The 56854-nt window shown below is 74.7% G+C and carries 49 protein-coding genes and 1 riboswitch; of the genes, 30 read left to right on the forward strand and 19 right to left on the reverse strand.

Features of this window, described 5'->3' with window-relative positions; translation table 11 throughout:
* The coding region (locus F8274_RS05480) for a glycogen debranching N-terminal domain-containing protein (protein WP_151461179.1) at positions 1–2072 on the reverse strand (2072 nt) is incomplete at its 3' end.
* 147 nt (positions 2073–2219) lie between these two features.
* Here F8274_RS05480 and F8274_RS05485 point away from each other — a divergent pair.
* The 4 genes from F8274_RS05485 to F8274_RS05500 all read left to right on the forward strand — a co-directional run bounded on the left by F8274_RS05485 (position 2220) and on the right by F8274_RS05500 (position 6558).
* Positions 2220–3209 (forward strand): LacI family DNA-binding transcriptional regulator, encoded by a 990-nt coding sequence (locus F8274_RS05485; protein ID WP_151461180.1) that lies wholly within the window; start codon positions 2220–2222, stop codon positions 3207–3209.
* Positions 3210–3234: 25 nt separating this feature from the next.
* Positions 3235–4482 carry an extracellular solute-binding protein gene (locus tag F8274_RS05490; protein WP_151461181.1) on the forward strand — a complete coding sequence of 416 codons (1248 nt, stop codon included), beginning with the start codon at positions 3235–3237 and terminating at the stop codon, positions 4480–4482.
* A gap of 68 nt (positions 4483–4550) precedes the next feature.
* Positions 4551–5669 (forward strand): carbohydrate ABC transporter permease, encoded by a 1119-nt coding sequence (locus tag F8274_RS05495; protein ID WP_151461182.1) that lies wholly within the window; start codon positions 4551–4553, stop codon positions 5667–5669.
* Between the two features lies 1 nt (position 5670).
* Positions 5671–6558 (forward strand): carbohydrate ABC transporter permease, encoded by an 888-nt coding sequence (locus F8274_RS05500; RefSeq protein WP_225853618.1) that lies wholly within the window; start codon positions 5671–5673, stop codon positions 6556–6558.
* Between the two features lie 46 nt (positions 6559–6604).
* On the opposite strand, the gene F8274_RS05505 is transcribed toward F8274_RS05500, so the two are convergent.
* The 3 genes from F8274_RS05505 to F8274_RS05515 all read right to left on the reverse strand — a co-directional run bounded on the left by F8274_RS05505 (position 6605) and on the right by F8274_RS05515 (position 8642).
* Complete coding sequence (locus tag F8274_RS05505; protein ID WP_151461183.1) at positions 6605–6985, reverse strand: VOC family protein; 381 nt, start codon at positions 6983–6985, stop codon at positions 6605–6607.
* An 84-nt stretch (positions 6986–7069) separates the two neighbouring features.
* Positions 7070–8026, reverse strand: a complete 957-nt coding sequence (locus F8274_RS05510) for a sigma-70 family RNA polymerase sigma factor (protein WP_151461184.1) — start codon at positions 8024–8026, stop codon at positions 7070–7072.
* A 37-nt stretch (positions 8027–8063) separates the two neighbouring features.
* A complete protein-coding gene (locus F8274_RS05515; RefSeq protein ID WP_151461185.1) occupies positions 8064–8642 on the reverse strand; it encodes a GNAT family N-acetyltransferase in 579 nt (192 codons plus the stop codon).
* Between the two features lie 35 nt (positions 8643–8677).
* Between F8274_RS05515 and F8274_RS05520 the strand changes: the two genes are divergently transcribed.
* The gene (locus tag F8274_RS05520; RefSeq protein ID WP_151461186.1) at positions 8678–9988 is read left to right on the forward strand and encodes a glycosyltransferase family 87 protein; all 1311 of its coding nucleotides are present in this window, start codon (positions 8678–8680) and stop codon (positions 9986–9988) included.
* Here the strand turns inward: F8274_RS05520 and F8274_RS05525 are convergent.
* Entirely contained in the window at positions 9887–10438 is a 552-nt protein-coding gene (locus F8274_RS05525) for a GNAT family N-acetyltransferase (RefSeq protein ID WP_151461187.1), read from the reverse strand. The genes F8274_RS05520 and F8274_RS05525 overlap by 102 nt on opposite strands.
* A gap of 83 nt (positions 10439–10521) precedes the next feature.
* On the opposite strand from F8274_RS05525, the gene F8274_RS05530 reads away from it, so the two are divergent.
* The 6 genes from F8274_RS05530 to F8274_RS05555 all read left to right on the forward strand — a co-directional run bounded on the left by F8274_RS05530 (position 10522) and on the right by F8274_RS05555 (position 17813).
* Entirely contained in the window at positions 10522–11751 is a 1230-nt protein-coding gene (locus F8274_RS05530) for a winged helix-turn-helix domain-containing protein (RefSeq protein WP_151461188.1), read from the forward strand.
* Complete coding sequence (locus F8274_RS05535; RefSeq protein ID WP_151461189.1) at positions 11741–12316, forward strand: DUF2752 domain-containing protein; 576 nt, start codon at positions 11741–11743, stop codon at positions 12314–12316. Before F8274_RS05530 ends, F8274_RS05535 begins: the two co-directional genes overlap by 11 nt.
* Positions 12317–12610: 294 nt before the next feature.
* Positions 12611–13348, forward strand: a complete 738-nt coding sequence (gene thyX, locus F8274_RS05540; RefSeq protein WP_151461229.1) for an FAD-dependent thymidylate synthase — start codon at positions 12611–12613, stop codon at positions 13346–13348.
* 52 nt (positions 13349–13400) lie between these two features.
* Positions 13401–14327, forward strand: coding sequence for a 4-hydroxy-tetrahydrodipicolinate synthase (dapA, locus tag F8274_RS05545; protein ID WP_151461190.1), 927 nt, complete (start codon positions 13401–13403; stop codon positions 14325–14327).
* Positions 14328–14378: 51 nt separating this feature from the next.
* Positions 14379–16067, forward strand: a complete 1689-nt coding sequence (locus F8274_RS05550) for a ribonuclease J (RefSeq protein WP_151461191.1) — start codon at positions 14379–14381, stop codon at positions 16065–16067.
* A 183-nt stretch (positions 16068–16250) separates the two neighbouring features.
* Entirely contained in the window at positions 16251–17813 is a 1563-nt protein-coding gene (locus F8274_RS05555; RefSeq protein WP_151461192.1) for a S1 family peptidase, read from the forward strand.
* Positions 17814–17918: 105 nt separating this feature from the next.
* Here the strand turns inward: F8274_RS05555 and F8274_RS05560 are convergent, their stop codons facing one another.
* Positions 17919–19496: a YbjN domain-containing protein gene (locus F8274_RS05560; RefSeq protein ID WP_151461193.1), complete on the reverse strand. Its 1578-nt coding sequence runs from the start codon at positions 19494–19496 to the stop codon at positions 17919–17921.
* Positions 19493–19972 (reverse strand): YbjN domain-containing protein, encoded by a 480-nt coding sequence (locus F8274_RS05565; protein ID WP_151461194.1) that lies wholly within the window; start codon positions 19970–19972, stop codon positions 19493–19495. The genes F8274_RS05560 and F8274_RS05565 overlap by 4 nt, the downstream gene beginning before the upstream one ends.
* A gap of 113 nt (positions 19973–20085) precedes the next feature.
* On the opposite strand from F8274_RS05565, the gene F8274_RS05570 reads away from it, so the two are divergent.
* Positions 20086–22536, forward strand: a complete 2451-nt coding sequence (locus F8274_RS05570) for a DNA translocase FtsK (protein ID WP_151461195.1) — start codon at positions 20086–20088, stop codon at positions 22534–22536.
* A gap of 66 nt (positions 22537–22602) precedes the next feature.
* Here the strand turns inward: F8274_RS05570 and F8274_RS05575 are convergent, their stop codons facing one another.
* Both F8274_RS05575 and F8274_RS05580 read right to left on the reverse strand, forming a co-directional pair.
* Complete coding sequence (locus F8274_RS05575; protein WP_151461196.1) at positions 22603–22842, reverse strand: hypothetical protein; 240 nt, start codon at positions 22840–22842, stop codon at positions 22603–22605.
* 91 nt (positions 22843–22933) lie between these two features.
* A complete protein-coding gene (locus tag F8274_RS05580) occupies positions 22934–23248 on the reverse strand; it encodes a multidrug efflux SMR transporter (RefSeq protein ID WP_151461197.1) in 315 nt (104 codons plus the stop codon).
* 52 nt (positions 23249–23300) lie between these two features.
* A riboswitch (guanidine-III (ykkC-III) riboswitch) is annotated at positions 23301–23366 on the reverse strand.
* A 95-nt stretch (positions 23367–23461) separates the two neighbouring features.
* Here F8274_RS05580 and F8274_RS05585 point away from each other — a divergent pair.
* The 8 genes from F8274_RS05585 (at position 23462) to F8274_RS05620 (ending at position 31767) form a co-directional block, all read left to right on the forward strand.
* Positions 23462–24385 (forward strand): ornithine cyclodeaminase family protein, encoded by a 924-nt coding sequence (locus F8274_RS05585; RefSeq protein WP_192579720.1) that lies wholly within the window; start codon positions 23462–23464, stop codon positions 24383–24385.
* 76 nt (positions 24386–24461) lie between these two features.
* On the forward strand, positions 24462–26012 hold the full coding sequence (gene rimO, locus F8274_RS05590; RefSeq protein ID WP_225853620.1) for a 30S ribosomal protein S12 methylthiotransferase RimO: 1551 nt from the start codon (positions 24462–24464) through the stop codon (positions 26010–26012).
* Positions 26013–26059: 47 nt separating this feature from the next.
* Positions 26060–26641, forward strand: coding sequence for a CDP-diacylglycerol--glycerol-3-phosphate 3-phosphatidyltransferase (gene pgsA / locus F8274_RS05595; protein ID WP_151461199.1), 582 nt, complete (start codon positions 26060–26062; stop codon positions 26639–26641).
* Between the two features lie 92 nt (positions 26642–26733).
* Positions 26734–27309 (forward strand): CinA family protein, encoded by a 576-nt coding sequence (locus F8274_RS05600; RefSeq protein WP_151461200.1) that lies wholly within the window; start codon positions 26734–26736, stop codon positions 27307–27309.
* A 227-nt stretch (positions 27310–27536) separates the two neighbouring features.
* Positions 27537–27974: a helix-turn-helix domain-containing protein gene (locus tag F8274_RS05605; RefSeq protein WP_151461201.1), complete on the forward strand. Its 438-nt coding sequence runs from the start codon at positions 27537–27539 to the stop codon at positions 27972–27974.
* A 166-nt stretch (positions 27975–28140) separates the two neighbouring features.
* On the forward strand, positions 28141–28992 hold the full coding sequence (locus F8274_RS05610) for a PspA/IM30 family protein (RefSeq protein ID WP_151461202.1): 852 nt from the start codon (positions 28141–28143) through the stop codon (positions 28990–28992).
* A 403-nt stretch (positions 28993–29395) separates the two neighbouring features.
* Complete coding sequence (locus F8274_RS05615) at positions 29396–30646, forward strand: M48 family metallopeptidase (protein WP_151461231.1); 1251 nt, start codon at positions 29396–29398, stop codon at positions 30644–30646.
* Complete coding sequence (locus F8274_RS05620) at positions 30643–31767, forward strand: glycosyltransferase family 4 protein (RefSeq protein WP_151461203.1); 1125 nt, start codon at positions 30643–30645, stop codon at positions 31765–31767. Before F8274_RS05615 ends, F8274_RS05620 begins: the two co-directional genes overlap by 4 nt.
* 42 nt (positions 31768–31809) lie before the next feature.
* On the opposite strand, the gene F8274_RS05625 is transcribed toward F8274_RS05620, so the two are convergent.
* The gene (locus F8274_RS05625; RefSeq protein WP_151461204.1) at positions 31810–33921 is read right to left on the reverse strand and encodes an MMPL family transporter; all 2112 of its coding nucleotides are present in this window, start codon (positions 33919–33921) and stop codon (positions 31810–31812) included.
* Between the two features lie 153 nt (positions 33922–34074).
* Between F8274_RS05625 and F8274_RS05630 the strand changes: the two genes are divergently transcribed.
* Together F8274_RS05630 and F8274_RS05635 are read left to right on the forward strand one after the other, a co-directional pair.
* Complete coding sequence (locus F8274_RS05630; RefSeq protein ID WP_225853621.1) at positions 34075–35373, forward strand: sensor histidine kinase; 1299 nt, start codon at positions 34075–34077, stop codon at positions 35371–35373.
* On the forward strand, positions 35325–35999 hold the full coding sequence (locus tag F8274_RS05635; protein ID WP_151461205.1) for a response regulator transcription factor: 675 nt from the start codon (positions 35325–35327) through the stop codon (positions 35997–35999). The genes F8274_RS05630 and F8274_RS05635 overlap by 49 nt, the downstream gene beginning before the upstream one ends.
* Positions 36000–36005: 6 nt before the next feature.
* Here the strand turns inward: F8274_RS05635 and F8274_RS05640 are convergent, their stop codons facing one another.
* The 5 genes from F8274_RS05640 to F8274_RS05660 all read right to left on the reverse strand — a co-directional run bounded on the left by F8274_RS05640 (position 36006) and on the right by F8274_RS05660 (position 42993).
* A complete protein-coding gene (locus F8274_RS05640) occupies positions 36006–37790 on the reverse strand; it encodes a bifunctional diguanylate cyclase/phosphodiesterase (RefSeq protein WP_151461206.1) in 1785 nt (594 codons plus the stop codon).
* Entirely contained in the window at positions 37783–38595 is an 813-nt protein-coding gene (locus F8274_RS05645; protein WP_151461207.1) for an SAM-dependent methyltransferase, read from the reverse strand. Before F8274_RS05645 ends, F8274_RS05640 begins: the two co-directional genes overlap by 8 nt.
* Before the next feature lie 210 nt (positions 38596–38805).
* Entirely contained in the window at positions 38806–39474 is a 669-nt protein-coding gene (locus F8274_RS05650; protein WP_007072219.1) for a response regulator transcription factor, read from the reverse strand.
* A 7-nt stretch (positions 39475–39481) separates the two neighbouring features.
* Entirely contained in the window at positions 39482–41173 is a 1692-nt protein-coding gene (locus F8274_RS05655; RefSeq protein ID WP_151461208.1) for a GAF domain-containing sensor histidine kinase, read from the reverse strand.
* Positions 41174–41187: 14 nt separating this feature from the next.
* Positions 41188–42993, reverse strand: a complete 1806-nt coding sequence (locus tag F8274_RS05660; RefSeq protein WP_151461209.1) for a long-chain fatty acid--CoA ligase — start codon at positions 42991–42993, stop codon at positions 41188–41190.
* Positions 42994–43182: 189 nt separating this feature from the next.
* Here F8274_RS05660 and F8274_RS05665 point away from each other — a divergent pair, with 189 nt between their 5' ends.
* From F8274_RS05665 to F8274_RS05690, 6 genes are all read left to right on the forward strand, one after another.
* Positions 43183–43638 carry an SRPBCC family protein gene (locus F8274_RS05665; protein WP_151461210.1) on the forward strand — a complete coding sequence of 152 codons (456 nt, stop codon included), beginning with the start codon at positions 43183–43185 and terminating at the stop codon, positions 43636–43638.
* Positions 43639–43679: 41 nt separating this feature from the next.
* Positions 43680–44393, forward strand: a complete 714-nt coding sequence (locus F8274_RS05670) for a hypothetical protein (protein ID WP_151461211.1) — start codon at positions 43680–43682, stop codon at positions 44391–44393.
* Between the two features lie 71 nt (positions 44394–44464).
* The gene (locus tag F8274_RS05675) at positions 44465–45412 is read left to right on the forward strand and encodes an ROK family glucokinase (RefSeq protein WP_151461212.1); all 948 of its coding nucleotides are present in this window, start codon (positions 44465–44467) and stop codon (positions 45410–45412) included.
* A 1-nt stretch (position 45413) separates the two neighbouring features.
* Entirely contained in the window at positions 45414–46115 is a 702-nt protein-coding gene (locus tag F8274_RS05680; protein ID WP_151461213.1) for an endonuclease/exonuclease/phosphatase family protein, read from the forward strand.
* Between the two features lie 487 nt (positions 46116–46602).
* On the forward strand, positions 46603–48006 hold the full coding sequence (locus tag F8274_RS05685; RefSeq protein WP_151461214.1) for an NAD(P)/FAD-dependent oxidoreductase: 1404 nt from the start codon (positions 46603–46605) through the stop codon (positions 48004–48006).
* Positions 48003–48827 carry an alpha/beta hydrolase gene (locus F8274_RS05690; protein WP_151461215.1) on the forward strand — a complete coding sequence of 275 codons (825 nt, stop codon included), beginning with the start codon at positions 48003–48005 and terminating at the stop codon, positions 48825–48827. The genes F8274_RS05685 and F8274_RS05690 overlap by 4 nt, the downstream gene beginning before the upstream one ends.
* Before the next feature lie 8 nt (positions 48828–48835).
* On the opposite strand, the gene F8274_RS05695 is transcribed toward F8274_RS05690, so the two are convergent.
* Together F8274_RS05695 and F8274_RS05700 are read right to left on the reverse strand one after the other, a co-directional pair.
* Positions 48836–50251, reverse strand: a complete 1416-nt coding sequence (locus F8274_RS05695) for a trehalose-6-phosphate synthase (protein WP_151461216.1) — start codon at positions 50249–50251, stop codon at positions 48836–48838.
* Between the two features lie 174 nt (positions 50252–50425).
* Positions 50426–51271 (reverse strand): DUF308 domain-containing protein, encoded by an 846-nt coding sequence (locus tag F8274_RS05700; protein WP_151461217.1) that lies wholly within the window; start codon positions 51269–51271, stop codon positions 50426–50428.
* Between the two features lie 196 nt (positions 51272–51467).
* Here F8274_RS05700 and F8274_RS05705 point away from each other — a divergent pair, with 196 nt between their 5' ends.
* Positions 51468–52160, forward strand: coding sequence for a 1-acyl-sn-glycerol-3-phosphate acyltransferase (locus F8274_RS05705; protein WP_151461218.1), 693 nt, complete (start codon positions 51468–51470; stop codon positions 52158–52160).
* Between the two features lie 2 nt (positions 52161–52162).
* Here the strand turns inward: F8274_RS05705 and F8274_RS05710 are convergent, their stop codons facing one another.
* Entirely contained in the window at positions 52163–55645 is a 3483-nt protein-coding gene (locus F8274_RS05710) for an adenylate/guanylate cyclase domain-containing protein (RefSeq protein ID WP_370518196.1), read from the reverse strand.
* 133 nt (positions 55646–55778) lie between these two features.
* Between F8274_RS05710 and F8274_RS05715 the strand changes: the two genes are divergently transcribed.
* Complete coding sequence (locus F8274_RS05715; RefSeq protein ID WP_151461220.1) at positions 55779–56012, forward strand: hypothetical protein; 234 nt, start codon at positions 55779–55781, stop codon at positions 56010–56012.
* Positions 56013–56072: 60 nt separating this feature from the next.
* On the opposite strand, the gene F8274_RS05720 is transcribed toward F8274_RS05715, so the two are convergent.
* Complete coding sequence (locus tag F8274_RS05720; RefSeq protein ID WP_091268212.1) at positions 56073–56765, reverse strand: Crp/Fnr family transcriptional regulator; 693 nt, start codon at positions 56763–56765, stop codon at positions 56073–56075.
* Positions 56766–56854: the final 89 nt, after the last annotated feature.

Consider the following 56854-nt stretch of genomic DNA (forward strand, 5'->3'; position numbering starts at 1 on the left):
GGGCGGCGCGGAGTCGGGATGGTCAGGGACGGCGGGAGGCCGGTCAGGGTCGGGTGGCCGGTGTGGTCGACCGTCACCGTGACCGGGACGCCCGCGATCTTCAGGCCCTCGGCGGTCAGCGCGCCGAGTTCGGGGCCGGCCAGGGGGCGCAGGTCGACGCGGCCCGCGGGCACGTCGGGGTAGAGGCCGAGGCCCGCCTGGAGGAGCAGCACGGCTGCCGCCGCCGACCAGGCCTGCGGGTGGCACGCTGCCGGGTACGGCACCGGTCGGCCGAGCGCCGCCCGGTCGTCCCCGCCGTACAGCTCGGGGAGGCGGTAGTCGAACGCCTCGGCGGCTCCCAGCAGGCCGTCGGCGAGCCGGAGCGCCGCCGCGCGGTGGCCGGCCCGGGCCAGCCCGCCGAGCACGATGGCGGTGTCGTGCGCCCAGATCGACCCGCAGTGGTAGGACAGCGGGCTGAACCCGGCGTCGTCGGTGGACATGGTGCGCAGCCCGAAGCCGCCCGCCAGCGCCTCGGTCGAGAGCAGGGCGGCGACCTGCGCCGACTCGGCGTCCGAGAGCAGCCCGGTGCCGAGCAGGTGGCCGATGTTGCTGGTCAGTGAGTCCACCGGGCGCTTGTCCCGGTCGAGGGCCAGGGCGGGCTGCGGGCCGTACGGGCCGTCGACCCAGAACGCGGCGCGGAAGCGGGCGGCGAGCCGGTCGGCGTGGGAGCGCCAGCGGTCGGCGCCGGGGCGGCCGAAGGCGTCGAGCAGGTCGGCTCCGTTGACCGCGGCCTGGTACGCGTACCCCTGCACCTCGGCCAGCACGATGGGCGGCGCGGCCAGCCGGCCGTCCCGGAAGCGCACGGCGTCGCCGGAGTCCTTCCACCCCTGGTTGGCGAGGCCGTGGCCGGTGGTGTCGACGTACTCGACGAAGCCGTCGCCGTCGGCGTCGGCGTGCTCGCCGAGCCAGCCGAGCGCCGCCTCGAGGTGGGGGAGCAGTGGCTCGACCTGGTCGGCGGGGAGCCCCCAGCGCCAGGCGTCGTGCAGCAGCCCGACCCAGAGCATGGTGGCGTCGACCGTGCCGTAGTAGGCGGGCGGCAGCCGCAACCCCTCGTTCAGGGTCAACTCGTGCCGGCGCAGCTCGTGCAGGATCTTGCCGGGCGCCTCGCCGGTGGCCGGGTCGACCCGGGTGCCCTGCCGGCGGGCCAGGACGCGCAGCGTGCCGGCGGCCAGGTCGGTGCCGAGTGGCAGCATCATCCGGGCGGCCCAGAGGCTGTCCCGGCCGAAGAGGGTGAGGAACCAGGGCACGCCGGCGCCGAGGAAGACGTCTTCCGGGTGGGCCGGCTCGGCCAGCCGCAGCGCGCGCAGGTCGGCCAGGCCGCGGTCGAGCAGCCGGACCAGGCGGCGGTCGTCGGCGCGTACGGCCGGCTCGGACCAGCCGGGGCCGGGCGGGGCGGCGGTGACCACCGCCTTCGGGTCGGTGACGGCCAGCCGCCAGCGCAGCGTCACGGACTCGCCGGGGGCGAGCGTGACCGGCCAGGTCAGCCGGGGTGTGGTGGCCCGGTCGCCGGCGGCGTCCACGGTGGCCGCCTCGCCGGTGACGGTCACGGTGAGTCCCTCGGCGGCCCACTGGACCCGGCCCGGCTCGCCGGCCTTCGCCTCCAGCGGCGCGCCGCTCCCGCCGGACTTGACGAGCTCGATCGGGGCGAGGTCGCAGCCGAGGTCGACGCTGACCGTGGTGCGGACCGGGTCGGCGGCGGTGGACGAGACGACGAGTTCCTCGGTGACGCCGTGCGGGCCGGCCTGCCGGGTGCGCTCGACCCGGACGGTCGGGTCGGGGGTGGGGTCGCCGAGCCAGCGGGCCAGGGCGACGAAGCGGGCGCCGTGCGGCCCGGCCGGACCGCGGGTCAGCGCCTCCGGCTCCCGGTCGTCGAGGCGCAGTTCGGCGCGGGAGAGCACCCGGGCGTCGGCGTGGAAGACGCCCTGGACGCCGTGCGGCCGGATCTGACCCGCCGCGTCGCCCAGCGCGCTGGTGGGGGCGTGCACCACGCCGACCAGGTCGTGCAGCAGCGGTTGCAGGTGGCGTTCGGTCAAGGGGAACTCCCGGTGCTGATCGGTGGGCCGGCGACGTCTTGACAGATGGCTCCGGCCGGTGCCAAAGTGCGAAACATTCCAGAAACTTTGAACGATCTAATCCTGCCCCATCGGAGTTGGAACGTTCAAGGCGGCGAGAGGGATCAAGTGGCTGAAAAGGTGACCATCGCGACGGTGGCCCGGCATGCCCAGGTGAGCCGGCAGACGGTCTCCAACGTGCTCAACGCGCCGCACATCGTCCGCGAGGAGACCCGGCGGCGGGTGCAGGAGGCGATCAGCGCGCTCGGCTACCGGGCCAACCAGGCCGCCCGGCAGATGCGGACCGGCCGCTCCCGCCTCATCGCCGTCCGCATCGAGCCCACCCGGGACGGGATCAACGGCTCGGTGCTCGACCGCTTCCTGCACGGCCTCACCGAGACCGCCGACGCCGCCGGCTACCGGGTCATGCTCTACACGGCCCGCGACGACGACCAGGAGATCACCACCTACGACGACCTGCTCGGCGCGTACGACCTGGACGCGTTCGTGCTCACCGGCACGAAGCACGGCGACCCGCGCACCGCGTGGCTGGCCGAGCGCGAGGTGCCGTTCGTGACCTTCGGCCGGCCGTGGGACGCCCTCGACGGGCACCCGTGGGTCGACGTGGACGGTGCCGCCGGCACCGCCCAGGTCACCCGGCACCTGCTCGACGCCGGCCACCACCGGATCGCCTTCCTCGGCTGGCCGGCCGGCTCCGGCGTCGGTGACGACCGGTGCGCCGGCTGGCGTACCACCATGACGGCGGCCGGCCACGACGTGGCCGGCCTGCGCCGGCAGAGCGAGGACGGCATCGCCGAGGGCGAGCGGGAGTTGCGGGCGCTGCTCGCCCGCGACGCGCCGCCGACCGCGGTGGTCTGCGCCAGCGACTCGCTCGCCCTCGGCGCGCTCCAGGCCGCGCGCGACGCGGCCGCGCCGGTCGCCGTCGTCGGCTTCGACGACACCCCGGTGGCCGCCGCGGTCGGGCTGAGCAGCGTCAGCCAGCCGCTCGCCGCGGCCGCCGCCCGCTGCGTCGACCTGCTCACCGACCTGCTCGACGGTCAGCCCACCGACCACCGTGTGCTGCTCACCCCCGCGCTCGTGCTCCGGCACACGGCGTGACCACATCCCCCATCAGGAGAGTCAGATGACACCTCGCACCCTCACCCGAGCGGCGGTGGCCGGCTTCGCCGCCGTCGCCCTGTTCGGCTCCGCCGCGTGCGGCAGCGGCTTCGACGACTCCGCGAGCGACACCAAGCAGTCCAGCGGCCCGGCCACCCTCCAGATCCTGATCGGCTCCTCCGGCGAGGCCGAGACGAAGGCCGTGCAGGAGGCCGCCGCCAAGTGGGCCTCGGCCAGCGGCAACACCGCCACCGTCACCCCGGCCCAGGACCTCACCCAGCAGCTCGGCCAGGGCCTGGCCGGCGGCACCCCGCCGGACGTCTTCTACGTCGACGCGACCCGCTTCGCCGACTACGCGAGTGTCGGCGCGCTGGAGCCGTACGGCGACAAGATCAGCAACAAGGACGACTTCTACGAGAGCCTGCGCACCACGTTCACCTACGACGGCAAGCTCTACTGCGCGCCGAAGGACTTCTCCACCCTCGCCCTGGAGATCAACACCGACCTGTGGGCGAAGGCCGGCCTGACCGACGCCGACGTGCCGACCACCTGGGACCAGCTCACCGCCGTCAGCCAGAAGATCAAGGCGAAGAAGATGGTGGCGCTCGCCCTCGGCGACACCCGCGACCGGATCGGCGCCTTCATGGTGCAGAACGGCGGCTGGCTGATGAGCAAGGACGGCAAGCAGCCCACCGCCGACACCCCGGAGAACCTCCAGGCCCTCCAGTACGTGAAGTCCCTGCTCGCCAACGGCTACGCGAAGTTCCCGAAGCAGCTCGACGCCGGCTGGTCCGGGGAGGCGTTCGGCCGGGGCAAGGCCGTCATGACCATCGAGGGCAACTGGATCAAGGGCGCCCTGCAGAACGACTTCCCGAACGTGAAGTACAAGGTCGTGCCGCTGCCGGCCGGCCCGAAGGGGCAGGGCACCCTCTCCTTCACCCAGTGCTGGGGCGTGGCCGCCAAGTCCAAGTACAAGGACCAGGCGATCAAGTTCGTCGAGGCGATGACCGCGGGCGACCAGCAGGTCACCTTCGCCAAGGCGTTCGGCGTCATGCCGTCGCGGCAGTCCGTCCGCGACCAGTACAGCACCGCCTTCCCGGCGGACAAGCCGTTCATCGACGCCGCCGCGTACGCCCAGGGCCCGGTGAACGCCCCGAAGATGGACAGCGTCCTGCGCGACCTGGAGGCCGGCCTCCAGGGCCTGACGACCGGTGACCCGAAGACGCTCCTGAGCAACTTCGACAAGAACGCCAAGGCGGCGCTCGGCGGCTGAGCCGTGGCGGAGGGGCCCGGAACGGGCCCCTCCGCGCCGGCTCCCACGGACAAGGAGGGAGGGAAGAGATGGCAACCGAAGCATTGCGCGCCCCGGCGACCGCGCCGGCGAAGCCGCCACGCCGTCGCGGCGGCGGCGTCCGCGGCAACGAGACCATCGCCGGCTGGCTCTTCGTCGCCCCGGTGATCGTGATCCTCGGGCTCTTCCTGCTGCTGCCGATCCTCATGGCGCTGTGGGTGAGCCTCACCGACTGGAACGGCCAGGGCAGCCCGTTCACCGGCGACGTGCCGTTCGTGGGCGGCGACAACTACACCCGGCTGTTCGCCGAGGACGGGCTCGACCGCCGGGACTTCATGACCAGCATCCGCAACAACATGTACTACGTGGGCATCGTCGTGCCGGTGCAGACCGCGCTCGCCCTCGGCCTGGCCCTCGTGGTCAACAACCGGATGCTCAAGGGGAAGGGCTTCTTCCGCAGCGCCTTCTACTTCCCCTCGGTCACCAGCTCGGTGGCGATCAGCGTGGTGTTCCTGTTCCTGTTCGCCAACTCCGGCGCGGTCAACAAGCTGCTCGGCCTCGTCGGGATCAACGGGCCGGAGTGGTTCGCCGACTCCCGGGGCGTGCTGCACCTGCTGCTCGGCGCGGTCGGCGTGGACACCCCGCCCGGCGCGCTCACCTCCGGCGGCCCGTTCGGGCTGACCTGGTGGGACTGGCTCTCCGGGCCGAGCGTGGCCATGGTCTCGATCATCAGCCTGGTCATCTGGACCACCTCGGGCACCTTCATGCTGATGTTCCTGGCCGCGTTGCAGAACGTCCCGGTGGCCCTCGACGAGGCGAGCACCCTCGACGGGGCGACCCGCTGGCAGCGCTTCCGCCACGTCACCCTGCCGCTGATCAAGCCCACCATGTTCCTGGTGCTCACCCTCGGCCTGATCGGCTCCTGGCAGGTCTTCGACCAGGTGTACGTGATGAGCCAGGGCGACCCGGCCAAGACGACGCTCACCCCCGCGTACCTGTCCTACCGGACCGCCTTCCGCGACTTCGACTACGGCTCCGGCGCGGCCATCTCGTTCGTGCTGTTCCTGATCATCATCCTGTTGACCCTGCTCCAGCGCCGCGTGATGGCCGACCGGGACGAGCCCCGGCGGGCCCGGTGGTGGCGGCGACGCGTACCGGAGGGGTCCTGACATGGCCGCGCTCACCGACCGGCCCGCGGCGCCCGTCGCGCGCCGCGCCGACCGCGGGCCGCACGCCCGGTTCAACCGCATCCTGGGGTACGCGGTCCTGATCGCCTTCGGGCTGGTCTTCCTCTACCCGTTCGTCATCCAGCTCGGCAACGCGCTCAAGACCGAGCCGGACGCGGCGGCGAACCCGCTCTCGCCGATCCCCGACCCGCTGACCCTGGCCGGCATCGAGCGGATCTTCGCGGGCACCAACTTCCCGCTCTGGCTCGGCAACTCGCTGCTGGTCACCGTGCTGGTCACCCTCGGCCGGGTCTTCTTCGACTCGCTCGCCGGCTACGCGCTGGCCCGGCTGCGCTTCCGGGGCCGGGCCGGGCTGTTCGCCGCGATCATCGCGGTCATGGCGGTGCCCGGCGTGGTGCTGCTCATCCCGAAGTTCCTGGTGCTCAAGCAGCTCGGCCTCTACGACAGCTACGCGGGCCTGGTGGTGCCCCTGCTCGCCGACGCGGCCGGCGTCTTCATCATGAAGCAGTTCTTCGAGTCGGTGCCGGTCAGCGTCGAGGAGGCGGCCCGGATCGACGGCGCGGGCGTGTTCCGCACCTTCTGGTCGGTGGTGCTGCCGATGGCCCGGCCGGCCCTGATCACGCTGACCATCCTGTCGTTCCAGGGCTCCTGGAACGAGTTCCCGCACAGCCTGGTCTCGGTGCAGGACCCGCACCTGTTCACCCTGCCCCGGGGCCTGGCCGACCTGGTCAGCGGGTCGCTCGGCAAGGGCACCCAGTATCCGCTCAAGCTGGGCGCCGCGCTGCTCGCCACCATCCCGGTGGCGGTGCTCTTCGTGATCTTCCAGCGCTACTTCGTGCGCGGCGCGAACGAGGGCGCCGACAAGGGCTGACCGGTGGCCGGCGGTCCCGCCCCGTGCCGGGACCGCCGCCCCCGGGTCAGCCCTCCTGGAGCACCGAGAACACGTTGCCGGCCGGATCGGTGAACCAGGCGATCGACGGGCCGTTGCCCCGCATGACCCCCTTGTCGTCCTGCGGCATGCCCTCGTAGCGCGCGAACCGCACCCCGCGCGAGGCCAACTCGTCCACGGCCCGGTCGATGTCGGGGACCGGGAAGTTGAGCACCGTGTAGGTGGCCGGCTGATGGTTCGGCTTCGGGTAGACCAGCACCGGCCGGTCCCCGGCCAGGTGCAGCGTCAGCAGCCCGCCCATCGCGTCGTCCCGGGACACCCGCAACCCCAGGACGTCGGTGTAGAACCGCTCCGCGCGGTCCGCGTCGTCCACCGAGAACCCGCTGAACGCCTTCGTGTCCCTGAACATGACCCGCTCCTCACTCCGCCGTGGGTCGCCTCCGTCGTGCCTACCAGGGGTGGACGCCGCGGGGGGCGCAAACTCATCGGCGGGTCAGGGATCGAGCCGGATCGGCAGCCCGAAACGCGGGAAGAGCCGGGGCTCCAGGAAGTGGGTGAGCCGGGCGATCCGCCCGCCGGCGCACTCCAGCACGGTGATCGAGAAGGCCCGGTGACCGCCGACCGGGTCGACCCGGTACTGGGCGACGGCCGGGCCGCCGTTCGCGGCCACCCGCACCAGCCGGGAGCCCGCGCAGCCGGCCCCCGGGCCGCGCAGCCAGCGGCCGATGTCCGCGGCGCCGCGCAGCCACATGCGGTAGGGCGGCATGCTCTGCACGGCGTCCGCCCGCAGCAGCGCCACCAGGGCGTCGACGTCGTAGCGGGCGAAGGCGTCCACGTAGCGGTCGAGCAGGACCCGGTCGACCGGGTCGAGATCCGGCCCGGCGCGCCGATCGGCGCGCACCCCGGCCAGGGTCGCCCGGGCCCGCTGGAGCGCGCTGTTGACCGCCGGCACGGTGGCGTCGAGCAGGTCGGCGACCTCGTCGGCGCGCCAGCGCAGCACGTCCCGCAGGATCAGCACGGCGCGCTGCCGGGCCGGCAGGTGCTGGAGCGCGGCCACGAACGCCAGCCGCACCGACTCCCGGGCCACCGCCAGCTCGGCCGGGTCGGCCGGCAGCACCGCCGCGTCCGGCACCGGCTCGACCCAGTCGCCGGCCGGCGTGCCGAGCGACCCGGCCACCGGCGCGACCGGGCCGTCCAGGTCGACCGGCAGGGCCCGCCGGCCACGCCCGCGCAGCAGGTCCAGGCAGACATTGGTGGCGATCCGGTAGAGCCAGGTGCGCAGGCTGGACCGGCCGTCGAAGCCGTCCCGGGCGCGCCAGGCCCGCAGCAGGGTCTCCTGCACCGCGTCCTCGGCGTCGAACACCGAGCCGAGCATCCGGTAGGCGTAGCCGGTCAGCTCGACGCGGAACGGCTCCAGGTCGCTCGTCGCGGGCGCCGGTGCGGTCGTCATGCCGCCAACGGTAGGCGCTGCCCCCGACAGCGCGTACTCAGGAAGCGGCCGGCTCGGCGGGGACGCCGACGTGCAGGCGGACCTGGGGGACGAGCATGTCGTCGACGTCCAGCGCGCGGCCCGCGCCGTCCGGCTCCCAGCCGGTCGAGGTGAGGAACCCACGGGTCGCCGCGTCGGCGTCGAACGCCCAGGCCACCGCGCGGGTGAAGCCGTCTTCCCGCCAGTGGTCCACCATGGCGGCGAGCAGCCGGCTGCCGTGCCCGCGCCGGCCCCAGCGCGGCTCGACCAGCAGGTCGGTCACGGCCGCCACGCCCTCGGCGAGGGACTCGGGCGGCTCGCCCGGCGCGAGCGCCTCGGCGTCGGCCGGACCGGAGGCGGCGAACCCCACCAGATACGATTGCTCGGCCTGTTCGACGGCGACCAGCACGCGGTGCGCGCCCGAGGGCGGCTCCTGCACCGCGGCGCTCCACCGCCGGGCGAGGTACGCCTCGTCCAGGTTGTCGAGCACGTGCCGGGGCAGGATCCGGCGGTACGCGGCCCGCCAGGTGGCGAGCTGGAGGCGTGCGATCTCGCCGGCGTCGGACGGACGCGCGGGGCGGACGTACCCGAGAGCCATGGCACGTGAGCCTACGCAGGGCGAGGAGGGCGACGGTGGCGCAGGGTGCCAGGCGGACGATCGCGCAGGTCGTCGCCGTGGTGGCGCTCGCCGTCGCGGTGACCGCCTTCCTGTCGGTGGCGGCCGTGCGGCACGGCTTCTTCGACCTCAAGGTCTACTACGGCGCGCTGACCTTCTGGGTGCACGACGGCGGGGAGATCTACGACTTCCTCAAGGGCGGCACCCAGTACGGCTTCACCTACCCGCCGTTCGCCGCGCTGGTCATGCTGCCGATGGCGTACCTGCCGTGGCCGGCCGCCATCACGGTGAGCGTGGCCGCCACCGTGGTGGTCAGCGCCGTGGTCATCTGGTGGCTGCTCGACCCGGTCGCCCGGCGCGCCGGCTGGACCCGCTGGTTCGTCCTGGCGGTGGCGCTGTGCCTGGCCGCGGCCTACGAGCCGATGCGCGAGACGGTCAACTTCGGCCAGGTCAACATGCTGCTGCTGTTCCTCGTGGCCGTGGACCTGCTCCGGTTGCTGCCGGCGCGCAGCCGGTGGGCCGGGATGGGCATCGGGCTGGCCACCGCGATCAAGCTGACCCCGGGCATCTTCATCGTCTACCTGCTGGTCACGGGCCGCTGGCGGGCCGCGTTCACCGCCATGGGCGCGGCGGCCGCGGCGACCCTGGTGGCCGCCGCGCTCTTCCCGGACGCCTCCCGGGAGTTCTGGACCGAGGCGCTGTGGAACACCGACCGGGTGGGCGAGCTGGCCTTCGTCTCCAACCAGTCGCTGCGCGGCGTGGTGGCCCGGCTCCACCCGGAACACCCGAGCACCGTCGCCTGGCTGGCGCTGGTCCTCGCCACCCTGGTCCTCTGGGGCTGGCGCTCCCGGGCCGCGGTGGCCGCCGGCGACGAGGCCACCGGCCTGGCGCTGACCGGCGCCACGATGTGCCTGATCAGCCCGGTGACCTGGGTGCACCACCTGGTCTGGCTGCTGCCGGGGCTGATCCTGCTGGTCGACAACGGCATGGCCGCGCCCGCCCGCAGCCGCCGGCGCCGCCTGCTGCTGGCCGGCGCCCTCGTCGGGTACGCCTTCCTCATCAGCCGGATCGTCTGGGCCTGGGAGAAGGACTTCACCGGTGTGGACGGGTTCCTGGGCAGCAACACCTACGTCTGGATCAGCCTCGCGCTGCTGCTCGCCCTGCCGATCCGCCGCTGGGCCACGCCGGCCGGCGGCGCTCCCACCGAGCCGGGCGGGCCGGCCGGGTCAGCGGTCGAGCCGGGCGGTGTAGCGCAGCTCGCGGAGCCGGACCGGGTCCCGCCCGCCGTGCAGCGGGACCGCGTAGGTGGACTCCTCCCCGTCCGGTGACAGCCCGGCCCGCTCGTAGAAGCGGCGGGCGCGGGCGTTCTCGGCGAGCACCCAGACCCGGTATTCCGCCAGACCCCGCTCGGCGAGGCCGGCCCGGGCCGCCGCGAGCAGCGACTGGGCGGTCCCGGTGCCCCACCGGGCCGGATCCAGGTAGACCGCGACGATCTCCCCGTACGCCGGGTCGAGGTCGCCGCGGTCCTGGTTGTTCCGGTACGGCCCGAAGGTGGTGAACCCCTCGATCGTGCCGTCGACCTCGGCGACCAGCGTGGTGAACGGGTGTTCCGGGTCGGCCGTGCCGAGATCCCGGCGGCGCTGGGCCCAGGCGACCGGGTTCAGCCGGTCGAGCACCTCGGCCGGCATGATGCCCGCGTACCCGGCCTGCCAGCCGCGGATGTGCACCCGGGCGATGGCCTCGGCGTCGTCCGGTTCCTCCCGGCGAATGGTGCGCACCCGTCCGTTCTATGCCGCGCCGGGCGATCGGTCCAGCCGCCGCACGGGCGTGGTGTCACACCGGTGGAATAGGGTCCCCGACGATGGCCGCACCGGAATCGCTCTCCCTCGCACAGGCCCGCCGGATCGCCCTGGCCGCCCAGGGTTTCGCCGAGCCGGCGCCCACCGGCGTGCCCACCCGCCGGCACCTGCGTCGGGTGCTCGACCGGGTCGGGCTGATCCAGATGGACTCGGTCAACGTCCTGCAGCGCGCGCACTACCTGCCGCTCTACAGCCGGCTCGGCCCCTACCCGACCAGCCTGCTCGACACGGCCGCCTACCGGCGCCCCCGGGAGCTGTTCGAATACTGGGCGCACGAGGCGTCGCTGGTCCCGGTGGGGCTGCACGCGGCGCTGCGCTGGCGGATGGCCAAGGCCCACGACGAGGCGTGGGGCGGGATGCGCCGGATCGCCCAGGAGCAGCCCGAGCTGGTCGCCTGGGTGCGCGACGAGGTGGCCGCCCGGGGTCCGCTGACCGCCGCCGAGATCGAGCACGACGCCCCGCGGGAGACCGGCAACTGGGGCTGGAACTGGTCCACGGTCAAGCGGGCGCTGGAGTTCCTGTTCTGGGCCGGCGAGGTCACCGCGGCCGACCGCACCACGTCGTTCGCCCGCCGCTACGACCTGCCCGAGCGGGTGCTGCCGGCCGCCGTGCTGGACGCGCCCACCCCGAGCGCCGCCGACGCCCACCGCGCGCTGGTGGCGATCGCCGCCCGGTCGCTGGGCGTGGCCGCCGAGCCGGAGCTGCGCGACTACTTCCGGCTGCCGGTGGCCGGCGCCCGGCAGGCGATCGCCGAGCTGGTCGAGGCCGGCGAGCTGACCCCGGTCACCGTGGCGGGCTGGCGGCAGCCGGCCTACCTGCACGCCCAGGCGCGGCTGCCCCGCTGGGTGCGCGGCAACACGCTGGTCAGCCCGTTCGACCCGCTGGTCTGGGAGCGGGCGCGCGCCGAGCGGCTCTTCGACTTCACCTACCGGATCGAGATCTACGTGCCCGCGCCCCAGCGCGTCTACGGCTACTACGTGCTCCCCTTCCTCCAGGGCGAGCGGTTCACCGCCCGGGTCGACCTCAAGGCCGACCGGAAGGCCGGGGTCCTGCTGGTGCCGGCCGCCTGGGTCGAGCCGGGCGCCGACCCGGGGGAGACCGCCGTGGCGCTCGCCGCCGAGCTCTACCGGCTCGCCGGCTGGCTCGGTCTCGACGCGGTCGCCCCGCCGACCGGGGGCGACCTGGCCGCTCCGCTGGCCGCCGCCCTGGTGGGCGTGGCCGGTGTACGGTGAGCGCGTGACGAGCGTTGACCGGCCGGCCGCCGCGCCCGACCCGCACCCGGTCCCGCCCGCGGAGCACGCTGCGCGGCAGGACGCCTGGCCGGCCGGAGTGGCCTACCCGGCGGTCGAGCCGGACCGGTTCACCCGGCTCGTGCTGCGGCTGCACGCCCGCGCCCCGCGCTGGGCGGTGCCCCTCGCGGCGCTCGGCTGCGTCGGCCTGGGCATGGCCTACGCCCTGCTCAGCGACCCGACCCACAGCGACCCGGACGCGCGACCCACCTGCCTGCTCAAGCTCACGACCGGGCTCGACTGCCCGGGCTGCGGCGGCACCCGCGCCCTCTGGTACGTGCTGCACGCCGACCTGCCCGCCGCCGCCCGGCACCACTTCCTCTTCGTCTTCTCGCTGCCCTTCCTGGCCTGGCTCTTCGTGAGTTGGGCGGGAAACCGGGCCTTCGGCTGGCGGCTGCCCGAACTGCGGATCAGCCCCAAGGTGATCGGCGGCTTCCTGGCCCTGTGGCTCGCCTTCTCGGTGGCACGCAACCTGCCCTGGGCCCCGTTCACCTCGCTCTACGTCTGACCGGGTGGTCGGCGCGGCCCGCAGGGTGCCGCCGGCTTCGCCTGACCGCTCGCGGCCTGTCCGCGGCGGGCGGCGATGTCGCCACCGACTCAGCTCGACAGGCCGCCGCGAGTAACCCCAGCCCTGACCGGACCGCCACCGCCACCGATGCGGGCGGTTGCCGAGATCTTGGACACTTGCCGTTCGGAGCGAACGGGAAGTGTCCATGATTCGCAGCTGGTGCGGTGTTTCACGTCCGCGCGCCCAACTTTCGCGGCCGGCCCACGGGCCACTACAGTCGCAGGAATGCCGGAGATGGTGCAGCCCCAGGTCAAGTTGATCGCGTGGACCCAGTTCCAGGCCCCGGACGACGTGCCGTGGTCGACGGACGCGGACGGCGGTCAGGCGCTCGCCGAGTTCGCCGGCCGGGCCTGTTACCAGAGCTGGAAGAAGCCGAACCCGGCCACCGCGACCAACGCCGGCTACCTGGCGCACATCCTGGACGTGGGGCACCTCTCCGTGCTGGAGCACGGCTCGGTGAGCTTCTACTTCAGCGGGGTGTCCCGGTCCTTCACCCACGAGCTGATCCGGCACCGGCACTTCTCCTACTCGCAGCTCTCCCAGCGCTACGTCCCCGAGCGGGACGCGGCCATGGTCGAGCCGGCGGTGATCGCCGAGGACCCGGAGCTGCACAAGAAGTTCGTCGAGGCGGGCGAGGCGGCCGTCCGGGCGTACAACGAGCTGCTGGAGGGTCTGGAGGCCCGCTTCACCGACGAGCCCAACCCGACGCTGCGCCGCAAGCAGGCCCGGCAGGCGGCCCGGGCGGTGCTGCCCAACGCCACCGAGACCCGGATCGTGGTCACCGGCAACTACCGGGCCTGGCGGCACTTCGTCAAGATGCGCGCCACCGAGCACGCCGACGTGGAGATCCGCGAGCTGGCCGTGGAGTGCCTGCGGCAGCTCCAGGGGGTCGCGCCGAACGTCTTCGCCGACTTCGAGATCTCCACGCTGCCCGACGGCACCGAGGTGGCGGCGTCTCCGCACGCCGAGTGAGTCGTCGCCCTTCGCCGCCGGGGGCCCGGTGGTCGTCCGCTAGGTTGTGAACATGACGCACGACCTCCCTGCCGTCCCGAACCGGGGCGCGTCGCGCCCGTTCGGGCGACTGATCACGGCCATGGTGACCCCGTTCACCGCCGACGGGTCGCTCGACCTGGACGGCGCCGTACGGCTCGCCAGCCACCTCGTCGACGAGCAGGGCAACGACGCGCTGGTGCTCAACGGCACCACCGGTGAGTCGCCGACCACCACCGACGCGGAGAAGGAGGCCCTGATCCGCGCCGTCGTGGAGGCGGTCGGTGACCGGGCCCGGATCGTCGCCGGTGTGGGCACCAACGACACCCGGCACACCATCGAGCTGGCCGCGCAGGCGGAGAAGGCCGGCGCCCACGGGCTGCTGGTGGTGACGCCCTACTACAACAAGCCGCCGCAGGCGGGGCTGCTGCGGCACTTCACTGCGGTCGCCGACGCCGGCGGGCTGCCGATCATGGTGTACGACATCCCGCACCGGACCGGCACCGCGATCGCCACGGACACCCTGGTCAAGCTGGCCGAACACGGCCGGATCGTGGCGGTCAAGGACGCCAAGGGCGACCTCACCGCCACCTCCTGGGTGCTGGCCCGCAGCGACCTGGCCTTCTACAGCGGCGAGGACGCGCTGACCCTGCCCGCCCTGGCGGTCGGCTCGGTCGGCGTGGTCGGCACCTCCACGCACTTCACCGGGGTGCAGACCAAGCAGCTGATCGAGGCGTACGAGGCGGGCGACACGGCCACGGCGCTCACCCTGCACCGGCGGCTGCTGCCGCTGTTCACCGGCATCTTCCGGACCCAGGGCGTGATCCTGGTGAAGGCGGGCCTGGCGGCCAGGGGCCTGCCGGCCGGCCCGGTGCGCCCGCCGCTGGTGGACGCCACCGGCGACGAACTGGCCCAGCTGCGCGCCGACTGCGCCGCGGCGGGCCTGCCCCTACCCGAATGATCGAACGACACGACGGACGCCGCGCGACGGCGTCGCAGAATGAGGTGACGCGTGACCGAGGCGCACATCGAGGGTGAGCTGCCCCCGCCGCTGCCGGAGGGCGGCCTGCGGATCATCCCGCTCGGCGGACTCGGCGCCATCGGCCGGAACATGACGGTCTTCGAGTACGACGGCAAGCTGCTGATCGTCGACTGCGGGGTGCTTTTCCCCGACGTCGAGCAGCCGGGCGTGGATTTGATCCTGCCCGACTTCGGTCCGATCCTGGACCGGCTCGGCGACGTGCAGGCGATCGTGCTCACGCACGGCCACGAGGACCACATCGGCGCGGTGCCGTACCTGCTCGCCCACAAGCCGGACATCCCGCTGGTCGGCTCGCAGTTCACGCTGGCCCTGGTCGAGGCGAAGCTGGCCGAGCGGCGGATCCAGCCCTACACGCTGACCGTCGCGGAGGGGCGGCGCGAGCGGCTCGGCCCGTTCGAGTGCGAGTTCTTCGCGGTGAACCACTCGATCCCCGACGCGCTCGCCGTGGCCATCCGCACGGGGGCCGGCCTGGTGCTGCACACCGGCGACTTCAAGATGGACCAGCTCCCGCTGGACGGCCGGATCACCGACCTGGCCGGCTTCGCCCGGCTCGGCGCCGAGGGCGTGGACCTGCTGCTCTCCGACTCCACCAACGCGGAGATCCCCGGCTTCGTCACCCCGGAGCGGGAGATCGGGCCGGTGCTCGACTCGATCTTCGCGAAGGCGCGCGGCCGGATCATCGTGGCCTCGTTCGCCTCGCACGTGCACCGGGTGCAGCAGGTCTTCGACTCGGCGGTCGAGCACGGCCGCAAGGTGGCGCTGATCGGCCGGTCGATGGTGCGGAACATGGGCATCGCCCGCGACCTGGGCCTGCTCAACATCCCGCCGGGGCTGGTGGTGGGCCTGGACGAGGCCACCGCGCTGCCGCCCGAGCAGATCGTGCTGATGTCCACGGGCTCGCAGGGTGAGCCGATGAGCGCGCTGGGCCGGATGGCCAGCGGCGACCACCGGCACATCACCATCGCTCCCGGCGACACCGTGGTGCTCGCCTCCTCGCTGGTGCCGGGCAACGAGACCTCGGTCTACCGGGTGATCAACCGGCTGGCCCGGGCCGGCGCGACGGTGATCCACAAGGACGTGGCCAAGGTGCACGTCTCCGGTCACGCCCCCGCCGGCGAGCTGCTCTACCTGCTCAACGTCACCCGGCCGAGCAACCTCATGCCGGTGCACGGCGAGTGGCGGCACCTGCGGGCGCACGCCCGGCTCGGCATCGAGTCCGGCGTCGAGGCGGACCGGGTGGTGCTCTGCGAGGACGGCGACGTGGTCGACCTGGTCGACGGGCGGGCCAGCCTGGTCGGCCACGTGAAGAGCCGCTACGTCTACGTCGACGGTCTCGCCGTCGGCGACGTCAGCGAGTCGCTGCTCACCGAGCGCCGGATCCTCGGCGACGGCGGGTTCATCGCCACCACCGTGGTGATCGACTCGGTCACCGGCAAGGTGGTCGGCGGGCCGACCCTGTCCGCGAAGGGATTCTCGGAGGACCCGGCCGCGTTCAACCCGGTGGTCCCGCTGGTCACCGAGGCGTTGAACCGGGCCGCCGCGGACGGCATCACCGATCCGCACCAGCTCCAGCAGATCGTCCGGCGCACCGTCGGGCGCTGGGTCAACGACGCGTACCGCCGCCGGCCGATGATCGTGCCGACGGTCGTCGAGGTCTGACCGCCGCGAGCGCCGCACGCCGGCCCACCGTCCGCGGTGGGCCGGCGTCGCCGTTTCCGGGTACGCCCCGGAGCCGTCCCGCCACGCTGGGTCGATCCTGACTGTCGCGTTCAACCGATCGGCGCCCGTCTCCGTACTCCGTGCCGGCAGGCGTACCCGCGCCGGCCGGGAGGAGCGTGGCGGATGGACCGCAGACGGATGACAGCCATCGGCGTACTGGTGGCGGCGGCGGGCACGGCGGCGGCGGTGACCCTGCCGTCCTTCGCCGGCGAGAACCCGACCCGGCGGACCGCCCCGGTGGCGTCCGACGGCGTCGCGCCCGAGGTGCTGGACGCGCTGAGCCGCGACCTGTCGCTCACCCGGGACCAGGCGGCCCGGCGGCTGAAGACCGAGCGGTGGGCGTCCGGCACGGTCACGAAGCTGCGCGGCGAACTGGGCGCCGACTACGGCGGCAGCTGGCTGGGCGCCGACGGTACGACCCTGAACGTCGCGGTGGCCGATCCCGCGCAGGCCGCCCGGGTGACCGCCGCGGGCGCGGTGCCGAAGCGGGTCGACCGCGGGGTCGCCGAGCTGGACGCGGTGAAGACGCGCCTCGACGCGGCCGGCGGCGAGGCCACCCCGGACGTCGCCGGCTGGTACGTCGACGTGGCCACCAACTCCGTCGTGGTGGTCGCCCAGCCCGGCGCGGAGGCGGCCGGCCGCCGGTTCGCCGAGGCCAGCGGTGTGTCCGCCGGCGCCATGCGGGTGAAGACCGCCGACGAGGCGCCCCGCCCGCTGTTCGACGTGCGGGGCGGCGACGCGTACTTCATCAACAACGCCGGCCGCTGCTCGGTCGGCTTCTCGGTGGTCGGCGGCTTCGTCACGGCCGGGCACTGCGGCCGGCCGGGGGACCGGACCGCCGGCGCGAACCGGGTCGCCCAGGGCACCTTCGCGGCCTCCTCGTTCCCGGGCGACGACTGGGGCGTCGTCGAGGTCAACGACCAGTGGACGCCGCAGGGCGTGGTGAACGACTTCAACGGCGGCACGGTGCCGGTGAACGGCTCCACCGAGGCACCGGTCGGCGCCTCGGTGTGCCGCTCCGGCTCGACCACCGGCACCCGCTGCGGGGTCATCCAGGCCAAGAACGCCACGGTGAACTATCCGGAGGGAACGGTCACCGGGCTGACCCGGACGAACGTGTGCGCCGAGCCGGGCGACTCGGGCGGCGCGTGGCTCTCCGGCGACCAGGCGCAGGGGGTCACCTCCGGTGGCTCCGGCGACTGCGCGCAGGGCGGCGTGACCTTCTTCCAGCCGGTCAACGAGATCCTCCAGCGCAACAACCTGACCCTGGTCACGGCGGGCGCCCAGCCCTCCGCGCCGCCCGCCGGGGGCGGGACCACCGCGCCGCCGGCGAGCACGGCACCGGCCACCCCGCCGGCCGGCGACGCGACGGACTGCACCGGGCAGGTGAGCCGCACCGGCCGGATCGCCGCCGGCCGGGCGCAGGTCCAGCCGGACGGCCGCTTCTTCCGGGTGTCCGGCGGCGAACAGGAGGCGTGCGTGTCCGCGCCGGAGGGCGCCCGCGTGGTGCTGGAGCTGCAACGCTTCACCGGCAGCTCGTTCCGCACCGTGTCCCGCGCCGCCAGCGCCGCCAGCGCCGACGGGGTCGCCCGGCTGACCGCCGACACCCCGGCCGGCGCCTACCGCTACCGGGTGGTCGGGCTGGCCGGCGCCGGCGAGTACACCCTGGCGTTCTCCGCCCGCTGAGCCGCCGCCGGGTCCGACTCCCGGCGGCACCGGACCGCGACCCCCGTCCACCACCGCCCGGTGGCCGGGGGTCGCGCCGCGTCCGGGCTCCGGCCTGCTCGGGGCTCAGGGCAGCGCGGCGACCGCCTCGGCGAACGCGGCCCCGGTGCTGACCGCCGCCGTGACCAGCACGACGAGCTGCGTCCGGGCCACCCCGTACGCCAGGTCGGTGGTGACGTCGGCCGCCAGCAGCAGCGTGCCGTCGCCGGGATCGTGGACGTACGCGGCCGGCAGCAGCCGGTCGTGGTTCCAGGCGTTGCAGAACGCGTACGCCTCGGCGCGGCGGGCGGCCGGCAGCCGGCGCGGCGCCACGGCCCGGGCGTGCAGCACCTCACCCTGCGGCCCGAGCCGCCGGAACTGGACCACCGCCTCGCCCCAGCGCCCCACCACCGTGCCGTCCGGCTCCACCGTGTACGCGTCGCCGCGCGCGTCGAGGGCGGCCGTGAGCATGCGCAGGCTCAGCGGGGCCGGCTCCTCCTCGCCGGGCGGCCCGGGCTCGGCCGGGTCGTCACCGGGGATGTCGTCCTCGGCGGGCAGCGGCACCGGCTCGGCGATCGGCCGCTCGGCCAGCCAGGAGGCGATCCGGCCGGACTGGTGGCCGGTGCCGTTGCGGGCGTCGAAGCTGCCGGCCAGCGTGGTGGCGAGGGCCTGGAGCTGACCGGCGAGCGTGGACACGTCCACCTCGGCGGCGGGCCGGGGCCCGTGCCCGGGACGGTGGATCCGCCGTTCGCCCAGACCAGCCTCGGCGGCCAGCCCGCAGAGCAGCGCGCCCGCCGCCGCGAACTCCATGGCGGACAGGTCGTCGGCCGGGTGGTCGAGCCCGGGCAGCTGCTCGGCCAGCACGTCCAGGCCGTGGCCCAGGTGCCCGCCCAGCGCGCAGAACCGCAGGTGCGCGGCGAGCTGCGGGAAGGCCGTCCGCTCCCGGCGGTGCCGCCGGTAGGCCCGCACGTGCGCCCGGGCGGCGCGCGCCGCGTCGCCGGTGCGCAGCCAGGGCAGCAGCCCCGCGGCGAGCGCCCGCTCGGGCTGGTCGGTGCAGCCCGGCTCGCCGTCGAGCACCGGCTCCAGCACGGCCAGCGCGGCCGCCGGCTCGCCCCAGCCGGCCAGCAGCTCGGCCCGGCGCGCCGGGGCGCAGGCCGCGCAGCCGGCCACCGGGTCGGCGGCGTCGCCGGCGGACCAGCGGTCGTACTCGCGGCGGGCGGTCGGTTCGTCGCCGAGGTGGTCGGCGAGCCGGCAGCGCAGCTCGGCCACCGGTCCGGCGCCGGGGCCGAGCCGGTCGGCGAGATCGTCCAACAGGGAGCGGGCCTGGTCCAGGGCCACCCGGGGGGTGCCGAAGAGTGCCTCCACAGCCTGCCGCTGGTGCCGGTGCAGCCGTTCGGCCTCGCTGGGGCGGCCGTCGAGCAGCCCGGGCCGGCGGTCCACCGTGGCCACGCAGCGGCGTACCGGCTCCACGGTCCGCCACCGCTCGCCCAGGTGCAGGTACGCCTCGACCAGCGCGAACCGCGCCGCCAGCGCGGTGCGCGGGTCGCCGATGGCGTCGGCCCGGGCGGCGATCCGTTCCAGCTCGGCGCAGCGGGCCTCGCCGTCGGGCAGGTCCCGGGCGCCGGCGAGCGCGTCGGTCAGCCCCCGGTCCCGGAAGGTGGTCATCGCAGCTCCCCGCCGGGCAGGTCCGCCACGGCGGCGGCGAGCTGGCAGCCGGTGGTGACGCCGCAGTCGATGAACTGGTCGAGCTGGTGCGGGGTCACGCCACGTTCCAGGTCGGTGGTCACCTCGCCGCAGACCTGGGCCAGCCCGTCGTCGGCGACGTGCACGAACGCCTTGGGCCAGAGCCGGTCGTGGTTCCAGGCGTTGCAGAAGGCGTGCAGGTCGGGGACCCGCTCGATGCCGAACCGGTGCGCCGTGACGGTGCGCACCTGGAGCAGCTCCCCGGCGGCGCCGCGCCGGAAGAACCAGATGAGGCTCTCGCCCCAGCGGCCCACCAGGTCGCCGTCGGCGTCCTCGGCCACCGCGTACCCCCGGTTGGCCAGCACGGCGGCGATCAGCTCGCCGGTCAGCGGTCGCAGCGCCTGCGGATGTCCGGCCAGGGGGCCGTCCGGACCGTCCTCGATCTCCGGCGACGCCATGAGGGCATCCCTTCTGAGGCGAATAACACAAACGGCGGCGGATCCGTGCCGCGACGCGCGGACACGACCCGGAAAAGCGGCGATCTGCCGGGTCCCGCCGTTACGGTGACTCTATGGCGGGCCGTACCTCTCAGGCGAGCCGGCGACGCGGCGCGTCGCCGCGCGGAACCACGAACAGCCGTGCCCGCCAGCCGGCCAAGAAGGCCACCAGGGCGACCGCCCGGCGGCGCCCGGCGCGTGGGCCGAGCCCGGCGGCGCTCGCGGGCCGGGCGCTGGGTGCTCTGTGGATGGGGCTGGCGCACAGCGTGGGCTGGGCGTTCCGGGCCGCCGGCCGGCAGGCCGCCACCGCCCGCGAGCTGGACCCCGAGCACCGACGTGACGGGGCCGGGCTGCTCCTGTTCGGCCTGGCCATCCTCAGCGCGGTGGGCATCTGGTCCGGCGGCGCCGGGCCGATGGGCCGGCACCTCGCGGACACCGCCCGCCTCTTCGTCGGGGCGATCGCCATCGTGCTGCCGGTGCTGCTCATGGTGGGCGCCTGGCGGCTCATGCGCACCCCGGCCGATCCCGAGCACCGGGGCCGCGGCCTGGTCGGCTGGGGCTCCATGCTGCTCGCCACGGCGGCCATGCTGCACATCGGACAGGACCCGGTCGACGAGGTCCAGCGCGACTACGCGGGCGGCCTGCTGGGCGCCGGCGTGGGCGACCTGCTCAAGTCCGCGGTCACCGCCTGGGTGGCCATGCCGCTGCTGCTCCTGCTGCTGGTCTTCGGGCTGCTCGTCATCACGGCGACCCCGATCAACAAGATCCCGGAGCGGCTCGGGCTGCGGGCCGGCCTGGTGCCGCCGGCCGACGCCGACGAGGCCGAGGCCGAGCCCGAGGCGGCGGCGAAGCCCGCGCGCAAGCGGGCCGCCAAGCGCCTGCCGCCGCCGCTGGACCCGCTGGACCCGGACGACGACCTCGACGGCGTCGACCTCCAGGACACCCTGGTGCTACCCCGCAAGAGGGTGCCGGCCAGCCGCAAACCGGTCGAGCCGCCGGAGCACTCGCCGCTGCCCACCCGCGCCGAGCAGCTCGCGCTCACCGGGCTGGCCGGGGACTACACCCTGCCGCCGGCCAACATGCTGGGCAGCGGGGCCGCGCCGAAGACCCGGAGCAAGGCCAACGACGAGGTCATCGCCGCGCTGACCGGCGTCTTCGAGCAGTTCGACGTGGACGCCGCGGTCACCGGCTTCACCCGCGGCCCGACGGTCACCCGCTACGAGGTCGAGCTGGGGCCGGGCGTCAAGGTCGAGCGGATCACCCAGCTCTCCCGCAACATCGCCTACGCCGTGAAGTCCCCGGACGTGCGGATCCTCAGCCCGATCCCGGGCAAGAGCGCGGTGGGCGTGGAGATCCCCAACACCGACCCGGAGAACGTGGCGCTCGGCGACGTGCTGCGCTCGCGGGCCGCCACCAGCGACCACCACCCGATGGTGGTCGCGCTCGGCAAGGACATCGAGGGCGGCTACGTGGTGGCCAACCTGGCCAAGATGCCGCACATCCTGATCGCCGGCGCCACCGGCGCGGGCAAGTCGTCCTGCCTCAACTCGCTGCTGGTGTCCGTCCTCACCCGGGCCACCCCGGACGAGGTGCGGCTGCTGCTGATCGACCCGAAGCGGGTCGAGATGACCGGCTACGAGGGCATCCCGCACCTGGTCACCCCGATCGTGACCAACCCGAAGAAGGCGGCCGACTCGCTGGAGTGGGTCGTCCGCGAGATGGACATGCGCTACGACGACCTCGCCGCCAACGGGGTCCGGCACATCGACGACTTCAACCGCAAGGTGCGCAACGGCGAGATCAAGGCGCCGCCGGGCAGCGAGCGGGAGATGCGGCCCTACCCGTACCTGCTGGTGATCGTGGACGAGCTGGCCGACCTCATGATGGTCGCGCCGCGCGACGTGGAGGACTCGATCGTCCGGATCACCCAGCTGGCCCGGGCCGCCGGCATCCACCTGGTGCTGGCCACCCAGCGCCCCTCGGTCGACGTGGTCACCGGCCTGATCAAGGCGAACGTGCCGTCCCGGCTCGCCTTCGCCACCTCCTCGCTGGCCGACTCCCGGGTCATCCTCGACCAGCCCGGCGCGGAGAAGCTGCTCGGCCGGGGCGACGGGCTGTTCCTGCCGATGGGCGCGTCGAAGCCGCTCCGCATCCAGGGCGCCTGGGTGACCGAGCGCGAGATCCACGACGTGGTGAAGTTCTGCAAGGACCAGCGCGAGCCGGACTTCCGTCCGGACGTGCTCGCCCCCGCGCAGGACAGCAAGAAGAAGATCGACGAGGACATCGGCGACGACCTGGACCTGCTGGTGCAGGCGGTGGAGCTGGTGGTCACCTCGCAGTTCGGCTCGACCTCGATGCTGCAGCGCAAGCTGCGGGTCGGCTTCGCCAAGGCGGGCCGGCTCATGGACCTCATGGAGACGCGGGGCGTGGTCGGCCCGTCCGAGGGGTCCAAGGCCCGTGACGTGCTGGTCAAGCCGGACGAGCTGGAGGAGGTCCTGGCCGGCCTGCGCGGCGGCGAGGAGTAGCCCGGACGTGTCACGCGACGAGGGCCCGCCGGAATCCGGCGGGCCCTCGTCGTGCTGGCGGCTGGGTCAGGAATTCAGGATCGCGGCGGCGATCACCATGCCGAGGACGGCGCCGACGACGTTCGCGACGGCGGCGTACCAGCCGAGCGGCTTGTCGCCGAGCACCGCGCCGACGATGCCGAGGATCAGCCCGACCAGGCCGAGGAACGGCACGAAGATGGCGATGACGGCGAAGACGAAACCGATGATCGTGCAGATCCGGGCGGCGCTGCTGCGGGGGCGGGTGCTGGCGGGCATGTCGGCCATGATGTCCTCCGTCGGTGGGTTTCCTCTCGGGTGAAGCGAGGAGGGGATACCCCGGGCGGCAGGACGTCCAAACGGGACGCCGGCGGGTCGGTCAGTGGAAGAGCTTGAGGCCGACCACGCCGGCCACCACCAGCAGCAGGCAGGCGATCCGGGGCAGGCTGGCGGACTCGCCCAGCGCCACCATGCCGACCAGCGCCGTGCCGACCGCGCCGATGCCGACCCACATGGCGTAGCCGGTGCCCACCGGGATGTCGCGCAGCGCGTACGCCAGGCCGGCCATGCTCGCGACCAGCGAGACGGCGAAGACCACGGAGGGGAGCGGGCGGGTGAAGCCGGCGCTGCGGTCCAGCGCGATCGCCCAGGCGGTCTCCAGCAGTCCGGAGAGCACCAGCACGAGCCAGGCCATGGGTCACCTCTGACGGGACGGGCCCGGCCGCGGGGGCCGGGACGGGCGGTCACGCGGGGCGTCTTGGCCTGACCGGGTACGCCCACCACTCGTCCGGGGCGGCACGGGGCCGCCGGATCCGACGCTAGCACCGCCGAGGCCGGCGGTCCGGCACGGTGACGAACCCCACCATCGCTGGAGTTAACGCGAACTTCAGGTTGCACGATGGTCGGCATGACCGTGCTCTTCTCCGACGAGGACGTCGCCGCGGCCGTGGACGCCCCGCTCACCGTCGCCGCCATGCGGGACGCGCTGCTGGCCGCGCACGAGGGACGGCTCATCGCGCCGCCCCGGGCGTCCGCCCCGCTCGGCGGCGGCCGGATGGTGCTCACGGCCGGGCACCTCACCGGCGAGTGGTACGGCTTCCGCTCCTACGACACGTTCGGGCACCCGGAGAGCGGGCAGCTCGTGGTGCTGCACGACGCCACCACCGGGGCGGTACGCGCCATCGCCGTCGGCGAGGAGCTGGGCTCGCGGCGCACCGGGGGACTGGGCGGGGTGGCCGTGGACGCGCTGGCCCGCCCCGACGCGGCCACCCTCGGCGTGGTCGGGTCGGGCCGCCAGGCGTGGACCCAGGTGTGGGCCGCCGCCGCGGTCCGCCCGCTGCGCGAGGTGACCGTGCACAGCCGCTCGGCGGCCCGCCGGGAGGCGTTCGCCGCCCGGGTCCGGGCCGAGCTGGGCGTGCCGGCCCGCGCGGTCGACTCGGCCGCCGCGGCGGTGCGCGACCGGGACCTCGTGGTGCTCGCCACCACCAGCACCTGCCCGGTGCTGGACGCCGCCGACCTCGCCCCGGGCACCCACGTCAACACGGTCGGCTTCAAGCAGGTCGACCGGCACGAGTTCGGGCCGGACCTGCTGGACGCCGCCGACCTGCTGGTCACCGACTCGCCCGCCCAGGCGGCCGCGTACGCCCCGCCCATGCTCGCCGCCGTCGACCCGTACGCGGACCGGCTGCGCGACCTGGGCGCGGTGCTGGCCGGGGCGGTCCCGGGCCGGACCGGCGCGGACCAGATCTCGGTCTTCTGCTCCACCGGCCTGGCCGGCACGGAGGTCTTCCTGCTCGACCGGCTGGCCCGGGTCGGCGCGGCGGCCCACTGATCCGCGGCTCGGTGTGAGCCGGCCGATGCCCCCGGCCGGCCGTCGTGGGGTTCCCGGCCCGGCCCGGTACCCTCGGATGGTGTCTGCCACCTCCCCTTCCTCCGACGACTCCAGCTCGGCGCGTCTGGCGCCGCGCCGCGACCTGGAGCCGTCGCCTGACGGCCGTCGCGTCGCCCTGCTGACCCTGGGTTGCGCCCGTAACGAGGTCGACTCGGAGGAGTTGGCCGCCCGGCTGCACGCCGACGGCTGGCAGGTGACCACCGACGGCGAGGGCGCCGACGTGGTGGTGGTGAACACCTGCGGTTTCGTGGAGAAGGCCAAGCAGGACTCGATCCAGACGCTCCTGGCTGCCGCCGACACCGGCGCCAAGGTGGTCGCCGCCGGCTGCATGGCCGAGCGCTACGGCCGCGAGCTGGCCGACAGCCTCCCTGAGGCGCAGGCGGTGCTGAGCTTCGACGACTACCCGGACATCGCCGCCCGCCTGGACGCCGTGGTGGCCGGCGAGGCGCTGGGCGCGCACACCCCGCGGGACCGACGGGAGCTGCTGCCCCTCACCCCCGTGAAGCGCCGCGAGGCGGCCGTGTCGCTGCCCGGCCACGGCACCCCCACCCGGGTCGCCACCGAGGCCGACGAGCACACCCCGGCGCACCTGCGGCAGGTGCTGCGGCACCGGCTCGACACCGGGCCGGTGGCCTCGCTCAAGCTGGCCAGCGGCTGCGACCGGCGCTGCGCGTTCTGCGCCATCCCGGCGTTCCGTGGGGCGTTCGTCTCCCGGACGCCGGACGAGCTGCTCGCCGAGGCGGAGTGGCTGGCCAAGACCGGCGTCCGCGAGCTGGTGCTGGTCAGCGAGAACTCCACCTCGTACGGCAAGGACCTGGGCGACCCCCGGGCGCTGGAGAAGCTGCTGCCGCAGCTCGCCGCGATCGACGGGATCGTGCGGGTGCGGGCCAGCTACCTGCAGCCCGCCGAGACCCGGCCCGGCCTGGTCGAGGTGATCGCCACCACGCCGGGCGTGGCCCCGTACTTCGACCTGTCGTTCCAGCACTCCAGCGAGCCGGTGCTGCGCCGGATGCGCCGGTTCGGCTCCACCGACCGGTTCCTGGAGCTGCTCGCCTCCGCCCGCGAGCTGGCCCCGGCGGCCGGCGCGCGCAGCAACTTCATCGTCGGTTTCCCCGGGGAAACCCGGCAGGACGTGGCCGAGCTGACCCGCTTCCTGACCGAGGCGCGCCTCGACGCGATCGGGGTGTTCGACTACAGCGACGAGGATGGCACCGAGGCCGCCGGCCTGCCCGGCAAGGTCTCCGCCGCGACGATCAAGCGGCGCTACGACCGGCTCGCCGCGCTCGCCGACGAGCTCTGCTCGCAGCGGGCCGAGGAGCGGCTCGGCTCGACGGTGGAGGTGCTGGTCGACACGGTCGCCGACGGCGTGGTCGAGGGGCGGGCCGCCCACCAGGCGCCCGAGGTCGACGGCTCGACCACCCTGGTCGCCCCGCGGGGCGGCGGGGTGGACCTGGCCGCGCTGCGCCCCGGCGACCTGGTCCGCGCCACGGTCACCGCGACCGAGGGAGTCGACCTGGTCGCCGTGCCGGATGAGATGATCTCGGCGGCGCCCGGCGCGGCACGGTGACGGCGGGCCCGGACGGAACGGGGAAGCCACGTGGGGCGGTGCCGGACATGACCGGAGCGGAGTCGACGGTGGCGGCCCCGGTGCCCCTGCTCAACGCGGCGAACGTGCTGACCGCGGTGCGGCTGGTGCTGGTCCCGGTGTTCGCGGTCACCGTGGTCGCCTCCGCCATGAGCCACGCCGGCTGGCGGATGGCGGCCTGCGTGATCTTCGTGGTGGCCTCGGCGACCGACCTGGTGGACGGCTGGATCGCCCGCCGGTTCGGGCTGGTCACCTCGCTCGGCAAGGTGGCCGACCCGATCGCCGACAAGGCGCTCACCGGCGCCGCCCTGGTGCTGCTCTCCTGGTACGACCGGCTGCCCTGGTGGGTGACCGCGGTGATCCTCGCCCGCGAGCTGGGCATCACCGCGCTGCGGTTCTGGGTGATCCGGCACGGCGTCATCGCGGCCAGCCGGGGCGGCAAGGTCAAGACCGCGCTGCAGATCCTGGCGATCACCTGGTACCTCTGGCCGATGCCCGACGCGCTGGCCCCGGTCGGTCCCTGGATCATGGGGGCGGCCGTGGTGGTCACAGTTCTCACCGGCTTCGACTACATCGCCCAGGCACTGCGCCTGCGCCGTCCCACCCGCTGACCCGCGTGGCGCCTCGCCGCCGATAACCTCATGATCGGCGAATCCGTGCGCAGGATGAGTAGGTCGCCGCGGGGCGGGAAGAGAGGGCCGGCATGGGGACGGATGCGAACTACGAGCGGCCCGCCGGCAGTCCGGCGGCCTCGGTGGTGCACAGCCTGCACGAGCGCAAGGAGACGCTGGCGACCGCCGAGTCGCTGACCGGTGGGCTGCTCTCCGCCTCGATCGTGGAGATCGCCGGGGTCAGCGGGGTCTACCGGGGCGGCCTGGTGGTCTACGCCACCGAGTTGAAGTCGGAGCTGGCCGGCGTACCGGCGAACCTGCTGGCCGAGCGCGGACCGGTCGATCCGGACGTGGCCGCCGCCCTCGCCGAGGGCGGGCGGCGGCGCTGCGGCGCCGACTGGGGCCTGGCCACCACCGGCGTGGCCGGACCGGAGCCGCAGGACGGCAAGCCGGTCGGCCTGGTCTACGTGGCGGCGGCCGGGCCCGGCGGCACCGAGGTGCGCGAGCTGCACCTCGACGGTGGCCGGGACCACGTCCGCTCGGCCGCGGTGATCGAGGCGCTGCGCCTGCTCGCCGAGCAGATCCACGCCGCCCCGGAGGCCGACGGGGCGCAGTCCGCCGACGAGGCGGACGGCACCGACGACCGGGCCGGAGCCGGCCAACGGTGACCCCGTCCGCGACACGCCCGACCGCGGGCGTTCCGGCCCGGGGCCGCCGACCGGCCGGCGAGGCCGGTTGCGCAGGATTGGAGAGGCGGGGTGGGATGTCGTCGGGGCGACCAACGGGTACGGTTGCGGGAAGGCTCCGGCGGACGACGCCGGCGACGGGGCGGTCCACCGCGCCCGGCGCGGCACGCCCGGCCGGAGATGGTGGTTCCCGTCCAGGGGGAGGTGCGATGGTTCTGCTACGCCGGGTGATCGGTGACGCACTGCGGGCGCGCCGGCAGGGGCAGCACCGCACCCTCCGCGAAGTCTCCTCCGCCGCCAACGTGAGCCTCGGCTACCTCTCCGAGATCGAGCGCGGCCAGAAGGAACCCTCCAGCGAGCTGCTGGCCGCGATCTGCGACGCGCTCGGCGCCCGCCTCTCCGAGCTGCTCAGCGAGGTCAGCGACACGGTGGCGCTGGCCGAGCAGATGCCCGGGGTGCTGGTGCCGGTGGCCGACGAGTCGATCGAGCCGACGCCGGCCGTGCGCAAGGCCACCAACCGGGGGGTCCGCCAGGTCAGCTCGGACGGCTCCGTGGCCGTCCAGGTCCGCCAGGACTCGCCGCTCAAGGCGACGCTGCGCACCACCCGGGTCCGCCCCGCGGACCGGGACGTGGTCTGCGCCGCCTGATCCCGCCCGTCGCGCCGTGGCCGCCGGTGGCGACCGAGTCGTAGTGTTGATCAGGGTCGTACGGGGTGCCGGGTTGGCGTCCGACTGGGACGATGGAGGCACACCGCGCGGCTCGCCGGTCGACCCCGGTCGGGCGACGCGACGCTACTGAGGGGACAAGGCGGAGATGGCGAACCCGTTCGTCAAGGGTTGGAAATACCTGATGGCGCTCTTCGGCGCGAAGATCGACGAGCACGCCGATCCGAAGGTGCAGATCCAGCAGGCCATCGAGGAGGCCCAGCGGCAGCACCAGGCGCTGGTCCAGCAGGCGGCCGCCGTGATCGGCAACCAGCGCCAGCTGGAGATGAAGCTGTCCCGACAGATGACCGAGGTCGAGCAGCTCCAGGCCAACGCCCGGCAGGCCCTGGTCCTGGCCGACCAGGCCCGGGGTCGCGGCGACGAGACCGAGGCCGGGCGTTACGAGCAGTCCGCGCAGCTCCTCGCGAGCCAGTTGGTCTCCGCCGAGCAGGCGATGGAGGACCTCAAGACCCTGCACGACCAGGCGCTCGGCGCGGCCGCGCAGGCCCGCAAGGCGGTCGAGAACAACTCGATGATCCTCCAGCAGAAGCTGGCCGAGCGCAGCAAGCTGCTCAGCCAGCTCGAGCAGGCCAAGATGCAGGAGACGGTCGCCCGCTCGCTGGAGTCGATGTCGGCGCTCACCGCCCCCGGCACCACCCCGTCGCTCAACGAGGTCCGCGACCGGATCGAGCGCCGCTACGCCGACGCTATGGGCCGGGCCGAGCTGGCCGGCAACTCCGTCGAGGGCCGGATGCTGGAGATCCAGAAGGCGAGCCTCGACTCGGCCGGGTCGGCGAGACTGGAGCAGATCCGGTCGAGCATGGCCGGCGAGCAGCTCGGCGGCCGGCAGGAGCGCCCCGCGGTGGGGCAGCCCGCCGACCCGGCGGCCGCCGCCCGGCTCGACGAGATCCGGGGCACCATGAGCCGGGAGCGCGGCACCGGGGAGAGCACCACGAGCTAGGGGACGGGGGAGACCCATGGTCGACGAGCGGGCGCGGCACTTCCGCCGGCTGCGCAGGTTGCGCCGGTCGGCGCAGCGCTGGAGCGTCCTGGCGGGTGGGCTGGGCGGCGCGGCCGCCGTGCTGACCCCGTACGCCGGGCTGGGCCTGCCCGACGCGGCCTGGGCCGGGGCCGCCGGCAGCGCCATCGCCGTCGCGGTCTGGCGCTGGGCCGACCTGAGAGTCCTCGCCGCCGCGCCGGCCCCGCCGGCCCTCGACCCGGCCGAGGCCGCCGCCCGCTCCCGCGCGCGGCTGGTCGCCGCGGTCGAGCGGCTACCCGTGGGCCCCGGCGTCCTCGCCGAGGTACGCCGCGTCCGCTCCCGCCTCGCACTGCGTGGCACCACCGCCGCCAAGGCCTGGGCCCGGCTGGACCGGGCCGCGCTGACCCTGGCCGGGCTGGCCGTCGCGCTGCTCGTCGCAGGAGCGCTGCTGGTGCCGTGGAGCCGGCCGCCGGCGCCCCGCGCCGACCAGCTCGCGGCGCTGCGCGCGCTCCCCGTCGACCAGGTGGCCCGGGGCCGGGCCTTCCACGGCGCGCTGCGCCCGGCCGGCTGGTCGGCGCTCGCCGTCGGCCTCGTGGTGGCCCTGCTGCTCGGGTTCACCCCGCTCGGCGGCCGCCTGGTCGAGCTGGCCGGCCGGCCCTTCGGCGGGCACTGGGCCGCCCAGGCGGTGCTCGGCGGGCTGGCCGTGATGTTCCTCGCCGACATGCTCACCCTGCCCTTCGCCGCCTGGCGGCAGACCGTGCTGACCCGCTACGGGCTGAGCACCCAGGGCTGGGGCGGCTGGGCCGTCGACCTGCTCAAGTCGTACGCGGTCAGCGCGGTCATCGGCGCGCTCGTCCTGCTCGGCTTCTACACGGTGGTCCGGCTCTCCCCGCGCTGGTGGTGGGCGTTCGGCGCGGCCGGGGCCGCCGCGCTCGTGGTGCTGCTGTCGTTCGTGCTGCCCGTGCTGGTCGAGCCGGTGTTCAACCGGTTCACCCCCATGGAGCCCGGCCCGCTGCGCACCGAGCTGACCAGCCTGGCGGCCCGGGACGGGGTGCCCGTGCGCGACGTGCTGGTGGCCGACGCCTCGCGGCGGACCCGGGCCGTCAACGCGTACGTCTCGGGGCTGGGGCCGACCCGGCGGGTGGTCGTCTACGACACCCTGCTGCGCGAGGCGGCCCCGGCCGAGGTGACCAGCGTGGTCGCCCACGAGTTGGGGCACGCCAAGGACCGGGACGTCTGGACCGGCACCCTGACCGGCGCGCTGGGCGCCGCCGCCGCGGTGGTGGCCCTCTACCTGATCGGGTCCTGGGCGCCGCTGCTGCGGCTGGCCGGCGTCGACTCGGTCGCCCAACCACGGGCGTTCCCGCTGCTGCTCGCGCTGGTCACTGTGGCCGGCCTGGTGGCCACGCCGGCGCAGGCGCTGGTGTCCCGGCGGGTGGAGGCGCGGGCCGACGCGCACGCGCTGGCGCTCACCGGCGACCCGGGCACCTTCGAGGCGATGCAGCGCCGCCTGGCCGGGGTGAACCTGGCCGACCCCGACCCGCCCCGCTGGGAATACCTCTGGTCGGCGTCCCACCCGTCCACCGTGGAGCGGATGGCCGCCGCCCGCGCCTACGCCAGGGAGTCCGGCCGATGAGCCGCACCTTGCTGATCACCAACGACTTCCCGCCCCGCCCCGGCGGCATCCAGTCGTTCGTGCACCACCTGGCGGTGCGCCAGCCCCCGGGCTCCGTGGTGGTCTACGCGTCGAGCTGGCGGGGCGCGGCCAAGTTCGACGCCGACCAGCCGTTCGAGGTGGTCCGGGAGCGGACGAAGGTGCTGCTGCCCACCCCGCTGGTGGCCCGCCGGGCGGCCCGGCTGGCCCGGGCGTACGACTGCGACACGGTGTGGTTCGGCGCGGCGGCCCCGCTGGGGCTGCTCGCGGCCGGGCTGCGCCGGCGGGCCGGGATCCGCCGGACGGTGGCGCTCACCCACGGGCACGAGGCCGGCTGGGCCTCGCTGCCCGGCGCCCGGACGGCGCTGCGCCGGATCGGCCGGGGCGTGGACGTCACCACCTACCTCGGCGAGTACACCCGGGTCCGGCTGGCCCGCGTGCTCGACGGGGTGACCGAGCTGCGCCGGCTCGCCCCGGGCGTCGACGTGGACACCTACCACCCCGACGTCGACGGTGAGCGGGTGCGGCTGCGGTTGGGGCTGGCCGACCGGCCGGTGGTGGTGTGCGTCTCGCGCCTGGTCCCGCGCAAGGGTCAGGACATGCTCATCCGGGCCATGCCGGAGATCCGCCGCCGGGTGCCCGACGCCGCGTTGCTGGTCGTCGGCGGCGGCCCCTACCGGGCGGCGCTGCACAAGCTGGCCCGGCAGGTCGGGGTGGAACGCGACGTGGTGTTCACCGGCTCGGTGCCGTCGGCCGAGCTGCCCGCCCACTACGCGGCCGGCGACGTCTACGCGATGCCCTGCCGGACCCGCAACCGGGGCCTGGACGTCGAGGGCCTGGGGATCGTCTACCTGGAGGCCAGCGCGACGGGGCTGCCGGTGGTGGCCGGCGACTCCGGCGGCGCGCCGGACGCGGTCCGCGAGGGTGAGACCGGCTACGTGGTCCGCGGCCGGGACGTGCCGCAGCTCGCCGACCGGGTGGCGACCCTGCTCGCCGACCGGGACCTGGCCCGCCAGCTCGGCGCGGCCGGCCGGGCCTGGGTGGAACGGGAGTGGCGCTGGGAGACCCAGGCCGAGCGGATGGCCGCGCTGCTCGCCGGCTGACCCCGGCCCGGGAGCCGGGCCGGGGTCGCGAAGGCGAACCGGTCAGGTGCGGACCAGGTCCGGCTCCGGCGGGACCGGCCGCGGCGACCGGCGGGCCAACCGCCCCGGCCACCAGGTGCGCATGCCGAGGTCCAGGGTCAGCGCCGGGATGAGCAGGCTGCGCACCAGCAGGGTGTCCAGCAGGATGCCAACCGCCACGATGACGCCCATCTGGACCGACGGCACGAGCGGGAGCACCAGCAGCGCGCCGAAGGTGGCGGCCAGCACCACGCCCGCGCTGGTGATCACCCCGCCGGTGACGGTCAGCGCGTGCAGCACGCCGGGCCGGTGCCCGATCCGGGCGACCTCCTCCCGGGCCCGGGTCATCAGGAAGATCGTGTAATCCACTCCGAGCGCGACCAGGAACAGGAACGCCTGCAGCGGAACCCCGACGAAGAGCCGGGGATGGCCCAGGGCGTCGAGCAGCAGCCCGGCGGCCCCCATGGCGGCCGCGTACGAGAGGACCACGCTGATCATCAGCAGCAGCGGCGCGACCAGCGACCGGAGCAGCAGCACCAGGATGACCAGGACAACCGCGAGCACCAGCGGGATGACCACCCGGTTGTCGCGGTTCACCGTGCGTTCCTCGTCGAGCACGGTGGCGGTCCGCCCGCCCACGAGGGCCTGCGCGTCGGGCACCGCGTGCACCGCGGTCCGCAGCCGGGTGACCGCGTCCCGGGCGGCGTCGCTGTCCGGTGCGGCGCCGAGCACGGCCGGCACCCGCACCCACCGGCCGTCCGCCGAGCGCTGCGGCGCGCCCACCTCGGCGACACCCGGCACGGCGCGGGCGGCATCCACCACCCGGTCCGCCGTTTCGGCGGCGGCCAGGATCTCGGCGGGCGCGGCCGCGCCGCCCGGGTAGTGGGCCGCGATCAGCCGCTGCCCGGCGACCGAGCCGACCTCGGTGGTGAACGACTCGTCGTCGGGCAGGCCCAGGCCGAGGTTGCCGATGCCCAGGGTCAGCGCGGCCAGCGCGGCGGCGGTGCCGAGCCACACCGCCCGGGGCCGGCCGGCGACCAGACCGGAGATCCGGCGCCACACCCCGTGGCCGGCGGTCTGGTCACGGGTGTCGGCGGCGCCGGGAGCGTACCGGGGCACGAACGGCCAGAACAGCCACCGGCCGCACAGCACCAGCACCGCGGGCAGCAGGGTGGTCATGGCCAGCAGCGCGGCGGCGATGCCGACCGCGCCGACCGGGCCCAGGCCGCGGGTGGCCGGCAGGTCGGCCGCGAGCAGGCAGAGCAGTCCGATCGCGACGGTCGCGGCGGAGGCGCAGACCGCGCCGGCAGAGCGGCGCAGCGCGGCCGCCATGGCGGCGTGCCGGTCGGCGTGCCGCCGCAGCTCCTCGCGGTAGCGGGCGATGAGCAGCAGGGCGTAGTCCACCCCGACGCCGAAGACGAGCACGGTGAGGATGGTCTGGCTCTGGAAGTCGACGGCCAGCCCGGCGTGCCGGGCCAACAGGTAGACCACCGCCCCGGCGAGCTGGTTGGCGACGGCCACCCCGACCAGCGGGATCAGCCACAGCACCGGGCTGCGGTAGGTGATCAGCAGGAGCAGGGCGACGGTGAGCGCGGTGGCCAGCAGCAGCGCGCCGTCCATCCCGGAGAACGCGTCGAAGACGTCGTGCTCGGCGGCCGCGTCCCCGGTGAGCGCGGTCCGCAGGCCGGGTGGCGCGCGGTCGGCCAGCCGGTCCTTGAGCGCGCCGACCGCCTCGGCGCGTCGCTCCTCGTCGAGGCTGACCGGCACCGACAGCAGCAGCGCCCGGCCGTCGGCGGCGGCCACCGGCGGGGACACCGCGCCGCCGTCGGCGTACCGGGCGAAGTCGGCCCGGTCGGCCTCGACCCGGGCCTGATCGGCCGGGGTGAGGCCGCTGTCGCGGACGTAGACGGCGATGGCCAGCGGGTGCCGCGACTCGGGGAAGGCCGCCTCGGCCCGCTGCACCGCCCGGCTGCTCTCGGCGCCGGCCGGCAGCGCGCCGAGCGTCGAGTTGTCCTGGACCTCGCCGAGCTTCACGGCGAGCGGGCCGGCCGCCACGAGCAGCGCCAGCCAGAGGAGGAGGACCGCGTACTTGCCGCGGCGGCCGGCGGGTAGGCCGGCCAGGCGTTGTGGGGACATCCGAGGTTCCCTTTCGTCGTCACGGTTGCGGGGTCGGTGACCCCTCCTTTCGATCCTTCGGTCCGGCCGCGCGCGGGTCAGGGGTGTCAGCGCGCCGGCCGGGGTGGTGCCAGCACCACCGATCGGTGGCGGCCGGTGCCGCAGAATGAGGCCGTGGACGGCGTACGCGGACTGCTCCGCACCTGGATCCGGCCCGGCGCGGTCACCGCCGCGCAGGGGCTGCTGATCGCCCTGCTGGCGTTGAGCACCCACGTCGCGCTCTTCGTGCTGTCGCTGGTGTCGCTGCTGCTGATCCCGGTGTTCGGCGTGGGGTTCGCGCTGTTCCCGGTGGCCATCGCGCTGGTCCGGCTCTGCGCCGGCCTGCACCGCCGGCTGGCCCGCTGGGGCGGGGTCGAGATGGCCAGTCCCTACCTGCCGGCTCCGGCGGGGGCGCAGTTCGGCACCTGGCGGCGGTTCCGCTGGGTGGTGAGCGACCCGGCCACCTGGCGCGACCTGTCCTGGCTGCTGCCGGGTGCGGTCACCGGCGCGGTGTGCCTGGCCGCCTTCGCCCTGCCGCTGTACGGCCTGGAGGGGCTGCTCGGGCTCCCGCTCGTGCTGCACCTGACCGTCGGCTTCGGCTACGGCCCGTTCTGGCCGATCGACAACCTCGGCGAGGCGCTGCTCTGCATCCCGCTGGGGGCGCTGTTCCTGGTCGGCGGGCTGGCCGTCGGGCGCTGGCTGGTCTGGCTGCACCTGGCCTTCGCCCGGTTCTTCCTGCCGCCGACCCGCACCGCCGAGCTGGCGCTGCGGGTCCGCCAGCTCACCGTCACCCGGGCCGACACGGTGGACGCGCGGGCCGCCGAGCTGCGGCGCATCGAGCGGGACCTGCACGACGGGGCGCAGGCCCGGATCGTCGCGCTGAGCATGAGCATCGGCCTGGCCGAGCAGCTCGTGGGCGACGACCCGGAGGCGGTGCGGCGGCTGCTCGCCGAGGCGCGGGAGACCAGCGGGCAGGCCCTGGCCGAGCTGCGCGGGCTGGTACGCGGCATCCACCCGCCGGTGCTCGCCGAGCGCGGCCTGGCAGGAGCGGTACGCGCGCTGGCGCTGGCCGTGCCGCTGCCGGTGGCGGTGACCGTCGACCTGCCGGGCCGCCCGGCCGCCCCCGTGGAGTCCGCCGCGTACTTCGCGGTGGCCGAGGGGCTGGCGAACGTCAGCAAGCACAGCGGGGCGTCCCGGGCCTGGGTTGAGCTCGGCCACGCCGGCGGGCGGCTGACCGTCGTGGTCGGTGACGACGGGCGGGGCGGCGCCGACCCGGCGGCGGGCAGCGGGCTGGCGGGGATGGGGCGCCGGCTGGCCGCGTTCGATGGGACGATGGTGGTGACCAGTCCGGCCGGTGGGCCCACCGTCATCAGCATGGAGCTGCCGTGCGAGTTGTCATCGCCGAGGATCTCGCCCTCCTCCGGGACGGGCTGATCCGCATCCTGGAGGCGTTCGGCTGCCAGGTGGTCGCGGCCGTCGACAACGGACCGTCGGTGCTGCCCGCGCTGATCGCGCACCGCCCGGACGTCGCCGTGCTCGACGTCCGGCTGCCACCCACCTTCACCGACGAGGGGCTGCAGGCGGCCATCCGGGCCCGCGCCGAGATCCCCGGCCTGCCGGTCCTCGTGCTGTCCCAGCACGTCGAGCAGCTCTACGCCCGGGAGCTGCTCTCCGACCGGCTCGGTGGGGTGGGCTACCTGCTCAAGGACCGGGTGTCCCACGTGGACCAGTTCGTCGACGCGGTGCGCCGGGTGGCCGGCGGCGGCACCGTCATGGACCCGGAGGTGGTGGCCCAGCTGCTGGCCAGCCGGTCCGGGGCGGGGCCGCTGGACGAGCTGACCGCCCGGGAGCGGGAGGTGCTCGGCCTGATGGCCGAGGGCCGGTCCAACGCGGCGGTGGCGGCCCGGCTCTTCGTCACCGAGAAGGCGGTCAACAAGCACATCAACAACATCTTCAGCAAGCTGCGGATGCCGCCGTCCGGCGACGACAACCGGCGGGTGCTGGCCGTGCTGGCCTACCTGCACGGGGAGGACGGCCGCCGGCCGCGGACCCCGGCCTGACCCGGCTCAGGAGGCGGTGTCGGTCAGGGCGGGGGAGCGGTCCAGGTGCGGCCCGGCCGGCCCCGGGCGGCCGAAGTGCCAGCCCTGCCCGGCGTCGCAGCCGATCGCGCGCAGCCGGGCGGCCTGGTCGGCCGTCTCCACCCCCTCGGCCGTGACGGTCAGGCCGAGGGCGTGCGCCAGGGAGACCAGCGAGGCGAGGATGCGCTCGTCGGTGCGGCTGCGCGGGTCGCCGGCCGGTGCGCGCAGCCCGGCCACGAACTCGCCGGCCACCTTCAGCTCGCTCACCGGCAGGTCCCGCAGGTACGCCAGGTTGCAGTAGCCGGTGCCGAAATCGTCGATGGCCACGCGTACGCCCAGGTCGGCCAGCACCCGCAGGGCGCGGACCGGCTCCGCCACGGTGCTCATCATGGTGCTCTCGGTGATCTCCAGCTGCAGCCGTTCGGCGGGCAGGCCGGTGTGCCCCAGCACCCCCTGCACCTCCTGGACGAGGCCGGGCCGGTGCAGCTGGCGGACGGCGAGGTTGACGCTGACGAACGGCGCGCCGGCCGGCCCGGCCGCCCAGGTGCGCGCCTCGCGGCACGCCTCGGCGAGCACCCAGCTGCCGAGCCGGACGATCAGGCCGGTCTCCTCCGCGAGCGGGATGAAGCTGTCCGGGCGGAGGACGCCCAGCTCCGGGTGGCGCCAGCGGACCAGCGCCTCCATGCCCACCACCCGGCCGTCGCGCAGCCCGGTCAGCGGCTGGTAGTCGAGGTAGAACTCGCCCCGGTCCAGCGCGGCGGGGATCGCCGCGGAGAGGGCGTAGCGGGCCAGGTCGCTTCGGTTGCGGTCGGCGTCGAACAGCGACCAGCGGGCCCCGCCGGCCGCCTTGGCCCAGTGCAGGGTGCTGTCGGCGGCGCGCATCAGCTCCAGCGGCGAGGTGCCGGCCACCTGCCGCTCCACGATGCCGATGCTGGCCGATACGGTCAGCTCGTGCCCGTCGACCAGCGCCGGCTCGCTCACCGCGGCCAGGGCCGCCTCGGCCACCTTCACGACGTCCTCGGTGCAGCCGGTGCGCTCGACCAGGATGACGAACTCGTCGCCGCCCAGCCGGGCCACCAGGTGCTCGCCGAGCGCCCGGCGCAGCCGCCGGGCCACCGACACCAGCAGCGCGTCGCCGACCTGGTGGCCGAGGGAGTCGTTGACCACTTTGAACCGGTCCAGGTCGAGGAAGCACACCCCGATCCGGTCGGCGCCCCGCCCGGCCGCGGTGATGGCGGCGGTGAGCCGCTCGGTGAACAGCGTGCGGTTGGGCAGGTTGGTCAGCGGGTCGTGGGTGGCCTGGTGCCGGAACCGGGCCTCGCTGTCCCGCAGCGCGCGTTCGGCCTGGGCCCGGGCCATCATGGCGGCCCGCCGGATGGCCTCCTGCTCGTCCAGCGTGCGGTCGCGCAGGGCGCGGGCGTACCCGGTGGCGACGGTGGCCAGCAGGCGAGCCATCCGGTCCTCGACGTCGTCGACGGCCAGGTCGAGATCCCGTACGAGGCGGAGCTGGATCACCTCGATGGTGCGGCCGAGCCCCTCCGCGGAGGCGATGTGCGACTGCACCAGCTCGGCGCCGACCTGCTGGCCGATCCGCAGGTCGAACGGGTCGGCGCGCAGGGCCAGCGCCAGCCGCTCGGTGAGCCGCTGGAGCAGCGCCTCCAACTGGGCCTGGGTCAGCGGCAGGTAGCTGGTCCCGGAGACCGCCTTGGCCCAGGCCCGGGCGAAGGCGCCGGGGCGGGAGCGGGTGGTGGCGGTGGCCCCGTCGTCACCCACCGAGCCGCCCGACGCCACCCATGAAGACCGCCTGCGCCGCGTTCTCGGCGTGCTCCGGGGCGTCCGGCCGCCACTGCGGCACCCAGACCACGCCCGGGTCGACCAGCTCGAAGCCGGCGAACAGCGCGGTCAGCTCGGCGCGGCTGCGGATGAAGAGCTGGTTGTCGGTGCGCCGGTAGACCCGCTCGGCCTCGGCTCGCTCGCCGGTGCCGGCCCGGCCGTCGTCGCTGGCCTGCGACATGACCAGGTAGCTGCCGGGGGCCAGCGATGCGCGCAGCGTCCGCAGGAACTCCTCCGGGCGGTCGGCGTCGGGGATGAAGTGCAGCACCGCCACGATCATCACGGCGACCGGCTCGGAGAAGTCCAGCAGCCGGAGGACGTCGGGATGGCGGAGGATCGCCTCCGGCCGGCGCAGGTCCTCCTGGACCACCACGGCCCGGTCGTTGCCGGCCAGGATCTCCTGGCTGTGCGCCACCGCGACCGGGTCGACGTCGACGTAGACCACCCGGGACTCCGGGTCGATCCGCTGGGCGATCTCGTGCACGTTGCCCACGGTCGGGATGCCGGAGCCGATGTCGAGAAACTGGCGTACGCCGGCGTCGGCCAGGAACTGCACGGCCCGGCGGAGGAAGGCCCGGTTGGCCTGGGCCATCAGCGGGGCCTCCGGCACCGCCTCGACCATGGCGCGGGCGGCGGCCCGGTCGGCCGCGAAGTTGTGCGAGCCGCCGAGGTAGTAGTCGTACATGCGGGCCACGCTGGGGCGCTCGATGTCGATGGTCTCGGGTGCCCAGTCCGGCCGCTGCATGCGCTTGCCCCTTTGTGTCGGCGACGCGCGGGGGTCACCGCCGCGCGGATCACCCGGGTATTCTGCCCGCCCGCCGTCCCGGTGCAAAGACCGTCGTCGCTCCGCGTCCGGCCCCTCACCGTACGCGGTCGCGGGGTGCCGGAATGCCGGAGAGGCCCGCGTCCGGCGTGCGGACGGGGGCCTCTCCGGCGTCGAGCTGGCGGGACGCCGTCAGAACTTCGGCGCGTCCGGGGCCTCCAGCAGCCCCAGCCGCAGCGCGGTCATCAGCGCCTGGGCACGGTTGGCGGCGCCGAGCTTCTCGTAGAGCTTCGAGATGTGCGTCTTGGCGGTCGACTCGCTGACGAACAGCTGCTTGGCGATGCCGGCGACGCTCATGCCGTCGGCCAGCAGCCGCAGCACCTGACCCTCGCGCGGGGAGAGCTGCGGACCGGACGGGGCCAGCCGCCGCTTCATCGCCTCGGCCAGGTCCGCCGCGGTGAACGCGCTGGGGGAGGAGGCGGCGTGCCGCGCGGCGGCCACCACCTCGTCCGCCGGGGCGGTCTTCGGTACGAACGCGCTCGCCCCCGCCTCCAGGGCGCCGAAGAGCTGGTCGTCGCCGGCGTACATGGTGAGCACGACGATGCCCATCGACGCGCTGGACTTGCGCAGGGCGCGGGTTGCCTCCAGGCCGCTGCCGTCGGGCAGCCGCAGGTCCATGATCACGACGTCCGGCTGGAGCGCGCCGGCCTGGCGCACGCCCTCCGCGGCCGTGGCGGCCTCGCCCACGACCTCGAACTGCCGGTCCCGCTCGAAGGCGTGCCGCAGACCCTTACGGATCAGATCGTGATCGTCGACAAGGAGAACCTTGGTCCGGGTGGCCGGTGTCGGGCTAGTGGTCATCCTCGGGTTACTCCCCTTCTGCTGCTGCGCTGCCGCGCACCTTATCGCGCCGGGGCGAGGAGCCGAGTACCACCGCCACGGTCGTGCCGCTGGGTTGCCGCGGCCTGATCTCCAACCGGCCCCGGATACGTTCCGCCCTCTCGGCCATGATCGCAAGACCGTAGTGCCCGTCGGGGCGCTGGTCACCGATGCCGTGACCGTCATCCGACACTTCAATTTGCGCGTACGGGGGGTCCACCTCGCAGGTGACCCACAAATTCGCCGCCCCGGCGTGCTTGCGCGCGTTGGTCACCGCCTCCTGCGCGATGCGCAGCAACTCGGCCTCCGTGGCGGCGGGCAGGCGGGCGGTGGATTCGTCCAGGGACAGGTGCACCCGCAGGCCGCCCGAGGCGCCGACGGTGCGGGCGTACTCGGCGATGGCGGCGGCCAGGCCGCCGTGCCGGTCCACCTCGCTGCGCAGCTCGAACAGGCTGAGCCGCAGCTCGGTGATCACCCGGGTGACCTCCTGCCGCAGCGTGCGCAGCGAGTCGGCGGTCTCCTCGGCGTCGTCGTGCACGGTGGCGAGGGCGTTGTCGATGCCGTACCCGACCATCACCAGCTCCTGGGCGACCCCGTCGTGGATCTCCCGGGCCAGCCGCTGCCGCTCCTCGTTGGTGGCCAGCGAGCGCACCTCGTCGAACAGCAGCGCGGCCTCCAGGCGCAGCGCCGCCGGGCCGGTCAGCGCGGTCACCCGGGAGACCACCGGCGGCGGGTACGCGTGCGCGGCGTCCGCCTCGACGACCACCAGGCCGACCGTGCGCACGCCCGCGACCAGCGGCACGATGAGCGCCGAGACCTCGCCGGACTGCCGGGAGCGGGCCTGCGAGCGGGCCGAGGTGGTCGGCTGCTGGCTGGCCCAGGCGTCGGCGATGGCCGAGTCCGCGTCGAGCGTGGTCTCCCAGTCCACCCGGTCCGCGCCGATCTGGGCAAGCACCACGAGCCGGCCGCCGCCGCTGGCCGACAGCACCGCGCCCCGGTCGGTCTTCGCCACCACCCGCAGCTCCTCCAGCAGGTGCTCGGAGATGCCGCCCGGGTCCAGGGTGGCGCCGGGGAGCTGGCGGGCGACCGTGCGCAGCTGGGTGAGCAGCCGGGTGGCCTCCGCGTACGGCTGGGGTTTGCCCTCGCCGCGCACCCGCATCACCCGCTGCAGCATGCCGGCGGTGTAGAGGCCGAGGCCGGCCAGGATCAGCCACTGCGCGCAGACCGTCAGGTAGCCGAGCTGGCCGAGCTGCGGCTCGCCGCCGACCTCGGTGAAGGCCGCGCTGACCAGCAGGGTGGCCGCCGACACCACGAGCAGCGCCGCCCCCTCGCGGAACCGGCGGCGCAGCGCGGTCACGGTGACCGGCACGGCGAGGTACGGCAGCACGGCCGAGGCGCCCAGCCCGCCGGTGACCCCGGTGAGGTGGGTGTCGGCGGCGACCTGGCTGGCGGCCAGACCGAGGACCACCACCTCGGCGAAGCGGCTGATCGGGGCGAGCAGGCGGTGCTGCGGCGCCAGCACGGCGGGCAGCCCGGCGACGCCGAGCAGGGCGATCCACCACAGCTGGGTGGCGTCGCGGGTGGCGAACAGGGTCAGGGCGGCGACCAGCGCGAGCAGGACCGCGCGCGCCGCGGCCGCGAGGGGCTGCGTCTGCGGTGGGCTGGGTGTGGAGGCGGGCACGTGACGGATGGTAGTCAGCCTCGGTAGATGTCCGCGATCTCCGCCGCGTACGTCTTGTGGACGACCTGCCGCTTGACCTTGAGCGAGGGGGTCAGCTCGCCGGTCGCCTCGGTGAAGTCCTGCGGCAGGATACGGAACACCTTGATGGCCTCGGCCTTGGAGACCGACTGGTTGGCCTGGTCGATCGCGGTCTGCACCTCGGCCCGCAGCGCCTCGTTCCCGCGCAGCTCCGCGACGCTGGTGTCCTCCGGGAAGCCGTGCGCGGCCAGCCACTTCGGCAGCGCCTCCTCGTCGATGGTGACCAGCGCCGCGATGAACGGCTGCCGGTCGCCGACCACGAGGCACTGGCTGATCAGCGGGTGCGCCCGCACCTGGTCCTCCAGGACGGCCGGGGCGACGTTCTTGCCGCCGGCCGTCACGATGATCTCCTTCTTGCGGCCGGTGATGCAGAGGTAGCCGTCCTCGTCGAGCTGCCCCAGGTCGCCGGTGCGGAACCAGCCGTCGGCGCTCAGCGCCTCGGCGGTGGCCGCCTCGTTGTGCCAGTAGCCCTGGAACACGATCTCGCCGGCGATCAGGACCTCGCCGTCGTCGTCGATCTGGATGGTGACGCCGGGCAGCGGCCGGCCGACCGAGCCGATCCGGGTGTGCCCGGGCAGGTTCGCGGCGGCGGCCGGCGCCGTCTCGGTGAGGCCGTAGCCCTCGCAGATGGTCACCCCGATGCCGCGGAAGAAGTGCCCGAGCCGGGCGCCGAGCGGGGCGCCGCCGGAGATGGCGTCCCGGCAGCGGCCGCCCATCGCGGCCCGCAGCTTGCGGTAGACCAGCTTGTCGAAGAGCGCCTGCTGGGCGCGCAGCCCCAGGCCCGGCCCGTCGGGGGTCTCCAGCGCCTCGCTGTAGGCGATGGCGACCTTCTCGGCCCGGTCGAAGATCTTGCCCTTCCCGTCGGCCTCGGCCTTCTGCCGCGCGCCGTTGTAGACCTTCTCGAAGACCCGGGGTACGGAGAGCACGAACGTGGGCTTGAACTCCTGCAGCTCGCCGACCAGGTTCTTGGTGTCCGAGCAGTGCGCCATGGTGGCCCGGGCCTGCACGACGCCCACCTGGATGAGCCGGGCGAAGGCGTGCGCCAGCGGCAGGAAGAGCAGGGTGGAGGCGCCCTGGCGGAACAGGTTCGGCAGCACCGGAACGGCGTTGGCGATGTCGGCGTAGATGTTGCGGTGGGTCAGCACGCAGCCCTTGGGGCGGCCGGTGGTGCCGCTGGTGTAGATGATGGTGGCGATGTCGTCGGCCTTCAGCGTCGAGCGGCGTACCTCGACGTCGGCCGGGTCGACCGCCGCGCCGGCGGCGACCAGCTCGTCCACCGCGCCCAGCTCGATCTGCCAGACCTCGCGCAGTTCGGGCAGCCGGTCGCGGACGCCGGCGACCAGGGTGGCGTGCGCGGTGCTCTCCACCACCACGGCGACCGCGCCGGAGTCGGCGAGGATCCAGGCGGCCTGCTCGGCGCTGGACGTCTCGTAGATCGGCACGGTGACCGCGCCCGCGGCCCAGATCGCGTAGTCGAACAGGGTCCACTCGTAGCGGGTGCGGCTCATGAGCCCGACCCGGTCACCGGGGGTCACACCGGCCGCGACCAGGCCGCGGGCCACCGCGACGACCTCGTCGCGGAACTGCCGGCAGGTCACGTCGACCCAGGCGCCGACGGTGCCCTCGGCGCGCCGGACGAACTGCACGGCGTCGGGGGCGACCTCGGCGTTGTCCCAGACCGGGTCGGTCAGGTTGGCCGCGTCGCCGACGGTGACGATCGGCGGAACGGAGAACTCGCGCACCTGCACTCCCTCGTGCTCGCACTGGCCGGCCCGGCCGTGGTCGGCTCTGTCGAAACCTACCCGGCCGCCTCCGGGGAGGAGGTAGGGAGGTTGCCCGCCCGGCTGGTGGGACAGGGCCCCCGCCGGGCGCGCCGCGACGGGCGGGGGTGGAGCGGCACGGGCCGGCCCGCCGCCGGGTAGCCTCCCCCCATGGCGGACTCCTCCACCCAGTCGATCCTCGTCGGCGCGTCACCGGACCGGGTGGCCGCGGTCATCTGCGACTTCGCCCGCTACCCGGAGTGGGCCGAGGCGGTGCGGCGGGCCGAGGTGATCGAGGAGTACGAGGACGGTTACGCCAGCCAGGTCCGGTTCACCATCGACGCGGGCGTGATGGCCGACGAGTACGTGCTGGCCTACGAGTACGCCGAGGACATCTCCCGGATCGAGTGGCACCTCGTGGCGCCCTCGAAGATGCAGAAGTCGCAGCGCGGGTCGTACGACCTCGTCGACAACCCGGACGGAACGACCACGGTGACCTACACCCTCGAGGTGGAGCTGTCCGTGGGGATGCTCGGCATGTTTCGCCGCAAGGCCGAGAAGATGATCATGGATGCGGCGTTGAAGCAGCTCAAGCGCCGGGTAGAAGCACTCGGTGCGGCCCACTGACCCGACCGTCGTCCCGGTTGTCACGGTGAAGGAGCCGAACCATGGGCACCACTGATCCGGGTTCGGCCCGGGAAGAGGCCGAGCGCCTCGTCGCCATGCTGCTGGCCAGCGCGAAGCTGGCCGCCGCCACGCCCGGTTCCGGCCCCTGGGGCCCGCTGGGCGGGATCCTCTCCGGTGTCCTCGGTCACACCCCGGGCGGCGACTCGTCCACCGCGTCCGGCGCCGGTGCGCGTTTCGCCACCGGCTCGCAGGAGTGCTGTGTCTGCCCGGTCTGCCGGGGTATCGCGGCGTTGCGCGATCCGAGTCCGGAATTCGCCGAGCGGCTCGCGACGGGCGCCGGCGACCTGGCCGCCGGCGTGGCCAGCCTGCTGCGGGCGTTCACCCCGCCCGAGCCGGCCGGTCCGGGCGGCCCCACGACGCCGGGCGGGTCCGACGGGGCGGCCGCTCCGACCGGGGCGGGGGACCACGTGTGGCGCGAGGCGACCCGCACCGGGCATGATTCTCAGCCGGCACCCGAGCAGGACGTGTGGTCCGCCGCCACCCGGGGGGAGGGCGCGGCCGAGGAGGGTGCCGTCGACGGCTCCAGGTCGTGGCGTGGCGCCAGCCGCGCCGAGCTGGAGTTGTCGGAGCCGCCCGCCGATGCCGCCGGGCCGGACGTGCCGGCGCCGAGCCGGCCGCCGGCCGGCCGGCCCGTGGTGCCCGCCTCGCGGGCGTCCGGCGAGGTGGGCGAGGACGCACCAGGCGACGGGGCCTGACCACCGGACATCCCGGGATCGCACGGCCGGTTCGGCCGCGCCGGGCAGCACAGCAGAGGGGAGTGGCAGCGGTGACGCTGACCATCGGAGTCGACGTCGGTGGCACGAAGGTGGCCGGCGGTGTCGTGGACGACACCGGCAGGGTCCTCGTGCAGGCCCGCCGGGACACCCCCGCCGACGACGTGGCCAAGACCCGCGACGTCATCACCGAGCTGGTCAGCGAGCTGGCCACCGGCCGGACCGTCGACGCGGTCGGCATCGGCGCGGCCGGCTGGATCGACGCCTCCCGCTCCACCGTGCTCTTCGCCCCCAACCTCGCCTGGCGAGACGAGCCGCTGCGCGAGTACGTCAGCAACGCCACCGGCCTGCCGGTGATCGTGGAGAACGACGGCAACGTCGCGGCCTGGGCCGAGTTCCGCTACGGCGCGGCCCGGGACGCCGACGACTCGATGGTCATGTTCACCATCGGCACCGGGGTGGGCGGCGGGATCGTGCTCGGCGGCGAGCTGGTCCGCGGCGCCCACGGCATCGCGGCCGAGCTGGGGCACATGCTCACCGTGCCGGACGGCCACCAGTGCGGCTGCGGCCGGCTCGGCTGCATCGAGCAGTACGCCAGCGGCAGCGCCCTGGTCCGCTTCGCCCGCGCCGCCGCCCGCCAGGAGCCGCACCGGGCCGCCGCCCTGCTGGAGCTGGCCGGCGGCGAGGCCGAGGGGATCAGCGGGCCGATGGTGACCGCCGCCGCGAAGGGCGGCGACCCGGTCTCCACCGAGGCGTTCGCGCAGGTCGGCCGCTGGCTCGGCACGAGCCTCGCCGACATGGCGCAGATCCTCGACCCGCAGGTGCTGGTGGTCGGCGGTGGCGTGATCGACGCCGGTGACCTGCTGCTCGGCCCGACCCGCCGGTCGTTCACCGACGCCCTGGCCCAGCGCAGCCGCCTGCCCGTCGCCGAGGTGCGCCCGGCCGAGCTGGGCAACACCGCGGGCGTCATCGGCGCCGCCGACCTGGCCCGGCGGATCTGACGTGGCCGACGCAGGCGTGCCGCTGCGGGTCGTCTCCTACAACATCCACAGCCAGCGGGACGACACCGCGGCGCTGGCCGAGGTGGTCCGGGAGGCCGCGCCGGACGTGGTGATCGTCCAGGAGGGGCCACGGCGGTTCCGGTGGCGGCAGAAGTGCGCCACGCTGGCCGACTCGTTCGGGCTGGTCGTCGCGGCCGGCGGCCTGCCGTCGCTGGGCAACGTGCTGCTCACCAGCCTGCGCGTCCGCGCGACGGCCACCCGCTGCCAGCGCTACCCGCTGACACCGGGGCGGCATCTGCGCGGCGCCGCGTACGCCGAGTGCCTCGTGGGCGGCACCCGGTTCCTGCTGGCCGGCTCCCACCTCTCCACCGACCCGGCGGAACGACCCGCCCAGGCGGCCGCGTTCAAGCGGGAACTGGCCGCCGCGACGCTGCCCGTGGTGGCCGGCGCAGACCTGAACGAGGGGCCGGACGGGGCGGCCTGGCGGGCCGTTGCGGACGGACTGACCGACGCGGCCGTCGCGATGGACCGGGCCGACCGGCTCACCTACTCCTGCGCGAACCCCCGCCGGCGCATCGACGCCCTGTTCGTCGACCCCCGGATCAGTGTGGTCGACTACGACGTGGTGGACACCCCGCGGACGCGGCAGGCCAGCGACCACTTCCCGGTCCTCGTGGACCTGCTGCTGCCCGCCGGCGCCTGACGCCCCGCGCGCTCACCGCACGGCCACCTGCCCGCAGCGCCACCCGCCCGCACCGGCCACCCGCCCGCACCGGCCACCTGCCCGCGTCGTGCCACGGTCCGGCGCGGGCCGGTGGCGCGCCGATGGCCGTGTGACGGACCGTGACATCGCCAGCTCCCACCGCCCACCCCTCAACCGCCTTTGCTCTGCAGCCATCTGCGCATCGGTCACCCTGAGTCAGGGTGGCGCCGTCGCTCGACCCCGAGGGTGAGCGGGGAGCGGCAGCTCAGCAGGGTGCTGCGCGCATGGCTGCAGAGCAAAGGCGGCCGAGGGTGCGGTGGGGAGCGGTGGCCAGGCCACACGCTGAGTGATCGCTCGGCTCGTCACGCAGCGCCACGGAAACGGGTCGCCGCAACACTCCACCCTGCGGCGGCTGGACAACGGCGCGCATTGTCGGCAGGATTTCGCACCGACCCGGCACTCGTGCCGCACAAAAGGAGATTCCCCGGTGTCCTCCTCCACCGACCTCGGCCGTCCCGACCCGGACCCCACGGTCGCCCCGACCCGGGACGGCCGCCCGGTTTCCGACCGGGGCGACACCGTCTGCGTCATCGGCGCCGGGGCCAGCGGCCTGACCGCCGTGAAGAACCTCCGCGAGGCCGGCTTCGGCGTGGACTGCTACGAGCGGGAGACCGGCGTCGGCGGGGCGTGGAACTGGCGGCACGACCGCAGCCCGGTCTACGCCAGCACGCACCTCATCTCGTCCCGGCCGTTCACCCAGTTCCCCGACTTCCCGATGCCGGACGACTGGCCGGACTACCCGCACCACGCCCAGTTGCTGTCCTACTTCGAGCGCTACGCCGACCACTTCGACCTGCGCCAGCATGTCTGGTTCGGCACCGAGGTGGTCCGGGTGGAGCCGGTCGAGGGGGACCGCTGGGACGTCACGACCCGCAGCACCGGCGGCTACGGCCCGGAGCGCACCTCCCGCTACGCCGGCGTGGTGCTCGCCAACGGGCACAACTGGTCGCCGAAGCTGCCCCGCTACGAGGGGCTGGAGCAGTTCCGCGGCGAGGTCATGCACGCCTCGTCCTACAAGGACCCGGCGCAGCTGCGCGGCAAGCGGGTGCTGGTGGTCGGCGCCGGCAACACCGGCTGCGACATCGCGGTCGAGGCGGCCCAGCAGGCGTCCCGTTGCTGGCACTCCACCCGCCGCGGCTACTGGTACGCCCCGAAGTACGTCCTCGGCCGCCCCGCCGACCAGGTCAACGACACGCTGCTCGCCTTGCGGGTGCCGCTGCGGGTGCGGCAGTGGCTCTACCACTGGACGCTGCGGCTCACCGTCGGCGACCTGACCCGGTTCGGCCTGCCGCGGCCCGACCACCGGGTCTACGAGACCCACCCGATCGCCAACAGCCAGCTCGTCTACTACGTGGGCCACGGCGAGATCAGCCCCGTGCCGGACGTCGCGCGGTTCGGCGACCGCACGGTCGTGCTGGCCGACGGCCGGGAGATCGACCCCGAGCTGGTCGTCTTCGCCACCGGCTACCTGCCGCGCTTCGAGTTCCTGGAGGGCCGGGTGCTCGGCGACGCGGACGGCTCGGGCCGGCCCCGGCTCTGGCTGAACGCGTTCGCCGCCGGGCACCCCACCCTGGCCGTCGTGGGCCTGGTGCAGCCGGACTCCGGCATCTTCCCCATCTCGCACTGGCAGAGCGTGCTCTTCGCCCGGCTGCTCACCCTGCGCGCCACCCGCCCGGACCGGGCCGCCGCATTCGGCCAGCGGGTGGCGGCCGGTCTCGGCGAGCGGTACTCGGGCCGGGTGAAGGACAGCACCCGGCACTGGTTCGAGGTCGGGCACGCCGACTACCTGCGCGCGCTCCAGCGGGCGCTCCGAGACCTGGAGGACAAGTGACTGCCGAGCGGGTGCGGGTCGTCCGGGGCTGGGAGTGGGCCCGTCCGGAGCGGCCGGCCCGCCGCGAGGTCGTCGCGGCGGTGCCCGAGCTGGACCAGGCGAAGCCGCCCCTGCTGTTCGTGCCCGGGTTCGGGCACGGGGCGTGGGCGTTCGCCGAGCACTGGCTGGGGCACGCCGCCGGGCGCGGCTTTCCGGCGTACGCGCTGAGCCTGCGCGGGCACGGCGGCAGCGAGCCGGCGCCGGGGGCGACGCTGCGGTCGTACACCCATGACGTGGTCCAGGTGGCGGCGAGCCTGCCGCGGCAGGCGGTGCTGGTGGGGCACGGCGCCGGCGCCCGGGTGGTCGCGCACGCCCTGGCCCGCTACCCGGCCCGGGCGGCGGTGCTGGTGGCGCCGGTGCTCGGCGGCTGGGGCACCCTCGGCACGGCGCTGCGCCGCAACCCGGCCGGCACGGTGCCCGCGGTGTTCGGCGCCGGCCTGCGCCTGAACCGCCGGCAGCTGTTCAGCCGGGAACTGCCCGACGCCGACGCCCGTCGCCACCTCGCCCGGCTGGGCCGGGCCGGCCGCCGGGCGCAGTGGCAGCTGCTCACCGGGCGGCAGCCGGAGCCGGCGGTGGGCCGCCCGCCGGTGCTCGTGCTGGGCAGCCCCGACGACCGGGTGGTGCCGGCGGCCGCGCTGACCCGGGCGGCCCGCCGCTACGCCTCGGCCCCGCTGCTGTTTCCCGGCATGGGGCACGACCTGATGCTCGATGCCCGCTGGCGGGAGCCGGTCGACGCGATCCTCGACTGGCTGGAGAAGGACCCGGCGCCCGCCCTCGGCTGAGCGCGGGGTCAGCCGACCCTGGTGCGCCGGGTGACCAAGGCCGTCTCCTCCAGCGCGCTCAGGTAGGAGCCCGCCCAGGTGTGGATGTCGTTGCGGCTCAGGTGCTCCCGCATGGCCCGCATCCGGGCCGCGACATCGTCCGGCGCGGCCCGCAGGGCGGCCAGCAGTGCGGCCTTGAGCCCGTCCAGGTCGTGCGGGTTGACCAGGTACGCCTGCGCCAGCTCGGCGGCCGCCCCGGCGAACTCGCTGAGCAGCAGCGCGCCGGTGCCGTCGACCCGGGCGGCCACGTACTCCTTGGCCACCAGGTTCATCCCGTCCCGCAGCGGGGTCACCGCCATCACGTCGGCGATCCGGTAGAGGGCGACCAGTTCGGTGCGGTCGAACGGCTGGCTCAGGTAGTGGATGGCCGGCTCGCCCACCCGGCCGAACTCGCCGTTGATCCGGCCCACCTGGTGCTCCACCCGGTCGCGGAGGACCTGGTACTGGGCCACCCGGTCCCGGCTGGGCACCACCACCTGCACCAGCACGGTGTCCCGGACCTTGACGTCGCCGCTGGTCAGCAGCTCGTGGTAGGCCTTGAGCCGCTGCTCGATGCCCTTGGTGTAGTCCATCCGGTCGACGCTGAGGATGACCCGCTCCGGGTCGCCGAGATCCTGGCGCAGCCGCCGGGCCCGGTCGGCGACGTCGGGCCGGGCGGCGAGCGCGCCCATCTCGGCCGTGTCGATGGAGACCGGGAAGGCGCCGATGCGGACCACCCGGTCGCCGACGCCGATCCGCCGGTCGGTGGCGGGCAGGTCGAGCACCTTCGCCGCGAGCTGGGCGAAGTTGTGCGCGGCCTGGGCCCGCTGGAAGCCGATCAGGTCGGCGCCGAGCATCCCGCGCAGCAGCTCGGCCCGGCGGGGGAGCTGCATGAACAGCTCCGGCGGCGGGAACGGCACGTGCAGGAAGAAGCCGATCCGCAGGTCGGGGCGGAGGTCGCGGAGCAGCCCCGGCACGAGCTGGAGGTGGTAGTCCTGCACCCAGACCAGCCCGCCGGGCTCGGCCACCTCGGCGGCGGCCTCCGCGAACCGCTGGTTGACCCGCTGGTACGCCTCCCACCAGCGCCGGTGATATTCGGGTTGCTCGACCGCGTCGTGGTAGAGCGGCCAGAGGGTGGCGTTGGCGAAGCCCTCGTAGTGGTCGCGGAAGTCCTCGCCGCTGAGCGCGACGGCGCGCAACCGGACCCCGTCCACGTCGGGCAGGTGCGGGGCCGGGCCGGTGCCGCCGGCCCAGCCCACCCAGGTCGCCGGGGTGTGCCGGAGGAGGGGGTGCAGGGCGTTCATGAGGCCGCCGGGGCTGCGGCGCCACTCGAAGGCGCCGTCCGGCGCCACACTGTCGTCGATGGGGAGGCGGTTGGCGACCACCACGAGGGGACTCTGTCGCATCTCGGGCATTCCGATCAGCAGAGGACCGACCACCGGAAGAGGCGCACAACCCGGACAGCCGGTGCGCGAAGTGACGTTCAGCGGTATTCCTACTGACAGTAAGTTACACCCCTGTTACACGGCCGGCCCGGGACGCGCGTGTCCCGCCATCCGGGCGGCCGGTGCCGAGCGGGGTCAGACGACCGCGCCGTCGTCCGGGTCGTGCTCGTCGGAGTCGCCGGGGCGCAGCCGCCAGATCAGCATCACGAAGCCGGCCAGGATGCCGGTGAAGCCGAGCAGCGTCACCACCGACGGGTCGACCACCGACAGCACGGTCGGCGACAGGAACAGCAGGAACCCGACCACGATGCAGAGCACGCCCAGCACCGCGTACTTCGAGAAGCGCGGCAGCGGGGGCGGCGGTGGCGGGGTGAAGTGCTCCTCGTCCTCGCCGCCGGGCAGGTCGGCGCCGAAGGTGTCCAGGCCGTCCAGGAGCGAGGGCTCGTCCTGCCGCCCGGGGCTCAGCGAGATGCCGGAGACGTCCGCCGCGTAGGGCAGCCGGCGCACGTCGGTGGCGGTCGGACCGGCGGTCTCCTCGGCACGGCCCGGTGCGCCGCCGCCCGGGGTGGTCGGGTCCACCGGCTCGTCGACGTCCTCCGCGGCCGGCCAGGGGTGGCTCCCGCCGCTCGGCGCGGTGTGGAAACCGGCGACGATCTTCGCCCACTCGGCCTCGATGTCCGGCTCGTCGTCGCGGGCCGGCTCGCGGCCCTCCTCGTCGCTGAGCTGCGTGAGGTAGTCGCGGGCGGTGGTCAGGTGCGAGCGGTCGACGTAGAGCCGGTCGATCGGGCGGGACGGGACCGTGGTGGTGCGGGTCACCGGGTTGAGGTCGGCCGAGGGCTGGAGGTAGGCGGCGATCCCGCCCGCGGCGAGCACGTCGAGCAGGTGCTCACCGACGCGCGGATCGACGTCGCCCGCGACCGCGTACTCGGCCGCGTCGAGCCCGTTGTCCCGCCGTCCCCGACGGGGCCCACCCCCTGACACCGGACACCCCCTTCGCCGCATCGTCGTGCCCTGAATCCTGACACGTCGGGACCCGGTTCCGGGAGTGCGTTGTGGCGTGCCGCTCCCTCTTCGTACGCTCTTCCCCGACAGTCCCGCTCGCCGACGGCGCCCCGGGTACGGTCCCGGCGGCGCCGGCGATCGTGGCCCGTCACCGCTCCCGCCTGGAAGGACCCCGGTGCTGTACTGGCTGCTGAAGTACATCATCCTCGGCCCGCTGCTGAGGTTGATCTTCCGCCCGCAGGTGGAGGGGCTGGAGAACGTCCCGGAGGACGGCCCGGTGATCCTGGCCAGCAACCACCTCTCGTTCTCGGACTCGATCTTCACCCCGCTGATCGTCAAGCGAAAAGTTACATTCATCGCGAAAGCCGAATATTTCACCGGTAGGGGCCTCAAGGGCTGGCTGACCAAGATGTTCTTCGTCGGCTCCGGCACCATCCCGGTGGACCGCTCCGGCGGCCGGGCGGCCCGCGCCGCGCTGGACACCCAGCTCACGGTGCTGCGCTCCGGCGGCATCGCGGGCATCTATCCGGAGGGCACCCGCTCGCCCGACGGCCGCCTCTACCGGGGCAAGACCGGGGTGGCCCGGCTCGCCCTGGAGAGCGGCGCCCGCGTCGTGCCGATGGCCATGCTCAACTCCGACGCCATCCAGCCGACCGGTCAGATCGTCCCCAACCTGGGCCGGGTGCGGATCCGCTTCGGCGCCCCGCTGGACTTCACCCGCTACGCCGGGATGTCCGGCGACCGGTTCGTCGAGCGCGCCGTCACCGACGAGATCATGTACGAGCTCATGGAACTCTCCGGCCGCGAGTACGTGGACATGTACGCGCAGAAGGCGAAGGCCCGGCCCCCGGAGCCGGTGCCCGCCTGACGTCAGCCGGCCCCGGCGATCCGGAGCAGGCCGCCGGCGGCGTGCCGTTCGGCGAAGGCGCGCACCCGGGCGAGCATCTCCGCCGCGGCCGCCGGATCCACCTCGGCCAGCGGCCCCACCGCGAGGGCGGACGCGATGACGTGGTCGGTGACGTCGGTCATGTCGCCGTAGCTCTCCGCCGCCGCGCTGAACAGGCCGGCGGCCCTCCGGGTGTCGCCGTCCCGCCGGGCCAGCGCCGCGTCGGCGGACCGGCCGGCCGCCCGCGCCCAGCGCGTGGTCCGTGGAGCCCGGGCCAGCAGGTCCCGGACCAGGAGTGCCGCCTCCCCACCGAGCACCCCCGCCACGTGCCCGACCGCCGGCACCCACTCCGCGAACGGGATCATCCGGGTCCGCCGCCAGTCGGCGTCGAGTTCGGCGAGCAGCTCCAGCGCCTCGTCCCGGCGGCCCTGCACCGCCCGGCACAACGCGGCGTGCGCCACGGTGGACCGCAGCACCCGCAGGAAGCCGCTGCGCCGGGCGGCGACCAGCGCCTGGTCCACCAGGTCGGCGCCGGCGTCGTCCGTGCCGTCACCGGCGGGCGCGTCGCCGAGGGCGCGGATCCAGCCGGAGACCGCCACGATGTGCAGGTCCCATTCGTCGGTCGGGCGCCGGGTCGACCCCTCGGCCATCCGCAAGGCCGCCGTCCAGTCGCCGCTGTAGTACGACCGGGTCCACTGGTCGGCGAAGCTGACCGTGAGGCCGTGCTCGCCGGCCAGGTCCAGCGAGCGCTGCTCGTCGACCAGACGGGCCGAGCCGGTCAGGTCGCCCTCCTCCTGCAGCGCCCAGGCCAGGTTGTGCACGGCGCGCCGGCGGCTGGTCAGCCGCTCCACCCGGCACTCCTCGGTCACCTCGGCGAGTTCGGCGTACGCCCCGTCGACGCCGGCCTGGTAGCGCGCCACCGCCAGGGTGATCCGGGCGTTCGCCCGCGCCTCACGCAGCTCCAGCCGCTCGGCCAGCTCGGCGGCGGCCCGGGCGGCGGCGCACGCGGGCTCGGCCTCCGCGTCGAGCATGTGCATCCGGGCCAGCTCCAGCAGGGCGCCGACCTTGTCCTCGCTGTCCGGCAGCTCGGCGTGCAGCCGGATCGCCCGGTCCAGGCAGCGCAGCGTCTCCGACCGGTCCGCCCGGGCCCACGCCGCGGTGGCCAGCAACCGCCACGCCTTCGCCGCGCCCGGCAGGTCGCCCGCCCCCGCCAGCCGGTCCGCGAGGGAGGTGAGGGAGTCGCTGCCCCCGTCCACCAGGAACCCGTCCTGGTCCCGGTAGAACGCCAGCTCCGCCTCGAACAGCTCCAGCGACGGGTCCGGTCCGCACTCCACCGCCAGCGCGCGGCCCACCAGCGTGGCCGCGGTGTCCAGCGCGTGCAGCGCGTACGCCCGCCGGGCGGCCCGGTGCAGCGCCGACCGGGTGGCCCGGGCGTACGGGGCCGGGTCGAGGCCGACCGTGCGGGCGATTTCGTGCGCCGCCCACCGGTGGTTGGCCAGCACCTCGGCCAGGTCGTGCTGCCGTCCGTCGGCGAGCTGTTCGAGCCAGTCGGCGGTGCGCTGGTGCCGGGTGACCCGTTCCGCCCGGGGCAGCCGCTGGTAGCAGACGTCGCGCACCAGGATGTGCCGGAACCGGTACTCGGGCTGGCCCGGCATGGTCGAGGTGGGCAGCTCGTAGACCAGGTCGCGGCGCTGGAGGCGGTGCAGCGCCCGCTCCACCCACTCCGCGGGCCGGCCCAGGGCCAGGGCCACCGGCGCCGCCCAGAACTGCACGCCCACCACCGAGGCGGCCTGCAGGACCGCCCGGTCGGCCGCGTCGAGCAGGTCCAGCCGGTTGGCGATGACCGCCTGGACGGTCCGCGGCATCCCCGTGCCACCCATCGGGTCCAGCGGGGGGAGGGCGGTCGTCCGGTCGACGAGCCCGCCGTCGAGCAGCATCCGCGCGTACTCCTGGGCGTACAGCGGATTGCCGTCGGCGAACTCGAGCAGCGGCCCGCGGGCCTCCGCCGGCAGCGTGGCGTGGCCGAGCAGCAGCGAGTAGAGGGTGTCGATGTCCCCGTCGTGCATGGGCGGCACCGAGATGGACATCGCGCCGCTGATCGTGCCCGTCCACGCCGGGTGCCGCTCCCGCAGCTCCGGGCGAGCGGTGGCGATCACCAGCAGCGGCACGTTGCGGGCGGCCGCGCCGAGCTGCTCGACGAAGGAGAGCATCGTCTCGTCGGCCCAGTGCATGTCCTCGAAGACGAGCACGGTCGGACCGGTGGCGGCCAGCGTGAGCAGGAACCGCCGCCAGGCCGCCTCCGTCTCGGCGGAGGTGAGCCGTTCCCCGGGCACGCCGACCAGCGGGCCCAACGCCTCGGCCAGCCGCACCGCGTGCGGGTCGGCCAGCCGGCCCAGCCGGTCCCGCAGGCGCTCGCGCATGGCGGCGGGATCGTCGGAGTCGGGCAGCCCGATCCAGCTCCGGACGATGTCGGCCAGGGCGGCGTAGGTGACGTTCTCCCCGAACGGCGGGCAGTGGCCGATCAGCCAGGTCACCCGCGCGCCGGGCAGGTTCGCCGCGTGCCGGGCCAGCTCGCGCAGCAGCCGGCTCTTGCCCACCCCGGCCGGCCCGAAGACGGTCAGCAGCTGGGAGGTGCGTTCGGTGACGGTGCGGTGCAGCGCGCTGACCAGCAGGCCCCGCTCGTGGTCCCGGTCGACCATCGGGGTCAGCTCGGCGGTCTGCCCGTCGCGGCGGGGCCGGGCGCGCACGGCCAGCCAGAGCCGGGTGACCGCCGACCGCCCCCGCAGCGTCACGGGGGGTTGGTCGGCGTACTCCATCTCGTGCCGGGTGGCCGCCCAGGTGCTCTCGTCGACCACGACGCCGCCGGCGGGGGCCAGCCCCTGCAACCGGGACGCGGTGTTGACCACGTCGCCGGTGACGAACGCCTGGCCGCCGTCGCGGGCGGCCGCGAGGTCGACCAGGGCCTCGCCGGTGGCGATGCCGACCCGGAAGCCGAGCGGCGGGTGCGGGCCGGCCGGCTGGCGGGCCAGGCTCCGTTGCAGCTCCAGTGCCGCCCGTACGCAGCGCAGCGCGTCGTTGTCCGTCGCCACCGGCGCCCCGAACAGCGCCATCACCGCGTCGCCGATGTACTTCTCCACCACGCCGCCGTACTGGTGCACCAGCCGGCGCACCGTGCCGAAGTACACCTGCTGGAGCCCGCGAGCCTGCTCCGGGTCGGCGCGTTCCGCGTAGGCGGTGAAGTCCACGATGTCGATGAAGAGCACGCTGACCTGCCGGCGGTCCTCCTGCACCGAGACCGCGTGGTCGCGTAGCGGCTGCCCGCAGTTGGTGCAGAAGTTCGCCTCGGCGTTGTTGGCGTGACCGCAGCCCGGGCAGGTCGCCGCGAGGGGCCGGCCGCAACCGCCGCAGTAACGGTCGTCCGGTCCGGCGGTCCGGGAGCAGTGTCCACAGGTGAGGTCGATGTCCAGCTCCGTACGAGTGAGGTCCCCATCGTCCCGCGCGACCGCGCAGTCGGGTACCCGACGGGTCGGCGGGACGTCACGGCTGATCGGCCGGGTCTAGTCTTCCGTACCAGGAAGTTCCGTCGACAGGGAGAGTGCCGTGCACGTCCGGCTGTCCGCCTCCTGGACCGATCCACGAGGGACGGTGTGGACGCCGGGAGACACGGTCGACGTCGACGCCGTCACCCTCGCCGAACTGGAGGAAAAGGGCATGGTAGAGCAGCCGGGCACGGGATCGACCGAGACCACGACGACCACCCCGACCAAGGAGACCGACCCGAAGAAGATCGGCCCCGGCCCGAGCGCGCCGCCGGCCGACACCACGGGGAAGTGACGCCGACGGTGGGGCCGGCGGTGGACCCGCCGGCCCCACCGGCCCGTCACCGGGCGGCGCTCAGCGGTCGTTCATGCCCGCGCGGCGGCGGAGCGCGGCCACGTCGGTGACCACGATCCGGCGGCCCTCGGTGCGCAGCCAGCCGCGGCTGGCGAAGGAGCCGATGGCCTGGTTGACGCTCTGTCGCGAGCCGCCGGCCATCTCGGCGAGCTGGCTCTGGTTGAGCTCGATGGTGATCATCGGGGCCTGGCTCTCGCCGGCCAGCCGGACCAGCGTCTTGGCCACCCGGCCGGGCAGGTCGAGGAAGACATGGTCGGCGTTCTGCTCGGTGAGCCGCCGGATCAGCTGGCCCAGGGAGCGCATCACGGCGTCGAGGATGCGCGGGTTGGAGTGCACCAGCTCCATGAAGGCCGGCCGGGACAGCGCCAGCGCGGCGCAGTCCTCGATCGCCTCGGCCGACGCCGACCGGGTGGAGGCGTCCAACAGGGAGACCTCGCCCAGCACGTCCGGCGGCCGGATGACCGACAGCACCGCGCGCTCGCCGGTCGGGGCGGTGCGGAACACCGCGACCGCGCCGCGGCGCAGCACGATCAGCGACTCGCCGGGGTCGTTCTCGACGAACAGCAGTTGGCCCTTGCGGTAGGTGCGGGGCACCGCCGCGGCGATGACCCGCTGCCGCACCTCCGGCTCCAGCCCGGCGAACATCTCGACGCCCGTGAGCGCGTCACCCGGCTCCGGCAGGCGCATCTCCACGGCCCAACCCCTCCCCGGTCAAGGACCACAACCCGCGCACCGGGTGAACCTGTCATCCCCGGCGCGAGGTATCTCAACCGGTTCGGCGT

Source organism: Micromonospora sp. AMSO31t (assembly GCF_008868175.1).
In the GTDB taxonomy this organism is placed as follows: Bacteria; Actinomycetota; Actinomycetes; order Mycobacteriales; family Micromonosporaceae; genus Micromonospora.

Excerpts from the sequence above, each read along its gene's own strand:
- rimO (WP_225853620.1), top strand. The coding sequence starts at position 24,462 with ATGGTGTCTGCCACCTCCCCTTCCTCCGACGACTCCAGCTCGGCGCGT.
- dapA (WP_151461190.1), top strand. The coding sequence starts at position 13,401 with ATGACGCACGACCTCCCTGCCGTCCCGAACCGGGGCGCGTCGCGCCCG.
- F8274_RS05515 (WP_151461185.1), bottom strand. The coding sequence starts at position 8,642 with ATGGCTCTCGGGTACGTCCGCCCCGCGCGTCCGTCCGACGCCGGCGAG.
- thyX (WP_151461229.1), top strand. The coding sequence starts at position 12,611 with ATGGTGCAGCCCCAGGTCAAGTTGATCGCGTGGACCCAGTTCCAGGCC.
- F8274_RS05645 (WP_151461207.1), bottom strand. The coding sequence starts at position 38,595 with ATGCAGCGGCCGGACTGGGCACCCGAGACCATCGACATCGAGCGCCCC.
- F8274_RS05585 (WP_192579720.1), top strand. The coding sequence starts at position 23,462 with ATGACCGTGCTCTTCTCCGACGAGGACGTCGCCGCGGCCGTGGACGCC.
- F8274_RS05510 (WP_151461184.1), bottom strand. The coding sequence starts at position 8,026 with ATGACGACCGCACCGGCGCCCGCGACGAGCGACCTGGAGCCGTTCCGC.
- F8274_RS05575 (WP_151461196.1), bottom strand. The coding sequence starts at position 22,842 with ATGGCCGACATGCCCGCCAGCACCCGCCCCCGCAGCAGCGCCGCCCGG.
- F8274_RS05625 (WP_151461204.1), bottom strand. The coding sequence starts at position 33,921 with ATGTCCCCACAACGCCTGGCCGGCCTACCCGCCGGCCGCCGCGGCAAG.
- F8274_RS05650 (WP_007072219.1), bottom strand. The coding sequence starts at position 39,474 with ATGACCACTAGCCCGACACCGGCCACCCGGACCAAGGTTCTCCTTGTC.
- F8274_RS05565 (WP_151461194.1), bottom strand. The coding sequence starts at position 19,972 with ATGGCGTCGCCGGAGATCGAGGACGGTCCGGACGGCCCCCTGGCCGGA.
- F8274_RS05600 (WP_151461200.1), top strand. The coding sequence starts at position 26,734 with ATGGGGACGGATGCGAACTACGAGCGGCCCGCCGGCAGTCCGGCGGCC.
- F8274_RS05695 (WP_151461216.1), bottom strand. The coding sequence starts at position 50,251 with ATGCGACAGAGTCCCCTCGTGGTGGTCGCCAACCGCCTCCCCATCGAC.
- pgsA (WP_151461199.1), top strand. The coding sequence starts at position 26,060 with ATGACCGGAGCGGAGTCGACGGTGGCGGCCCCGGTGCCCCTGCTCAAC.
- F8274_RS05500 (WP_225853618.1), top strand. The coding sequence starts at position 5,671 with ATGGCCGCGCTCACCGACCGGCCCGCGGCGCCCGTCGCGCGCCGCGCC.
- F8274_RS05665 (WP_151461210.1), top strand. The coding sequence starts at position 43,183 with ATGGCGGACTCCTCCACCCAGTCGATCCTCGTCGGCGCGTCACCGGAC.
- F8274_RS05495 (WP_151461182.1), top strand. The coding sequence starts at position 4,551 with ATGGCAACCGAAGCATTGCGCGCCCCGGCGACCGCGCCGGCGAAGCCG.
- F8274_RS05490 (WP_151461181.1), top strand. The coding sequence starts at position 3,235 with ATGACACCTCGCACCCTCACCCGAGCGGCGGTGGCCGGCTTCGCCGCC.
- F8274_RS05610 (WP_151461202.1), top strand. The coding sequence starts at position 28,141 with ATGGCGAACCCGTTCGTCAAGGGTTGGAAATACCTGATGGCGCTCTTC.
- F8274_RS05580 (WP_151461197.1), bottom strand. The coding sequence starts at position 23,248 with ATGGCCTGGCTCGTGCTGGTGCTCTCCGGACTGCTGGAGACCGCCTGG.
- F8274_RS05670 (WP_151461211.1), top strand. The coding sequence starts at position 43,680 with ATGGGCACCACTGATCCGGGTTCGGCCCGGGAAGAGGCCGAGCGCCTC.
- F8274_RS05505 (WP_151461183.1), bottom strand. The coding sequence starts at position 6,985 with ATGTTCAGGGACACGAAGGCGTTCAGCGGGTTCTCGGTGGACGACGCG.
- F8274_RS05570 (WP_151461195.1), top strand. The coding sequence starts at position 20,086 with ATGGCGGGCCGTACCTCTCAGGCGAGCCGGCGACGCGGCGCGTCGCCG.
- F8274_RS05560 (WP_151461193.1), bottom strand. The coding sequence starts at position 19,496 with ATGACCACCTTCCGGGACCGGGGGCTGACCGACGCGCTCGCCGGCGCC.
- F8274_RS05530 (WP_151461188.1), top strand. The coding sequence starts at position 10,522 with ATGGCCGCACCGGAATCGCTCTCCCTCGCACAGGCCCGCCGGATCGCC.
- F8274_RS05620 (WP_151461203.1), top strand. The coding sequence starts at position 30,643 with ATGAGCCGCACCTTGCTGATCACCAACGACTTCCCGCCCCGCCCCGGC.
- F8274_RS05605 (WP_151461201.1), top strand. The coding sequence starts at position 27,537 with ATGGTTCTGCTACGCCGGGTGATCGGTGACGCACTGCGGGCGCGCCGG.
- F8274_RS05555 (WP_151461192.1), top strand. The coding sequence starts at position 16,251 with ATGGACCGCAGACGGATGACAGCCATCGGCGTACTGGTGGCGGCGGCG.